At 65.4% G+C, this 56,882-nt stretch carries 56 protein-coding genes and 1 pseudogene (2 of these 57 only partly in view); 37 read left to right on the plus strand and 20 right to left on the minus strand.

Going from position 1 to position 56,882, the window contains the following annotated elements; genetic code table 11:
* Positions 1 to 300: the final stretch of a GntR family transcriptional regulator gene (locus ACIBI6_RS26930; protein WP_396958258.1), read on the plus strand. Its footprint begins 405 nt before the window's first position; the window shows 300 of its 705 coding nt (coding positions 406-705); the start codon falls outside the window, past its left edge; it ends in the stop codon at positions 298 to 300.
* A gap of 230 nt (positions 301 to 530) precedes the next feature.
* Here the strand turns inward: ACIBI6_RS26930 and ACIBI6_RS26935 are convergent, their stop codons facing one another.
* Entirely contained in the window at positions 531 to 1,370 is an 840-nt protein-coding gene (locus tag ACIBI6_RS26935; protein WP_364353530.1) for a TetR/AcrR family transcriptional regulator, read from the minus strand.
* A 75-nt stretch (positions 1,371 to 1,445) separates the two neighbouring features.
* On the opposite strand from ACIBI6_RS26935, the gene ACIBI6_RS26940 reads away from it, so the two are divergent.
* The gene (locus ACIBI6_RS26940; RefSeq protein ID WP_364353527.1) at positions 1,446 to 2,678 is read left to right on the plus strand and encodes an MFS transporter; all 1,233 of its coding nucleotides are present in this window, start codon (positions 1,446 to 1,448) and stop codon (positions 2,676 to 2,678) included.
* Positions 2,679 to 2,785: 107 nt separating this feature from the next.
* On the opposite strand, the gene ramB is transcribed toward ACIBI6_RS26940, so the two are convergent.
* Positions 2,786 to 4,192, minus strand: coding sequence for an acetate metabolism transcriptional regulator RamB (ramB, locus tag ACIBI6_RS26945; protein ID WP_364353524.1), 1,407 nt, complete (start codon positions 4,190 to 4,192; stop codon positions 2,786 to 2,788).
* Positions 4,193 to 4,285: 93 nt separating this feature from the next.
* On the opposite strand from ramB, the gene ACIBI6_RS26950 reads away from it, so the two are divergent.
* The 5 genes from ACIBI6_RS26950 (at position 4,286) to ACIBI6_RS26970 (ending at position 9,459) form a co-directional block, all read left to right on the plus strand.
* A complete protein-coding gene (locus ACIBI6_RS26950) occupies positions 4,286 to 5,797 on the plus strand; it encodes an ATP-dependent DNA ligase (protein WP_396958259.1) in 1,512 nt (503 codons plus the stop codon).
* A 380-nt stretch (positions 5,798 to 6,177) separates the two neighbouring features.
* A complete protein-coding gene (locus ACIBI6_RS26955) occupies positions 6,178 to 7,434 on the plus strand; it encodes a lipase family protein (protein ID WP_396958260.1) in 1,257 nt (418 codons plus the stop codon).
* Between the two features lie 90 nt (positions 7,435 to 7,524).
* On the plus strand, positions 7,525 to 8,796 hold the full coding sequence (locus tag ACIBI6_RS26960) for an inorganic phosphate transporter (protein ID WP_364353515.1): 1,272 nt from the start codon (positions 7,525 to 7,527) through the stop codon (positions 8,794 to 8,796).
* Positions 8,797 to 8,807: 11 nt separating this feature from the next.
* Positions 8,808 to 9,089 carry a hypothetical protein gene (locus tag ACIBI6_RS26965; RefSeq protein ID WP_364353512.1) on the plus strand — a complete coding sequence of 94 codons (282 nt, stop codon included), beginning with the start codon at positions 8,808 to 8,810 and terminating at the stop codon, positions 9,087 to 9,089.
* 13 nt (positions 9,090 to 9,102) lie between these two features.
* Positions 9,103 to 9,459, plus strand: coding sequence for a DUF3349 domain-containing protein (locus ACIBI6_RS26970; protein WP_364353509.1), 357 nt, complete (start codon positions 9,103 to 9,105; stop codon positions 9,457 to 9,459).
* A 177-nt stretch (positions 9,460 to 9,636) separates the two neighbouring features.
* On the opposite strand, the gene ACIBI6_RS26975 is transcribed toward ACIBI6_RS26970, so the two are convergent.
* The 7 genes from ACIBI6_RS26975 to ACIBI6_RS27005 form a co-directional block, all read right to left on the minus strand.
* Positions 9,637 to 11,052, minus strand: coding sequence for a glycosyltransferase 87 family protein (locus ACIBI6_RS26975; RefSeq protein WP_364353506.1), 1,416 nt, complete (start codon positions 11,050 to 11,052; stop codon positions 9,637 to 9,639).
* Positions 11,053 to 11,181: 129 nt separating this feature from the next.
* Positions 11,182 to 12,009, minus strand: coding sequence for a class II fructose-bisphosphate aldolase (locus ACIBI6_RS26980; protein WP_396958261.1), 828 nt, complete (start codon positions 12,007 to 12,009; stop codon positions 11,182 to 11,184).
* Complete coding sequence (locus ACIBI6_RS26985; protein ID WP_364353500.1) at positions 12,006 to 12,956, minus strand: hexose kinase; 951 nt, start codon at positions 12,954 to 12,956, stop codon at positions 12,006 to 12,008. Before ACIBI6_RS26985 ends, ACIBI6_RS26980 begins: the two co-directional genes overlap by 4 nt.
* Positions 12,953 to 14,101, minus strand: a complete 1,149-nt coding sequence (locus ACIBI6_RS26990; RefSeq protein ID WP_396958262.1) for an N-acetylglucosamine-6-phosphate deacetylase — start codon at positions 14,099 to 14,101, stop codon at positions 12,953 to 12,955. Before ACIBI6_RS26990 ends, ACIBI6_RS26985 begins: the two co-directional genes overlap by 4 nt.
* Entirely contained in the window at positions 14,098 to 14,232 is a 135-nt protein-coding gene (locus ACIBI6_RS26995) for a hypothetical protein (RefSeq protein WP_364353493.1), read from the minus strand. The genes ACIBI6_RS26990 and ACIBI6_RS26995 overlap by 4 nt, the downstream gene beginning before the upstream one ends.
* Positions 14,229 to 15,176 (minus strand): ROK family protein, encoded by a 948-nt coding sequence (locus ACIBI6_RS27000; protein ID WP_364353490.1) that lies wholly within the window; start codon positions 15,174 to 15,176, stop codon positions 14,229 to 14,231. The genes ACIBI6_RS26995 and ACIBI6_RS27000 overlap by 4 nt, the downstream gene beginning before the upstream one ends.
* A 30-nt stretch (positions 15,177 to 15,206) precedes the next feature.
* Positions 15,207 to 16,121: a sugar isomerase gene (locus tag ACIBI6_RS27005; protein ID WP_364353487.1), complete on the minus strand. Its 915-nt coding sequence runs from the start codon at positions 16,119 to 16,121 to the stop codon at positions 15,207 to 15,209.
* 193 nt (positions 16,122 to 16,314) lie between these two features.
* Here ACIBI6_RS27005 and ACIBI6_RS27010 point away from each other — a divergent pair, with 193 nt between their 5' ends.
* The 6 genes and pseudogenes from ACIBI6_RS27010 to ACIBI6_RS27035 all read left to right on the plus strand — a co-directional run bounded on the left by ACIBI6_RS27010 (position 16,315) and on the right by ACIBI6_RS27035 (position 21,082).
* Positions 16,315 to 17,565: an extracellular solute-binding protein gene (locus ACIBI6_RS27010; protein WP_396958263.1), complete on the plus strand. Its 1,251-nt coding sequence runs from the start codon at positions 16,315 to 16,317 to the stop codon at positions 17,563 to 17,565.
* An 82-nt stretch (positions 17,566 to 17,647) separates the two neighbouring features.
* Positions 17,648 to 18,553 (plus strand): sugar ABC transporter permease, encoded by a 906-nt coding sequence (locus ACIBI6_RS27015; protein WP_364353481.1) that lies wholly within the window; start codon positions 17,648 to 17,650, stop codon positions 18,551 to 18,553.
* On the plus strand, positions 18,550 to 19,455 hold the full coding sequence (locus ACIBI6_RS27020; RefSeq protein ID WP_364353478.1) for a carbohydrate ABC transporter permease: 906 nt from the start codon (positions 18,550 to 18,552) through the stop codon (positions 19,453 to 19,455). Before ACIBI6_RS27015 ends, ACIBI6_RS27020 begins: the two co-directional genes overlap by 4 nt.
* A 56-nt stretch (positions 19,456 to 19,511) precedes the next feature.
* Complete coding sequence (locus tag ACIBI6_RS27025) at positions 19,512 to 20,165, plus strand: TetR/AcrR family transcriptional regulator (RefSeq protein WP_364353475.1); 654 nt, start codon at positions 19,512 to 19,514, stop codon at positions 20,163 to 20,165.
* A gap of 165 nt (positions 20,166 to 20,330) precedes the next feature.
* A pseudogene (locus ACIBI6_RS27030) lies at positions 20,331 to 20,501 on the plus strand (alpha/beta fold hydrolase); the annotation flags it as partial.
* Positions 20,502 to 20,548: 47 nt separating this feature from the next.
* A complete protein-coding gene (locus ACIBI6_RS27035; RefSeq protein ID WP_396958341.1) occupies positions 20,549 to 21,082 on the plus strand; it encodes an alpha/beta fold hydrolase in 534 nt (177 codons plus the stop codon).
* Positions 21,083 to 21,114: 32 nt separating this feature from the next.
* Here the strand turns inward: ACIBI6_RS27035 and ACIBI6_RS27040 are convergent, their stop codons facing one another.
* Both ACIBI6_RS27040 and ACIBI6_RS27045 read right to left on the minus strand, forming a co-directional pair.
* Entirely contained in the window at positions 21,115 to 21,906 is a 792-nt protein-coding gene (locus ACIBI6_RS27040; protein WP_364353469.1) for a DeoR/GlpR family DNA-binding transcription regulator, read from the minus strand.
* A 120-nt stretch (positions 21,907 to 22,026) separates the two neighbouring features.
* Positions 22,027 to 22,611, minus strand: a complete 585-nt coding sequence (locus ACIBI6_RS27045) for a TetR/AcrR family transcriptional regulator (protein ID WP_364353466.1) — start codon at positions 22,609 to 22,611, stop codon at positions 22,027 to 22,029.
* Positions 22,612 to 22,689: 78 nt separating this feature from the next.
* On the opposite strand from ACIBI6_RS27045, the gene ACIBI6_RS27050 reads away from it, so the two are divergent.
* Positions 22,690 to 23,838: an FAD-dependent monooxygenase gene (locus ACIBI6_RS27050; RefSeq protein ID WP_396958264.1), complete on the plus strand. Its 1,149-nt coding sequence runs from the start codon at positions 22,690 to 22,692 to the stop codon at positions 23,836 to 23,838.
* Positions 23,839 to 23,928: 90 nt separating this feature from the next.
* Here ACIBI6_RS27050 and ACIBI6_RS27055 read toward each other — a convergent pair whose 3' ends face one another.
* From ACIBI6_RS27055 to pnuC, 3 genes are all read right to left on the minus strand, one after another.
* Positions 23,929 to 24,894, minus strand: coding sequence for a sigma-70 family RNA polymerase sigma factor (locus ACIBI6_RS27055; protein WP_364353460.1), 966 nt, complete (start codon positions 24,892 to 24,894; stop codon positions 23,929 to 23,931).
* 35 nt (positions 24,895 to 24,929) lie between these two features.
* Positions 24,930 to 26,384, minus strand: a complete 1,455-nt coding sequence (locus ACIBI6_RS27060; protein WP_396958265.1) for a DHA2 family efflux MFS transporter permease subunit — start codon at positions 26,382 to 26,384, stop codon at positions 24,930 to 24,932.
* Positions 26,385 to 26,459: 75 nt separating this feature from the next.
* On the minus strand, positions 26,460 to 27,143 hold the full coding sequence (pnuC, locus tag ACIBI6_RS27065) for a nicotinamide riboside transporter PnuC (protein WP_364353454.1): 684 nt from the start codon (positions 27,141 to 27,143) through the stop codon (positions 26,460 to 26,462).
* A 142-nt stretch (positions 27,144 to 27,285) separates the two neighbouring features.
* Between pnuC and ACIBI6_RS27070 the strand changes: the two genes are divergently transcribed.
* From ACIBI6_RS27070 to ACIBI6_RS27085, 4 genes are all read left to right on the plus strand, one after another.
* Positions 27,286 to 28,095, plus strand: coding sequence for an ABC transporter ATP-binding protein (locus tag ACIBI6_RS27070; protein ID WP_364353451.1), 810 nt, complete (start codon positions 27,286 to 27,288; stop codon positions 28,093 to 28,095).
* 222 nt (positions 28,096 to 28,317) lie between these two features.
* Positions 28,318 to 29,064 carry an ABC transporter permease subunit gene (locus tag ACIBI6_RS27075; RefSeq protein ID WP_364353448.1) on the plus strand — a complete coding sequence of 249 codons (747 nt, stop codon included), beginning with the start codon at positions 28,318 to 28,320 and terminating at the stop codon, positions 29,062 to 29,064.
* A gap of 334 nt (positions 29,065 to 29,398) precedes the next feature.
* On the plus strand, positions 29,399 to 30,136 hold the full coding sequence (locus ACIBI6_RS27080) for an ABC transporter permease (protein ID WP_245672143.1): 738 nt from the start codon (positions 29,399 to 29,401) through the stop codon (positions 30,134 to 30,136).
* 77 nt (positions 30,137 to 30,213) lie between these two features.
* Positions 30,214 to 31,305, plus strand: coding sequence for an ABC transporter substrate-binding protein (locus ACIBI6_RS27085; protein WP_364353445.1), 1,092 nt, complete (start codon positions 30,214 to 30,216; stop codon positions 31,303 to 31,305).
* 2 nt (positions 31,306 to 31,307) lie between these two features.
* On the opposite strand, the gene ACIBI6_RS27090 is transcribed toward ACIBI6_RS27085, so the two are convergent.
* Positions 31,308 to 32,345, minus strand: a complete 1,038-nt coding sequence (locus ACIBI6_RS27090) for an XdhC family protein (RefSeq protein WP_364353443.1) — start codon at positions 32,343 to 32,345, stop codon at positions 31,308 to 31,310.
* 14 nt (positions 32,346 to 32,359) lie between these two features.
* The gene (locus tag ACIBI6_RS27095) at positions 32,360 to 32,947 is read right to left on the minus strand and encodes a nucleotidyltransferase family protein (RefSeq protein WP_364353440.1); all 588 of its coding nucleotides are present in this window, start codon (positions 32,945 to 32,947) and stop codon (positions 32,360 to 32,362) included.
* 141 nt (positions 32,948 to 33,088) lie between these two features.
* Here ACIBI6_RS27095 and uraD point away from each other — a divergent pair, with 141 nt between their 5' ends.
* The 11 genes from uraD to puuE all read left to right on the plus strand — a co-directional run bounded on the left by uraD (position 33,089) and on the right by puuE (position 45,107).
* Positions 33,089 to 33,595: a 2-oxo-4-hydroxy-4-carboxy-5-ureidoimidazoline decarboxylase gene (uraD, locus tag ACIBI6_RS27100; RefSeq protein WP_396958266.1), complete on the plus strand. Its 507-nt coding sequence runs from the start codon at positions 33,089 to 33,091 to the stop codon at positions 33,593 to 33,595.
* Positions 33,592 to 33,909 (plus strand): hydroxyisourate hydrolase, encoded by a 318-nt coding sequence (uraH, locus tag ACIBI6_RS27105; protein ID WP_396958267.1) that lies wholly within the window; start codon positions 33,592 to 33,594, stop codon positions 33,907 to 33,909. Before uraD ends, uraH begins: the two co-directional genes overlap by 4 nt.
* Positions 33,910 to 33,916: 7 nt before the next feature.
* Positions 33,917 to 34,822, plus strand: coding sequence for a factor-independent urate hydroxylase (pucL, locus tag ACIBI6_RS27110; protein WP_364353431.1), 906 nt, complete (start codon positions 33,917 to 33,919; stop codon positions 34,820 to 34,822).
* 5 nt (positions 34,823 to 34,827) lie between these two features.
* Complete coding sequence (locus ACIBI6_RS27115) at positions 34,828 to 36,189, plus strand: 8-oxoguanine deaminase (RefSeq protein WP_396958268.1); 1,362 nt, start codon at positions 34,828 to 34,830, stop codon at positions 36,187 to 36,189.
* Between the two features lie 147 nt (positions 36,190 to 36,336).
* A complete protein-coding gene (locus tag ACIBI6_RS27120; RefSeq protein ID WP_364353425.1) occupies positions 36,337 to 36,966 on the plus strand; it encodes a TetR/AcrR family transcriptional regulator in 630 nt (209 codons plus the stop codon).
* The gene (locus ACIBI6_RS27125; RefSeq protein ID WP_364353422.1) at positions 36,963 to 37,649 is read left to right on the plus strand and encodes a VC0807 family protein; all 687 of its coding nucleotides are present in this window, start codon (positions 36,963 to 36,965) and stop codon (positions 37,647 to 37,649) included. Before ACIBI6_RS27120 ends, ACIBI6_RS27125 begins: the two co-directional genes overlap by 4 nt.
* Before the next feature lie 522 nt (positions 37,650 to 38,171).
* Positions 38,172 to 39,029 (plus strand): FAD binding domain-containing protein, encoded by an 858-nt coding sequence (locus ACIBI6_RS27130; RefSeq protein ID WP_396958269.1) that lies wholly within the window; start codon positions 38,172 to 38,174, stop codon positions 39,027 to 39,029.
* Complete coding sequence (locus ACIBI6_RS27135) at positions 39,026 to 41,833, plus strand: molybdopterin-dependent oxidoreductase (protein ID WP_396958270.1); 2,808 nt, start codon at positions 39,026 to 39,028, stop codon at positions 41,831 to 41,833. Before ACIBI6_RS27130 ends, ACIBI6_RS27135 begins: the two co-directional genes overlap by 4 nt.
* 132 nt (positions 41,834 to 41,965) lie before the next feature.
* A complete protein-coding gene (locus tag ACIBI6_RS27140) occupies positions 41,966 to 43,153 on the plus strand; it encodes a DUF6986 family protein (RefSeq protein ID WP_364353413.1) in 1,188 nt (395 codons plus the stop codon).
* A gap of 17 nt (positions 43,154 to 43,170) precedes the next feature.
* Positions 43,171 to 44,193 (plus strand): allantoicase, encoded by a 1,023-nt coding sequence (alc, locus tag ACIBI6_RS27145; protein WP_396958271.1) that lies wholly within the window; start codon positions 43,171 to 43,173, stop codon positions 44,191 to 44,193.
* 5 nt (positions 44,194 to 44,198) lie between these two features.
* Entirely contained in the window at positions 44,199 to 45,107 is a 909-nt protein-coding gene (puuE, locus tag ACIBI6_RS27150) for an allantoinase PuuE (protein WP_396958272.1), read from the plus strand.
* An 82-nt stretch (positions 45,108 to 45,189) separates the two neighbouring features.
* On the opposite strand, the gene ACIBI6_RS27155 is transcribed toward puuE, so the two are convergent.
* A complete protein-coding gene (locus ACIBI6_RS27155; RefSeq protein ID WP_364353403.1) occupies positions 45,190 to 46,311 on the minus strand; it encodes a lipase family protein in 1,122 nt (373 codons plus the stop codon).
* Positions 46,312 to 46,743: 432 nt separating this feature from the next.
* Between ACIBI6_RS27155 and aceA the strand changes: the two genes are divergently transcribed.
* From aceA to ACIBI6_RS27190, 7 genes are all read left to right on the plus strand, one after another.
* Positions 46,744 to 48,033, plus strand: a complete 1,290-nt coding sequence (gene aceA / locus ACIBI6_RS27160; RefSeq protein WP_364353400.1) for an isocitrate lyase — start codon at positions 46,744 to 46,746, stop codon at positions 48,031 to 48,033.
* A 371-nt stretch (positions 48,034 to 48,404) separates the two neighbouring features.
* Positions 48,405 to 49,274: a 3-hydroxybutyryl-CoA dehydrogenase gene (locus ACIBI6_RS27165; protein WP_364353397.1), complete on the plus strand. Its 870-nt coding sequence runs from the start codon at positions 48,405 to 48,407 to the stop codon at positions 49,272 to 49,274.
* A gap of 123 nt (positions 49,275 to 49,397) precedes the next feature.
* Positions 49,398 to 51,704 (plus strand): 5-methyltetrahydropteroyltriglutamate--homocysteine S-methyltransferase, encoded by a 2,307-nt coding sequence (gene metE / locus ACIBI6_RS27170; RefSeq protein WP_364356388.1) that lies wholly within the window; start codon positions 49,398 to 49,400, stop codon positions 51,702 to 51,704.
* Positions 51,705 to 51,812: 108 nt separating this feature from the next.
* Positions 51,813 to 52,232 carry a VOC family protein gene (locus ACIBI6_RS27175; RefSeq protein ID WP_364356385.1) on the plus strand — a complete coding sequence of 140 codons (420 nt, stop codon included), beginning with the start codon at positions 51,813 to 51,815 and terminating at the stop codon, positions 52,230 to 52,232.
* Positions 52,232 to 52,798, plus strand: a complete 567-nt coding sequence (locus ACIBI6_RS27180; RefSeq protein ID WP_396958273.1) for a TetR/AcrR family transcriptional regulator — start codon at positions 52,232 to 52,234, stop codon at positions 52,796 to 52,798. The genes ACIBI6_RS27175 and ACIBI6_RS27180 overlap by 1 nt, the downstream gene beginning before the upstream one ends.
* A gap of 159 nt (positions 52,799 to 52,957) precedes the next feature.
* Complete coding sequence (locus ACIBI6_RS27185; RefSeq protein WP_396958274.1) at positions 52,958 to 53,623, plus strand: LLM class flavin-dependent oxidoreductase; 666 nt, start codon at positions 52,958 to 52,960, stop codon at positions 53,621 to 53,623.
* A 14-nt stretch (positions 53,624 to 53,637) separates the two neighbouring features.
* On the plus strand, positions 53,638 to 53,853 hold the full coding sequence (locus ACIBI6_RS27190; RefSeq protein ID WP_396958275.1) for a hypothetical protein: 216 nt from the start codon (positions 53,638 to 53,640) through the stop codon (positions 53,851 to 53,853).
* A gap of 10 nt (positions 53,854 to 53,863) precedes the next feature.
* Here ACIBI6_RS27190 and ACIBI6_RS27195 read toward each other — a convergent pair whose 3' ends face one another.
* Positions 53,864 to 54,595, minus strand: coding sequence for a ZIP family metal transporter (locus ACIBI6_RS27195; RefSeq protein WP_364356376.1), 732 nt, complete (start codon positions 54,593 to 54,595; stop codon positions 53,864 to 53,866).
* Positions 54,596 to 54,835: 240 nt separating this feature from the next.
* On the minus strand, positions 54,836 to 55,396 hold the full coding sequence (locus ACIBI6_RS27200) for a TetR/AcrR family transcriptional regulator (protein ID WP_396958276.1): 561 nt from the start codon (positions 55,394 to 55,396) through the stop codon (positions 54,836 to 54,838).
* Between the two features lie 124 nt (positions 55,397 to 55,520).
* On the opposite strand from ACIBI6_RS27200, the gene ACIBI6_RS27205 reads away from it, so the two are divergent.
* Positions 55,521 to 56,822, plus strand: coding sequence for a hypothetical protein (locus tag ACIBI6_RS27205; protein ID WP_364356370.1), 1,302 nt, complete (start codon positions 55,521 to 55,523; stop codon positions 56,820 to 56,822).
* On the opposite strand, the gene ACIBI6_RS27210 is transcribed toward ACIBI6_RS27205, so the two are convergent.
* Positions 56,823 to 56,882: the 3' end of an AI-2E family transporter gene (locus ACIBI6_RS27210; protein ID WP_364356367.1), read on the minus strand. It continues 1,143 nt past the right edge of the window; only the last 60 of its 1,203 coding nucleotides appear in the window; its start codon lies beyond the right edge, outside the window — the gene reads right to left on this strand; it ends in the stop codon at positions 56,823 to 56,825.

Genomic DNA, 56,882 nt, shown 5'->3' on the forward strand with positions numbered 1-56,882 from the left:
GCGGACGAACAGTTCCACACGAGTCTGCTCGCGGCGGCGGGCAATGCGGCGCTGGCGGACGCACTGACCGGCGTGTACGTCCGGGTTCGCCCGGTACGCACCCTGGACCTGCCGACGCCGGAGCGGATCGCCACCATGACCGCCGAGCACATCGCGATCGCCGAACACCTGCTCGCGGGTGATCCGAGTGCCGCGCTGCGCACCCTCACCGCACACATCGGAAGCTCGCGAACGCACGTACTCGCGCGTGCCCAGCAGGCGATCGAGTTCACGAAACTCTCACGTGCGGTGCGGGATTGACTCTTCGGTCAGCAAGTATTTCACGATCGGCGCGAGCGGAATCGTGTAGTGCGACCGCGACTTGAGGCCGCCGATGGTCACGGCGGGGTCGCCGAAGTCGGGGTGAGGTGTTCGCCACGATCGCGATCGAAACCCGCAGCGCGGTCCAGGCGACCATCCCGTACACCAGTGCTAGGAGAGTGGCTTTGCAGCCGAGTTGTCGCAGGTATGGCCAGATCGGCGAAATGCAATCAGTCGGCTAGAAGCTTCAGGACGACAGGGCGGGACAGGGTGCCCGAGACCTGGCGGGCGAGTTGGTTGGCGCTGGTGCCATCGGCGTGGGCGTCGCGCAGGGCGGCGGCGAGTTCGTTGCGGGCCGCATCGGCGGCGGCCTGGGCCGCGCGTAGCCGTTGGGCCGCGCGGTCTACGGGATCGACGCCCGTGGCAGCGCCGTCAACCCCGCTGTTCGATTCGGTGGTCAACTCATTGACCGGCTCGCGGTGCGGGACCGACTTATCCGTTCGCATCGCCGCCCTGGCGAACTCCATCATGAATTCGCGGGTCGCACCCTGATTCTCGGCATCCGCGCCGAGCAGCAGGCGGGTGGTCTGCGGGACCGCGAGGCTCCAGTTGGACAGTCCGCACAGTGCGAGCAGCAGTCGGCCCGCGTGGCTGGCGTCGACATCGAACTGCTCTTTGGCTCGATCGAATTTCCGCAGGTAGTGCTGGGCGCGCCAGCCGTCGATATCGTGCGCGTCGGTGCCGCGGTGCAGCCCCTCCCAGAGCAAAAGCCTTAGCAGTTGCGGATTTGCGCGGTGATAGTCGAACAGCTTGCCCACATACTCACCGGGTTCGGTCTCGGCCAGGGGTTGGACCACATCCATGAATTCGCGCATGGTGTCGATCAGGATGACGTCGAAAAGTTTGTCCTTGCTGCCGAACAGACCGTAGATGCGCTCCTTGTTCACCCCGGCCGCCTCGGCGATCCGGTCCACCCGCGCGCCGGCCAGGCCGTATTCGGCGAATTCGTCGCGCGCGGCACGCAGCAGGGCCTGCTTGGTCGCGTCACTGCGTTTCATCGTGACCGTCATGACCGCGACTTTACCATTTCATTAAACCAACTATTTGGTTGACAACTGCCAGGCAATGGGCCTAACTTCGTCCACATGGCAACGCCGACTCTTCAGCTTCCGGCCGGTATCCCGGCTCGGGCACGTACTCGCAGCGCGTCACCACGCGCGCACACCGGGCGTACCCTCCCTGTTTTCGTCCTGTCCGCTCTGCTGGCCACCGGCCAGATGTACATCCCGATCCCCCTGTTTACGGCCATGAAGGCCGACTGGAATGTGGGTGCGGGCGTAATGACCTGGATCATCAGCGCCTTTGCCTTCGGTTATGCGGGTGGCTTCGTGCTGTTCGGCCCGCTGTCGGATCGCTACGGCCACCGCCGGGTACTGGTCACCGGCATGATCACCGCTGCGGTGGTCACACTGTTGACCGGTTTATCGTTCAGTGCGCCGATCGCGGTTGGACTGCGCGTCGCGCAGGGACTTGTTGTCGGTTCGATACCGCCCGCGATCATGGCCTATATCGCCACCCGCATCGCGCCGGCGCATCGTGCGGTGGTCACCATGTCGGTGGCCACCTCTTTCCTGGCCGCGACGGTGCTGGCGCAGATCGCCTCGCAGGCCGTCGTCGCCGCGTTCCCGTGGCGCACCATGTTCATCGGTTCGTCGGTCGTGTTCGTAGCGCTCGCATTCGTGCTGCGTGCGGTCATGCTCGATGACGCTCCCACCGGCCGCGACAAGCCACTCGTGCACAGCTACGCCGCGATTCCGGCGGTGCTGCGCATCAAGGCGCTGCTGCCGATGCTGGCCGCGGGCGCGCTGGCCATGGCGGTAATGGTCGGTGTGTACACCGGCATCGAAATCACTGGATTGGTCAGGAGTTCCGGTGAGCTGCTCGCACTGCGTGCGGGTGCGCTGCCGGTGATGTTCGCACTGCCGCTGTTGGCCATCCCGCTCTCGCGCCTGACCAAGCCGGGCCAGATGGTGCTGGGCGTGTTGGTCGCAGCGACCGCCATGGTGATCGCCACTTTCGAAGGCACCCACCTCGCGGTCCTGACCATCCTGCTCGCCGTGCTGGTCGGCGGGCTCGGCGTCATCGCGCCCGCGGTCTTGCAGACGGCGGGGGAGCTGGGCGGTGAGGCTCGCGCCGCCGCATCCTCGGTCGCCATGTTCAGCTTCTACGTCGGTGCCACCGCCGGACCGCTGGTGGCCGCGGCCGCCGCGCCACACGGCTTTTCGGTGCTGGCGTGGACCCTGGCCATCCTGCTGGTCGCGGCGCTCGGCCTAACTCTGTTCGGGGTACGGATCCAGCGTTCGTCGCTGCCTGCTTAGTCGAATGCGCTCGGCCGACATCGGATTCGCCGATGTCGGCCGAGCGCGTTCGGACGCAACTGAATTTCAGACTGCGAGGGTTCCCATGCCGCGTAGGCGGCACCGTCTCACTTGAGGACGTACGGGGAAACCGAGCTTCGATGCTCGCTGATATCAAGGACTTTGCCCAGCGGGGGAAAGGCGCGCTGCGGGCAGTTGGCGCGTTCGCAGACTCGGCAGCCCGCACCGATCGGCGTGGCCTTCGCCTCGTCGAGATCGATGCCGTCGGCGTAGACGACGCGACCGGCGTGGCGCAGCTCGCAACCCAGACCGATCGCAAAGGTCTTGCTGGCCTGGCCATATCGGGTCGCGCGGCGTTCGACGGTGCGGGCGACCCACAGGTATTTGCGACCGTCGGGCATCTGGGCGATCTGCGTCATGATCTTGCCTGGATAGGCGAAGGTCTCGTAGACATTCCACAGCGGACAGGTGCCACCGCTCGAAGAGAAGTGGAAACCGGTGGCGGATTGGCGTTTCGACATATTGCCCGCGCGGTCCACGCGCACGAAGGAGAACGGTACGCCGCGCAGCTTGGGCCGCTGCAGAGTTGAGAGGCGATGGCAGATCGTCTCATAACTCTGGGTGAAGAAGGCCGACAGCCGCTCGATGTCGTAGCGGAAATCCTCGGCGACCTCGTGAAAGTGCGTGTAGGGCAATACGGTTGCCGCGGCGAAGTAATTCGCCAGGCCGAGCATGGCCAGCTTGCGGGTGTCCTCGGCGGCGAAATTGCCTTCCTCCACCAGTTTTTCGAGCAGATCACCGCATTCGAAGTAGGCGAGCTCGGCGGCGAGTTTGAAGGTGCGCTGTCCGCCGGACAGATGTGGCGCGATCTCGAGCCGCTGGGTCTGCGGGTCGTAACGGTGTAATACGCCCTCGCCGAGATCGATACGCTCGACAATGTTCACATCGTGTGCGCGCAACAGGCGGGCGATCTCGCTGTTCACATCCCCGCCGTGGAAGCGGATACGGGCGGTGAGTTCCTCTGCGGCGGTATCCAATTCGTGGATGTAGTTCTGCCGCTGGTAGAAGAAGTCGCGTACTTCCTCGTGCGGTTTGCTGATGGCCGCGCTGCCGGAGCCGTCGGCGAAGCGGTCCTCGGTGGCGGCGGCCAGCTGCGCGGAGGTATTGCGGTACCGGTTGTGCATATTGACCAGGGCCCGCGCCATGCTCGGATGCGCGGAGACCATATCCGCGATCTCCTGGGTATCGGCCTCGATGCCGAGCTCCTGGTCCATTACGACCTCTTGGAGTTCGGCAATGAGACGGGTGTCGTCCTGGGAAGAGAAAAACGTCGCGTCGACGCCGAACACTTCGCTGATCCGCAGCAGTACCGGTACGGTGAGCGGGCGCACATCGTGTTCGATCTGGTTGAGGTAACTCGCCGAGATCTCCAGCTTCTGGGCGAGTGAGACCTGGCTCAGTCCTCGCTCGGTCCGCAGCTGACGAAGCCGCGCCCCGACGTAAGTCTTGGCCATATGTCCAGTTTATGGGCGAATTCGCAAACCTGCCAATGGGTAATTAGCAGCAGAGCTGAGCGATATGTCACAGGGGCCGGTTACCGTCGAGTGATGCTGTTCTCGGATGTCGTGCAGGCCTCGGAGACCGTCCGGGCGACTCGGTCTCGGAAGACGAAGATCGCGACCCTGGCCGCGCTATTGTCCGCGGCCGCCCCGGATGAGCTGGAGCCGGTGGTCGCGTGGGTTTCCGGCGAACTACGGCAGGGGCGCATCGGCACCGGCTGGCGCACCTTGACCGCACTCGAATGCGAGCCGAGTGAGCTTGCGACGCTGACGGTTTCGTCGGTGGATAACATGCTCAGCGAATTGGCCACCACCTCCGGCCCCGGCTCCACGAACCGGCGCAGGGAATTGCTGCGCGGATTGTGGACCGCCGCGACCGCCGACCAGCAGGCCTTCCTGATGCGCCTGCTCGGCGGCGAGTTGCGTCAGGGTGCGCTCACCGCGATCGTCGCCGAGGCTGTCGCGGTGGCCGCGGCGGTGCCGATCGAGCTGGTCCGGCGGGCGTACATGCTGTCCGGCCAGCTGCCGGTCACGGCTGTCGCCGCGCTGACCGGCGGGGCCGAGGCGCTGAGCGAATTCCGGCTCGAGGTCGGCCGCCCGATCCAGCCCATGCTCGCCTCGCCCGGTGCGACGCTGGACGAGGCAATGACCGAATTCGGCGAAGAGGTAAGTGTCGAACACAAACTGGACGGCGCGCGCATCCAGGTGCACCGCGAGGGGTCGCGGGTGTGGGTATTCACCAGGACGCTGCGCGATATCACCGCCGGTGTGCCGGAACTGGTCGATCTGGTCGCCAAGCTCGACTGCACGAGTGTGGTGCTGGACGGAGAAACGTTGGCGCTCAACGATTCCGGACGGCCGCGTCCGTTCCAGGAGACGATGAGCCGCTTCGCCGAGATCAGCTCGACCAGGGACTTGCTGCTGCACCCGTACTTCTTCGACTGTCTGCATCTCAACGGCGAGGATCTGCTCGACGCCCCACTGCACAAGCGCCGCAAGGCGCTGACCAGTGTGGCGGCCGCGCACAGCATCCCGGCCCTTATCCGACCCGACGCCGAGGCGGCCGCGGAGTACTTCGACGGCGCGCTGGCCGCCGGACACGAGGGCGTGATGGTCAAGTCGTTGATCGCACCGTATGCCGCGGGCCGCCGCGGCCGGTCCTGGCAGAAGATCAAGCCGACGCACACCCTCGACCTACTGGTGCTCGGCGCGGAATGGGGTTACGGCCGGCGCACCGGATATCTGTCGAATCTGCACCTCGGCGCGCGCGATCCGGAAACCGGGGATCCGGTAATGGTAGGCAAGACCTTCAAGGGCCTCACCGATGCGCTACTGCAGTGGCAGACCGCGGAATTCCCGCGGCACGAGCGCGCCCGCGACGAGCACACCGTCTACCTCTGGCCGGAACTCGTGGTGGAGATCGCCCTCGACGGTGTCCAGGTGAGTTCGCGCTATCCGGGCGGCGTCGCATTGCGCTTCGCCCGGGTCGTGCGCTATCGACCGGATAAATCCGCCGCCGATGTCGACACCATAGAAACGGTTCGCGCGCTGCTGCCATGAACGAGTCGGCCCCGTAGCCGCCCGCCCGCCGAGTTGCCGATCCGAACTCGGGCGGATTGTGTGGCTGCCGAGCACCATCGCGTCGAGCGCAGTCGAAACGTGGTGTCGGACGGCGCGACGAGCGGCGTTTCGACTGCGCTCGGCGCGCAGCCGGAGCTGATAGCGAAGCAACCTCTCTGGGCGGGGCACCGATGGTTGTTCGGTCGAGTGTCCGCCGCCAACAGAATTGTTATGCCGACCGTGCCGTCCGGTTCCCGGTGTTCGAGCTGGTCATAGGCCAGACTGGCTCCGGTTCAGTCCGGTACACGCGCGGAAACGGGGACTCGGCGTTGCTCGGTACAGCACGAAAACGAGAGACGGGGTCGCCCATCGGTCGGCCGATGCGGAAGGTGGCGTTGCTCGGTGCGGTGACCTGTATCGGGGTGGTAGCGGCGGTCGGTATGGCGGCGCCGGGAACGGCTGCGGCGGACCCGAATCCGACGGCCGATTTCCTGCATCCCGCGCGTGATCCCGCCTCGGTCATGCCTACCCCGCTGGATGACCCGTTCTACACACCGCCGCGGGGTTTCGAAAACCTACGTCCGGGCGCGGTGGTCGCGGCCCGTGTCGTCGATATCGGGTTGGAGCCGACGCCGGTCACCGCCACTGAACTGCTGATCCGATCGACCGATGCGAAGGGCCGTCCGGTGCCGGTGGTGGCCACCTTGCTCGTGCCATCGACACCGTGGCAGGGTTCGGGACCCCGCCCGCTCGTCGCCGACAATGTGCCGATCGATTCACTCGGCAACCTCTGTGCGCCGTCGCAGCAGCTCAAGATGGGGCTAGCGGCCGGTCTCCGCTCGGTGCAGGTGCCGCTGTCGAAGAACTACGCGGTGATCGTGCCCGATCACCAGGGCCCGCGACAGGCATATGCGGCTGGTCGCATGGCCGGACATGCCGTGCTGGACGCGATACGCGCCGCCGTACAGACGCCCGAGTTGGGGCTCTCGCCCGATGCGCCCACTATCGTGTCCGGGTACTCCGGCGGTGCCATCGCCTCGGGCTGGGCGGCGCAACTCGCACCGGCATACGCGGGCGAGCTGAATCTCGTCGGTGCGGTGGTCGGTGGCGTGCCCGCCGACTTCGGCATGCTGATTGACACGATGAACGGCGCCAATGCCGCCACCGGTGTTTTCCTGGCCGCAACCCTCGGGCTGGCCAGGGAGTATCCGGAGATGATGGCGCTGTTCAACGACAACGGTTGGCGGCTATCGCATTTCGCGAAGGATCTCTGCTTTCTGGACGCCGCGTTGCTCGGTGCGCTCGCGCCGATACCCGCGGAAACACTCACCGACGTGCCGCACCCGACGAAGCTGCCGATGATCAGGGAGATCCTGGCCGAGAACCGCCTCGGCACCGCCGCACCGCGAGTGCCGGTCTTCCTGTATCACGGCATCAACGAGTTCTGGCTGCCATTCGCCGGGGCCGAGCACCTCTACGACGACTGGTGCCGGTTGGGGGTTCCGGTGCGCTTCGAGGCCTACCCCGGCGAGCATCTGATCGTCGGCAATGTCGGGACTCGGGCCGCCGATTCCTGGATCGATCAACGCTTCGCGGGTGCGCCCGCTCCGGTCGGCTGCTCGAAGATCAACAGGTAGAGCGAAGATTCACGGTAACCGATCGGAAATGCGTCCCGACAAGCGGCAACCGCATGGCAATCCGGATCGCGAGTGCCGCACACTGGAGGGGTGACCGCGGACCTCTTGGTACTCCTTATCGTCATCGTCACGGCACTCGCATTCGATTTCACCAACGGCTTCCACGACACCGCCAATGCCATGGCGACCTCGATCGCCACCGGCGCACTGCGGCCACGGATCGCCGTCGCGGTATCCGCGGTCCTGAATCTGCTCGGCGCATTCCTGTCGGTCGCGGTCGCCGCGACGGTGGCCAAGGGCATCGTCCGGCTCGACGCCGTGCAGGGCGAGGCGCTGCTCATCATCGTGTTCGCTGGTCTGGTCGGCGGCATTCTGTGGAATCTGCTGACCTGGCTGTTCGGCCTGCCGTCGAGTTCCTCGCACGCATTGTTCGGCGGCCTGATCGGCGCCACCATCGCCGCACTCGGTTGGGGCGGGGTGATCTGGGCGCACGGCGCGGACGGCGTGCTGACCAAGATCGTGTTGCCCGCCCTGCTCGCGCCGATCGTGGCCGCACTGGTCTCCGCCATCGGCACCTGGGGCGTCTACCGGATTACCGGTCGGGCCGATCCCGACAAAGTGAACGAGGGCTTCCGCTGGGGCCAGATCGGGTCGGCGTCGCTGGTCTCGTTGGCGCACGGCACCAATGACGCGCAGAAGACCATGGGCGTGATCTTCCTGGCACTGGTCGCGCACGGCACCTTGACCAAGAACGACGAAATGCCGCTGTGGGTAATGGCGGCCTGTGCCGTCGCCATCGCCGCGGGCACCTACCTCGGCGGCTGGCGGATCATCCGCACCCTCGGCAAGGGCCTGGTCGAGATCGACTCACCGCAGGGGCTGACCGCCGAATCCTCTTCCGCCGCCATCATCCTCACCTCGGCCCATTTCGGGCTTCCGCTCTCGACCACACAGACCGCGACCGGATCCATTCTCGGCACCGGGCTCGGCAAGGGGGTGGAGGTGCGCTGGGGTGTGATGGGCCGGATGACGGTCGCCTGGCTGTTGACGCTGCCGCTGGCAGGTGTGGCCGGTGCGCTCTGCTGGGCCATCGCGCATTTCATCGGCGGATTGCCCGGTGTGCTGGTGGTATTCGCGCTGCTGATCGCGCTGTCGTTGGTGATGTATCTGCGGTCGCGGCGGGATCCGGTGGACACCACCAATGTCAATGAGTGGCCGGGCGACACGCCGGACTCCGACGCCGAGGTTGCGAAGAACACCGCGCCGGTCGCAGAGGACGGGCTCGCGCCGCCCGACGGATCGCCCGCGCCGGGACCTAATGCGCCCGCGCCGGGACCCAATAGTCGTTCGGCCCAGGTCTGAGGAGTCACATCGTGCACACACTCGTCACGAATCTGAACGCGCTATGGAAGGTGACCGTCGCGGGTCTGCTGCTCGGCGCCGGACTGCCGATCGTCTTCGCCGTCGGGGTGCGGCTCTGGTCGGTCGCCGATACTGTGCCCGCGGAAGGTGGCGCCGCCCAGCGCAATTACCCGGCACTGGTTGGGGCCTACGCCTGCTTCGCGTTGATCCTGGCCGCGATTGTCACCGGAATTCTGTACACCGCGAAGGCCTTCCTGGCCGCTCAATTCGGTATTCATCTGTTCGGAGCATGAGGAGGGCGAAATCGTGACTGATCCAGCGAAATCCGCTCAGGTCCGGCCGAATCTGCTCGGCCGGGTGATCGGCTGGTTGCGCGCCGGTTATCCACAGGGGATTCCGCGGTCGGACTATGTGGCCCTGTTCGCGGTGCTGCACCGCCATCTGACCGATTACGAGGTGGTGGCGATCGCCGAGGAGTTGGTTGACTCCAATCCGGACAGCGAGATCAGCCACGCCGATATCGAGGCGGCGATCGCGCGGATGGCGAAGGAGCAGCCGGACGCGCACGATATCGCCAGGGTCGCTTCACATCTGGCGGCGGGCGGCTGGCCGTTGGCGACCCCACTGACCGATCCCGAATCTGCCGATCCAACGGCCGGCTAGCGCACGGCCGATCGAGTTCCGTCGGGTGCGAGCGGCAGCGGCTGGCCTAGCCGTCCGGCGGCAGCGCGGTCTGATCGGTTCCCAGACGATTCACAGCTGGATTGCCGGCATTCTCGAGGTGATCGGAGCAGGATGATCGGTGTCGGCGAACGAGAAGCGGCTTCCAGCAATGGGGCCTTACCCCACGGCTTCCAATTCGCTCGACCCCGGCGGTTCACTGCTCGGACCGTCTTCCCGCCGACCGGCGGCGCCCACCCCTCGCTCGCGCCGCCGGTCCGCGAACTCCTCGTCGGGCAGCTGCGCAGCGGTCGGCCGGAGCGGAATCAGCCAGACGATCGCGGCGATCAGCGCGATGGTGGCGAGCAGGGTATACGAATCACCGAGCAGGAATTGCCATAGTGTCCAACGGAATTCGCGGCCCTCGGTCTGCGGTACCTGCCAGATCAGCCCCTGCGGCAGCAGCGGCAGCTCCGGATCCCATGCGCCGAACCGGTCGGACCGCAGCGGCCAGGCGAATACGAACAGATAGATGAGCGTGGGTACGGCGATCCGGACGGCGAGCGGACGGTGGCGCAGCACATGGATTACCCACAACAGGGCGGGGGCGATCCACACCCAGTAGTGGGTCCAGGAAATCGGCGAGACCAGCAGCATTACCGTGGCCGCGAGCAGTGCGCCCAACAATTCGTCACCGCGCAAGTGGGCGATCCGCGCCGCCGCCATTCCGGCCAGCGCGAGCAGTCCGGCGCAGACGAACGAGGATGTGGTGTCGTTCCAGGTCGACCATTCCAGGCGGCCGAACATGCCGTTGATCGACTGATTCTGCACATAGGCGAAGCCGATGCGGTTCTGCGAGGTCGTGGTCGTGGTCCAGAACTGCAGCGCTTGGGTCGGCCGGTACCAGAAGCCGATCGCCACCGTGGCGCCGAAGGTCGCGGCGGCCGTCGCGGCGGCCCGGAACTGGCGGGTGATGAGCAGATAGACGATGAAGACCGCCGGGGTCAGCTTCAGTCCGGTCGCGATGCCGATGAGGATGCCCCGATATCGGCTCTGCTCGGGCATGGCGAGATCCGCCAGGACCAAGGCCATGAGGATCGCGCTGAGCTGACCGAACCGGAACGTCTGCTGGACAGGTTCCAACCAGATCGCGGCGCCGGTTACGGCGATGCTCAATGCCAGCAAACCGGTTCCACGGCGGATTCGCTGAAGTCTGGCGGCGCTCCAGACGCTCACGAACAGTGACACCATGGTGAGCACCGTGACGCCGGTCCCGATGTAGTTGATCGGGAATCGCGACAGTTCGGCACAGATCCACGCGGCGAAGACGGGATACAGGAAGGGCAGGCCGAGCGGTCCGCGGCCGTCGTACAGCAGTGCGGGATGAGTCGCCGCGGCCGCACCGCCCCACATATAGACCTGGAGATCGACTTGGTGCCAGTACATCTGCCAGTTGGGCCGCAGAAATAGCAGCCAGGCGCCGATGGACAGGGAGGCGAATACTATTGCGGCACTGAGCGTTGATTTGTGCGAGACCTTGGGCTGCGTCCCCACACCGGCAGCGCGCTGTTCTCCTGTTTGCAGGATGACAGCCATGGAGTTGTTATTCCTTCATCAGGTGATACAGCTCGAGCGGACAGCAAATCCTTAGCTAAACTAAAGGCAATCCATCGTATCATCGCTGTTCACCGTCGGCTGCCCATAATTTTCCGGGGTCGGTGCGAGCTACCGGGCCAGCACCCGCAGCAGATGTTCCACCTCGGACCGGATCGCATCGCGGGCGGGCCGCAGGTACCTGCGCGGATCGGCAATGGTGGGATTGTCCGCGAGCGCCGTCCGGATCGCTTCGGTGGCAAGGACATTCAGCCTGGTGGCGATATTGATTTTGGTCATTCCGTGCGCGACGGCGGCACTCAGACCCGCATCGGGGACGCCGGAGGATCCGTGCAGTACAAGGGGGACGGGAACTTTCGCGGCTAGTCGGGCAATCAGGTCGTTATCGAGTTCGGCCGTGCGGCTTTGCATGGCGTGCGAGGAGCCGACGGCCACGGCGAGGGCGTCCACGCCGGTCGTCGCGACGAATTCGACGGCCTCATCCGGATCGGTCCGAACACCAGGGGCGTGGGCACCATCCTTACCGCCCACCTCGCCGAGTTCGGCCTCGACGAAGACATCGCGGTCGTGGCACCAGCGGACGATATCGGCGGTGGCGGCGACATTTTCGGCGTAATCGAGGGTGGAACCGTCGAACATAACCGAGCCGATGCCGAGGTCGACCGCGGCGCGGACGAGTTCGAACGAGGTGGCATGGTCCAGGTGTACGGCGATATCCGCGCTGCTGTCAGCGGCAATTCGCAAGCAGGCCGACGCGATCGGGGCAAGAGTGCCGTGGTAGTGCACCGTATTCTGCGAAAGTTGGAGCAGCACCGGCCGTTTCGCCGTCTCGGCGGCTGCGGCGATGGCCTCGGCATGTTCGATGGTGATCACATTGAAGGCGCCGAGTCCGCCCGGGCGGGCGGCCGCGATCAGGTCCGCTACGGGTCTCGATGTCATGGGGAGGTCTCCTGCGGGGTGGCTAGTCGTTCGACAATCACCGTCGGTGCGATCTGGGTGCGTACGCGGCGGTCGATTTCACCGGCGACGGGGATGACGACCGCGGCGGCCGAGGTGGCTACGGCGTCGACCAGCACAGCGGGCCAGTCCGGGGTGTCCTTCGCATCCGACAGCGCCGCGATCACCGCGGCGGTCGCGGAATCGCCCGCGCCGGTGGGATTTCCGGCGAGCGCTTCGGGCAGCACCGCTGACCACGCGCCATCGGCGGTGACCACGACCATGCCCTCGGCGCCGCGGGTGGCGATGACAGCGCGCACTCCGCGTTCGATGAGCGGCAATGCGGCCGTGACGACTTCGTCCGGGGTCACCGGTACGCGTCCGGTGAGCCGTTCCAGCTCTTCGGTATTCGGCATCAGCACGATGCCGGGGACCTGCGCGGCCAGGCGCAATGCCTCACCGTCGACATCGCAGATGGTCGGGACACCGGCGGCGATGGCGGTGCGCGCGATTTCGGCGGGCAGGCTGTGGGCGATACCGCCCGGCAGTGATCCGGAGATGACCAGGCCGTTGATATCGGGCAGCATGCCTGCCACGCGAACCGAGAGTTGGTCGGCAGCATGTGGATTCGAGACCCGCGCGCCCGGTTCCCACAGTGCGGTCGCGGTTCCGTCACCGGATTCGCTGATCACCACAGTGCGCCGAACCCAGGGCAGTGCGTGCACGAAGTCGACCGGCATCTCCAGCTCGGCTGCGGCCGCGAAGGCATGGTCGGAGAAACCCGTCGCCCTGGCGTATTTTCCGATCTGATTGAGCACCCGTGTCACATTGATGCCCTTGCCGCCGATGCGCTGTTCGACCGAACGGACCCGATGGGCCTGGCCGCGCTCGAAATGCTCTACCCGGTAGGTCATGTCGTAGGCGGGATTCATTGTCACGGTGAGGATCACGTCAACAACTGTCCACGTCTGAGCACCCGGCGCAACTGTAGATTGTCATCGACTATCAGCAGGTCGGCGAAATGGTCGGTCCTGAAGTCGCCCACATCGGTCAGTCCCGCTGCCGCGGCCGGTACCGAAGTGGCGGCAATCACGGCCTCGCGCAACGGCACACCGCATTCTCGGACCGCCCAGGCGAGGCAGCGCAGGAGGTGTGCGGTGCCGCCCGCGATGGATCCATTGGATATCCGGGCCACGCCATCGGCGACGCGGACAACTTGCGGACCCAGCTGATATTCGCCGTCGGGCATCCCCGCGGCCTGCATCGCATCGGTGATCAGCGCGACCTGTCCGGGTGCGGTCGCGAAAACCAATGCGCCGAAACCGGAGTCGACGTGTACTCCATCGCCGATCAGCTCGACGACGACCTGGCGCTGCGCCGCGGCGACGAGTGCGGCGGCCACCGGGCCTGGCGTTCGGTGATGCAGTGGCGGCATTCCATTCGCCAAGTGCGTGACCAGATTGCCGAACCCATTGGGTCGCAGGGCCTGTCGGAACCGGGTGAAATCGGTATCGCTGTGGCCGAGCGACACCACCACGTCGCTGTCGGAAAGACGTTGGGCTACCTCGTCGAATCCGGGCAGCTCTGGGGCGATCGTCATGACCCGCAGATGGCCGTCGGCGGCGGCGAGCAGGCGTTCGGTCAGCTCCAGATCGGGGGCGCGCAGATATCGGGGATCCTGTGCACCGCACCGTGCGGCGGCCAGAAATGGTCCCTCGGCATGGATTCCGGCGATGGTGCCGTCCGCGGCAAGCGTACGCAGTGTGGCGACTTGCGCGATCATATCGGCCGGGGCGCCGGTGACAACGCTGGCGAGCACGGTGGTGGAGCCGTGCTCGTGATGAAATTCGGCGGCCGCGCGGGCTTCGTCGCCGTCGACGGTGTCGAAGCGGTGGCCGAAGCCGCCGTGGTTGTGAATATCGACGAGGCCGGGCAGTACAGTGCCGGAAAACGGCGGCACGGTCGAATCCGGATGTGCGGCAATCCAGTCCGCGAGTGACTGCACCCGATCGATCCGGCCTGCGCGTACGGACACGACGCCGTCGTCGAATTCGGATGTCGCCGATACGATCCGGCCGCGAATGTCGAGACTCATGCGGGCACCCTCGTATGGGCTCGGGCCAGCGCCATATCGGCGACGCGCGTTTCGCAGCGTGCGAGCGAAACCATCGGCTGGATGCGCCGCAGCCGACGCGCTGGACGCGCACCCGTCTCGACGCGAGTCACGTGAGCGCTCCCTGTCTGGCGAACAGGGCCGCACCCATGAGCCCCGCGCGGGCACCGAACTCGCCGAGCACCACTCTCGGTGCGGGCACCACGCGCAGGCGTTCGGCGATGGTGTGGTGCAGGGGCTCGGTGAGTGCGGCTCCGGCCCCGGCCAAGCCGCCGCCGAGAATGATCAGTTCGGGGCAGGCCGCGTGGATGAGGCCGAGCAGTCCGTCGGCGAGTGCGCTGATCGCTTCGTCGACGACGGCTTTGGCGTCGGAATCGGTATCCAGTATTGCGAAAACATCGGCTGCGCTGGCTGTTTCGTGTCCCGTGCGTTTCGCATAGGCCCGGGCGATGGACGCACCCGATGCCACGGTCTCCACGCAGCCGATATTGCCGCATGGACAGCGCAATCCGTCCGCATGCCGAACCGGGATATGGCCGTATTCGCCGGTCTGTCCATAGGCGCTGCGCATCAAACGGCCACCGACGGAAAGGGTGCCGCTGATACCGGTGCCCAGAATGACCACGCAGACGTCATCGTGACCGCGCCCGGCGCCGAACCGCCATTCGGCCCAGCCCGCCACCGCGACATCGTGCTCGATCAGCACCGGCATACCCCAGCGACCGGTGAACCGATCACCGATGTGCACATCACGCCAACCGACATTGCTACTGAATACCGCGATCGAACGGACCGGATCGACAATGCCCGGCAGCAGTACCGCCGCGCGTGCGACGCGATCGCGCTGGTCATCGGTCAACTCGGCGAGCAACTGGTCGCCGAGTGCCCCGATGGTTTCGAAGGCCGCCTCGCCCTGGGGCGTGGCCACCACACCCGCGGCGAGCACCATGCCCGCGGCGTCGGTGACCTCGCCCTTCATCGTGGTGCCGCCGACATCGAGGCCGAGCACCAGCAGATCATCGGTCAAGGCCGTGACCGGGGGCTGTTCCGTTCCCATATCCGCACAGTAGTTGCTGGTAGTGACCGGTCATCGATCCAGAACGACGGAACGGTTCAGGTTGCGCGGATGGTCCGGGTCGAGTCCTTGGTCGGCGGCGCGCAGCACGCAGAGTTGGTGCACACGGACCAGATCGGCCATCGGATCGATATCGCGGTGTTCGAAGTGCGCGCCGGTGACCGCCACATCTTCCGCGAAATTGGGGACGAGCGGCCCGAACGCCCACACGGCGCGGCCGGGGGTGGAGATGCTGATCGGGCCGTGCCGGTATTCGGTCTGCAGATACGACTCGGTCCACGACTGGCAGGATTCGCGCAGCTTGAGCCCCGCCTCCTCAGCGATAGCGGCCGCGAAACCCATCCCGACGAAGCTGATCTGCTCGGCACGACGCACGTCGGCCAGTGCTGTCGCCGGGGCTTCGGCGAGTACGGCCCTGGCCTGTTCGATGGCCGGACGCAGATCCGCGCCCAGATGCCAGCGCAGGATCGCCAGCGCGGTGGTGGCGAAGCGGGTCTGCACCACCGATTGCTCGTCGACCTCGTCGATCAGAATCGGATCGCCCAGGTCGAGCACCGGGGTGCCCGGACTGCTGCAGATGACCGTGCGCGGAATCCGGGTCGGTATCGCCCGCATCGCATCGACCACCTCGGTGGTAGTGCCGGAGCGGCAGATGACGAGGTAGCGGTCGTAATCGCGACCGGCGCGGACCTCGCTCGCGGGCCAGGCATCGGTTATGCCCTGGCCCGAACTCTCGCGCAGTGCCGCGATGGCACGGGACATGAACAGCGAGGTGCCGCAACCGATAACGGCGACGCGCTCGCCCGGTTGGGGCAGTACGGCGCGGTGTTCGGCGGCGGTGGTCTCGGCGCGGACCCAGTCGTCGGGCTGGGTGGCGACTTCGGCGGCCAGATGAGTCACGGGGGTGGGGCGAGCGGAGATCGGCACCACAACAGAATCGCCCCGAATGATCGTTCATGTCAAATTTACGAGCGAATCAGTCACATATGATCATTCTTAGGTCTAGCCTATCCGTAGCGACTGCATGCAGGTCGCTCGAAAGGGCCAGCACAGTCGATTCGTTCGCTCCATCATCGGCGGTGCGGTAGCGCCCGGAGTGAAAATTTGAAAGGTTCAGCTCGTGAAAAGACCCCTCCACGGTGTCCTCGCGGGGATCGCGCTGGTCACCGGCCTCGCGCTCGCCGTCACGTCCTGCGGTTTCGGCTCCAAGGATTCGGCCGATTCCGACAAGACGATCAACTTCCTTGCTCCCACTTACAGCGACGGTGCCAATGGCACGAAGGCGCTATGGGACCACATCATCGACGACTTCCAGAAGCAGAACCCGGACTACAAGGTCAATCTGCAGATGGAGTCCTGGGAGTCGATCAACGATGTGGTGAAGACCAAACTGCAGTCCAAGTCCACCACCCCGGATCTGCTGAATATCGACGCCTACGCCAGCTTCGCCGGGGACGGCATGCTCTATCCGGTCTCCGAGGTCGTTTCCCCGAATGTGCTGTCCGACGTGCAGCCAGGCTTCGCCAAGAACGCCTCACTGAACGGCACGCAGTATGCGATGCCGCTGTTCGCCTCCACCCGCACCCTGTTCTATAACACCGACCTCTTCGCGAAGGCCGGGGTGAGCACGCCGCCCAAGACCTGGGCCGAGTTGACCGATGCCGCCAAGAAGATCCAGGCGCTCGGCGGCGGTGTCTCCGGCTACGGCTTGCCGCTGGGCAGTGAGGAATCGCAGGCCGAGACGTCGCTGTGGACCTTCGGTGCGGGCGGCAATTGGTCCGATGGCGACAAGATCACCGTGGATACCCCGCAGAATCTGGAGGGGGTCAAGGCCATGCGGGAGATCTTCGATGCCGGTGTCACCCAGCCGAATCCGGGTGCGACAAACCGCAAGGACGTCATCAATTCCTTCATCCAGGGCAAGATCGGGATGATCGAGGGCCTGCCGCCCACCATCGCCCAGATCGCCGATAAGAATCCGGGTCTGGAGTACGCCACCGCGCCTACGCCGACCAAGGACGGTGCGCCGGTCACGCTCGGCGTGGCCGATCACCTGATGGCCTTCAAGAAGGACGGCAAGAAGGCCGAGACGATCAAGAAGTTCCTCGACTTCTTCTACTCGGCGAATGTGTACTCGAACTTCGTCAAGAACGAGCACTTCATCCCGATCACCACCAGTGCCACCGCGGTGCTCGCCGACGATCCGGTGACCAAGGCCTTCGCGGCGACCCTGCCGGTGGCCAAGTTCTACCCGAGCAATAACCCGAACTGGGCTGCCGCGCAGGGTGCCATGCATCAGCAGATGGGCACCATCGCGCAGGGTGCGGACCCGGCTCAGGTGTTGCAGCGGATTCAGGAAGCAGCGAAATAACGTGGGGCGCCCAGCGGCCCGAGCGACGAGCCCGGAGGAGGTAGCACAGCGTGACCACAGAGGGCCCCGGGAGGGTCGCAAATTGAACGGAGCTACCCGGGTACTCGCGGGGAAGAATTCGACACTGCGGGCCGTCCCCTGGATCGGGCCGTCCCTGGTGCTGATCGCGGCCATCGTCGCGTTCCCGGTCGGCTATATGGTCTGGACCAGCACCCGGGACCTGAGCGCCTACGGGCAGGACCGCGGTCCCGCCGGACTGGCCAATTACCGAAACCTCTTCGATATCAGCGAATTGGGATCGGTATTGGCGCATACCGTGGTCTGGGTGGTCAGCGTCGTGCTGATCACCCTGGTGCTCTCGGCGGGGCTCGCGCAGTTCCTGAACAAGGATTTCCCGGGACGCACCCTGGTGCGCATGGCGATTCTGGTGCCGTGGGCGGCCTCGGTCGTGATGACGACGACCATCTTCTATTACATGCTCGATCCCGATGTCGGCATCGCCAACCGGTTCCTGGTCGATATCGGGCTACTGGACCGCGGCTACGGCTTCACCAAGCAGCCGACGCCAGCCTTTCTGGTGGCGATCGGTGTCGCGGTCTTCGTCTCGATCCCGTTCACCACCTACACGATTCTGGCTGGGCTGCAATCGATTCCGGCCGAGATCGATGAGGCGGGACGGGTGGACGGCGCCAGTGCGTGGCAGCGCTATCGGTACCTCACACTGCCGCAACTGCGTCCGGCGATTGCGGTGGCCACGATCATCAACATCATCAATGTGTTCAACTCGCTGCCCATTCTGCAGGTAATCACCGGCAGCATCGCGGGCTTCGGTGCGGATACGACAACGACATTGACGTTCAAGCTGATTCGACAGAATCAACAGCTCGATACCGCTGCCGCCATGAGCGTGTTGAACTTCGCGCTGATCGTGGTCATCATCGCGATCTATGTGAAGGTCATCAAGCCGACCCAGCAGGTGGACGCATGACGACACAGGCCGACATTCACATCGAAGGTGTGGAAATCCCGCCGGACACCACGGTTGCCGAGGCCCCGACCGGCCGATCTCGGCGGCGGCGATGGGAACTCACCGCGGTCGGGGTGGTGCTTGCCGTCATCTTCCTGACCCCGTTCGTGGTGATGGTGCTCGGCTCGCTGAAGAGCCGCGCCGAAATCCTGCGCATCCCGCCGACATATCTGCCCGAGACCTGGCATCCGGACAACTACGCCACCATGTGGGATACCCCGGAGACGCCGCTGCCGTACAACTTGGCGAGCACGATCATCATCTCGGTCTGCGCCACTTTGCTGGTGCTCTTCGTGGCCATCCCGGCCGCGTATTACACGGCGCGGCACAAGTTCCCGGGACGCGCGATATTCCTCGCGCTGGTGCTGGTCACCCAGATGTTGCAGCCGACGGTATTGGTCACCGGCCTGATCCGAGAGTTCTTCACCCTCGGCATCAATGACACCTGGCTGGCCATGATCCTGGTGAACGCCGCATTCAACCTCTCGTTCGCGGTGTGGATTCTGCACAGCTTCTTCGCCGCCATCCCGGTGGAGATCGAGGAGGCCGCGCAGCTCGACGGTCTGGGTCGCTGGCAGATCCTGATCCGGGTGAGTCTGCCGCTGGTCTGGCCGGGCATTGTCACCGCGACGATTTTCGTTGTGGTGGCCTGCTGGAACGAATTCGCGGCGAGCCTGGTGGTGCTGACCACCCCCGAGAATCAGCCGCTTTCGGTGGCGCTGACAAAGTTCGTCGGGCAGTACGACACGGCGTGGCAGTACGTCTTCGCGATCTCGACTGTTGGCATCGTTCCGGTGGTCATCCTGTTCGCGTTCATCGAGAAGCGACTGGTCGCGGGGCTTACCGCGGGCAGCGTCAAGTAAGTCGTTGCGATGTCCGTGGCCCGGGGTAGGCGCTTCCGACCGGTAGCATCGAATCCGTGGCACGGCAGGATGATCAACCCAAGGAGGGCCGCAGTTACGGCGGGCTGTCCAAGCAACAGCGGGTAGCCCAGCGGCAGGCACGACTCATCGATGCCGCGCTGGAATTATTCGGCACCCAGGGCTATGCGGCCACCTCGATCGAACGGCTGTGCGCCGTCGCGAATGTTTCCACGCGCAGTTTCTACGAGGATATGGGTAGTCGCGAGGCATTGTTGATCGCACTGGTCAATCGCATTACCTCGCATGCGGTCGAACGTGCGCTGGAAAGTATGGCAAAGACCGCAGGACAACCGCTTTCCACACGGGTAGTCGATGCTTTCCGCGCCTATCTCGAGGTGACTTGTGCCGATCATCGTTCGGCGCGAGTGTGTTATGTCGAAGTCGTCGGCGTCAGTTCGGCAGTGGAGGATTGGCGCAGGCAGCAGCGCCGCCTGCTCTCATCACTGCTGATCAGCGAGGCGGAGCGAGCCGTCGAGCGCGGCGAGACCAAGGCGCGGCGATTCGATCTGTTCGCACTCGCGGTGATCGGTGCGGTGAATTCACTGGCCCAGGAGTTGGTGCGGACCACACATCCCGACACCGAGGTGGCGCTGGATGAAATATGCGAGGAGATCGCGTATTTCGTGAATTCTGGACTTGCGTTGAACTGATCAGCGAACCAAAATGGTTTGGGCCCAACCGTTATAGTGAGAGCAATGGTGTTCGAGGGATTCGTCGAATTCGATATCGAGACCGCCGAGGGTCGCGTGCATGGGCGGCGTGGTGGTGACGGGCCGCCCGTCTTGTTACTGCACGGGATACCCGAGACACACCTCATGTGGCATAAGGTCGCGTCGCGGTTGGCCGAGCGGTTCACCATCGTGGCAACGGATCTGCGGGGATTCGGCGACAGCGCCTCGCCGCCGAGTCGGCCGGACCACAGTCCGCACAGCATGCGGGCCATCGCCGCCGAACAGGTCGAGGTGATGGCGAGCCTCGGCCATGATCGGTTCAGCGTGGTCGGTCATGATCGTGGCGCGAGTGCGCGTATCGCATGGCGCTGGATCATCCGGAAATCGTTACGCGTCTGGCGGTTCTGGATATCGTGCCGACCGCTGACAGCTTCCGTGCGGCGGATATGGACTTCAGCCTCGGATTCTGGGTGTGGTCCTTCCTCGCCGCACCGGCACCGATTCCGGAACGGCTCATTGTCGGTGATCCGGCGATTCTGGTGAATCATATGCTCGATAGCTGGGCCGAGGATCCCGGTGTTTTCTCGGATGAAATCCGTACGGAATACATCGCGAAATTCCGCGACCCGGATACCGTGCATGCGATTTGCGAGGAATATCGGGCCGCCGCGACCCTCGATTATGCGCATGACGAGGCTGACCGCGGGCAGCGGCGGATCGAATGTCCGCTGCTCGTATTGTGGAGTGCCACAGGCGCTGTCGGCAGTTGGCATAGGCCGCTGGAGGTATGGCGCCGCTGGGCGGACGATGTCCGTGGTGGTCCGCTCGACGTCGGACATTTCCTGCCGGAGGAAGCCCCGGAGCAGACCGCTCGCCACCTCCTGGCGTTCCTCTGACGCCTATCCGGGACTTCGAAGTCCCCGCCGCGCTAAACCACGTCCACTCGAACCCCGGCAGCTCGAATCGTCGCCACCGCGGCCGGATCCGCATCCGAATCCGTCACCAGCACATCGACCTGCTCGATCCCGCAGATCCGGGCCAGCGCTGAGCGCTCCAGTTTGTCCGCGGTGGCGACGACCGTCACCTGACCGGACCGCCGGACCATCTCGGTGGTCACCCCGGCTTCATCGATATGCCGACACTGCGCGCCGCCCTCGGCGGAAATCGCATTGACCCCGAGAATCAGTGCGTCCAAACGCAATTCGGCCAGTGCTCGCTCGGCCAACGGTCCATGCAACTCATAGGACTCCCGGCGCGCCACCCCGCCGAGCACGATTGTGCGCATATGTGGCCGCAACACCATCTCGCCCGCGATATTGAGCGCGTTGGTGACGATGGTCAGTGGGTCACCGGCGGCATTGGCTAAATCGGTTCGTCCGGCCAATGCGCGTGCCACGGCGGTCGTCGTTGTGCCACCGTTCATTCCGACTACCGCACTCGGTTCGATAAGTCCCGCAGCGTGTTCGGCGATCCGCTGCTTCGGCTCATCCGCGCCCTGCCGGTAGCGCGCGGGCAGGTCGTAGGCGACCGAAGTCGCGACCACACCGCCGTGTGTCCTGGTCGCCAACTGCTGTTCGGCGAGTGCGGTGAAGTCGCGGCGTACCGTCGCCGTGGAAACCCCGAGGCGTTCGGCGGCCTCCTCTACCGAAAGCCGCCCGGTGTCGGCGAGCAGTTCCAGCAGTCGGTTCCATCGCTGCGGCCGGTCCGTCGGTCCGGTCATGTCAAGCCTTCCCGTCCACGCGAGCGACCTGCTGGATTTCCACGCACGCGAACAATCTGAGCACAGGCACGTGCCGACCGTAGAGATTCGGCCGCCGTATTACCAAGTCGGACACCTTCATCACCGCGCCCGCAATCCATCGAGCACGAGATCGACCACCCGACGGACCGCGTCCGCATACGACTCACCGGGCCGGGTGTAGATCTGCAAGGTCATCAGCCCGGCCACCTCGCCGGGCTCGATATCGGCGCGCATAGCACCGGCCTGCTGCGCCTGCCTGGTCATCCGCGAGACCGATTCGACAATCCGCCCTCGCACCTCGTGCAACCGCGGATCGGCCTGTATCTCGGCGTGCAGATTCGGCTCGATCGCCGATGCGAGCGCCCCGACCCGTCGCTGCGCACATTCGTGCAGAAACCGCGCAAGCGCGGGCCACGCCGCATCCTCCTGCTCCAATGCGGTCGCCGCCATCTGCGCCAGTTCCGCGAGGTAGGACTGGGCAGTCTCGGCGATCAACGCATCCCGATCCGGGAAGTGCCGATACAGCGTGCCGACACCCACACCCGCCCGATCCGCGATCTCCTTCATCGGCACATCGACACCTTGCTCACGGAAGGTCACCAGCGTCGCGGCAATGATCTGATCCCGGTTGTTCCTGGCATCAGCCCTCTTCGGACCGGTCGTCGCCCTCACCTCCGAGTTCAAGTGGACGAAATCCTTCCGCTTACTGTACGCTCCCCATTAACCGGACGAAATTCGTCCACTTAATCGAAAGGTGTTGTCATGAACAAGACGGTTCTGATCTCCGGCGCGGGCATCGGCGGTGCGACCCTGGCGTACTGGCTGGCCGACCGCGGCTTCCAGGTCACGGTGGTCGAGCGGGCGACAGGCCAACGCTCGAGTGGCAATCCGGTCGACGTAAAAGGACCTGCCATCGATGTGGCCGAGCGCATGGGCATCATGCCGCACCTGCGCGCTGCGAATTCCGCTGTGTCCCAGATGAATTTCGTCAACGCGAGCGGCCGCCGCATCGCCGGGATGGATCTGAAGGCCTTCCAGGGATCGGCGGGCGACCGCGAGGTCGAGATCCCTCGAGCCGATCTCGCCGCGATCCTGCTCGACGCCAGCCGCGACAGCGCCGAATTCCTGTGGGGCGATACCATTACCGGCCTGACCCAGCACACCGACGGCGTCGATGTCACCTTCGAACATGCCGATCCGCGCCGCTTCGACTTCGTGATCGGCGCGGACGGCCTGCATTCGGTGGTGCGCCGCCTGACCTTCGGCGATGAATCCGAATTCGTCCGGCACATGGGCATCTACATCGCGACCATCCGAGTCGATGAGCCATTCGGCAGCGACCGCGAAGTCCTCATCTACAACACGCCGGGACGGGCACTGTCGGTGCACCCGACGAAGGGTCGCGCCCTCGCGGCATTCATGTTCCGGCACAAGGGGGTTCCCGGTTTCGACCATCGCGACATCGAACTGCACAAGCGCCTGGTCATCGAGGCCTTCACCGACCAGGGCTGGCGGGTTCCCGAATTGCTGGACCGCGTCCGCGACACCGACGACCTGTTCTTCGACGCCGTCAGCAAGGGTGAACTCCCGCGCTGGTCGCACGGACGCATCGCGCTGCTCGGTGACGCCGCATCCTGCGTCTCACTGTTCGGCGACGGCTCCACCCTCGCGATCGCCGGGGCGTACACGTTGGCGGAGGAACTGGCGGGCGCACCGGAGGACCACCAGGCCGCGTTCCAGCGCTACGAGACCCGGCACCGGGTGCTGGTCGACCCCAAACTCAATGGCGTGGCCACCGCGGCATCGATGCTCATACCGGCGACGAAGGCCGGAATCGCACTGCGCAATACCGCAACTCGCGTCCTTCCCGCTGTCACGGCACTGCGTGATCGGGCCAGGTGCGCCGCTTGAAAGGCGCCGTTCACCACTGGCGATACCGCCGCAAATTTCGGCATCCGCTCGCGGAGAACAGGCTCGGCGTTGTCCCTTCGCCTCCTCTGTTCAGAGGGTGGTAGGGAGCCCGAAGCCCGGGAAGAGGGTGGCGTCGAGGAAGACCGTGATTCGGTCGATGGCTTCGTCGCGGAGGGTGAGTAGGTGGATGGAATGTGCCTGGTAGGTGTCGTTTTGGTCGCGCCGGTAGTAGGCGATGGCGGGTTGGGTGTTGGCGGAGGTCGGGATTGCGCGCCAGAGGTCGGGGGTGGAACCACATCTGTCGGTGAAGAAGGCGACGACGTGGGCGCGGCCCGCGAACCAGAGGAGGGCGGGCGGCATTTCGAGGACTACATCGTCGCGCAGTAACTTGGCGAAAGAAGCCATGTCGGCGTTGCCGAAGGTGGTTACGTAGCGGTCGATCATCGCGCGTTCGTCCGGGCTCAACGATTCCGAGATGCGGTCGAGCATGGGGGCGTCTTTCTCCAATTGGGCGCGGGCGCGTTGCAGTGCGCTATTGACTGCGGCGGTGGAGGTTTCGAGTAGGTCGGCGACCTCGGCTGCGGACCAGGCGAGTACGTCGCGCAGGATCAAGACCGCGCGCTGTCGGGCGGGTAGGTACTGCAGGGCCGCGATGAATGCGAGGCGGATGCCGCTGCGGGCCGCGATCACGGTTGCCGGATCGTCGGACGCGGTGCCGAGTAGTGCGTCGGGAATCGGCTCCAGCCAAGGGATTTCGGGATGACGCTGCGGTTTGGTGACCAAGGTTTCGCTGGGCCCGACAAGTCCGGTGGGCAGCGCCCGCCTGCCGCGCTGTTCGAGCGCGGTCAGGCAGGCGTTGGTGGCGATCCGATACAGCCAAGTGCGCAGCGACGCGCGCTGTTCGTCATAACGGTCGGCCGAGCGCCAGGCCCGCAGCATCGTCTCCTGAACCAGATCCTCGGCGTCGTGAATCGAGCCGAGCATCCGATAGCAGTGCGCGAGCAGTTCGGGCCGGTAGGGCGCGGTGCGCGCCGCGAAATCCGCACTGACCGTCATGGGTGCACAACCTACCGAGGAATCTGTGGCGCTGGTCATGCCTTCACCCCCGTATCGGCCGCCAAGTCGGAGGCAACCCCGTCGCTCGGTGTGCCCGTAGGGTCGGCCGACATGGTGTTCGGTGCGGGCGTACCGGCCGGAATCAGCAGGCCGATCGCGGCGCCCAGGAGCGCAAGCAGGGCAGCGGTCCCGATGGCGGCGGCGAAACCGTCACTGAAGGCCCGAGCGCTGGCGAAGCCGCCTACGGCCGCGAAAACCGCTGCCGGAACCGCGATTCCAAAGGCGCCGCCAAGTTGGCGCAGAGTGTTGTAGGTGCCCGATGCCGCCCCGACGGCGGGCATCGGAACGGCGCGCAGTACCGCACTTTGTGCGGCGGGAATCGCCATCGACACGCCTATGCCGGAGACGACGAAGGGCGCGATCATCGCCGCGTACGGCAGGTCCGGCCCAGCGGTGAGAGCAATCCACCCGTAACCGACGGCCTGCATGAGCAAACCGGTGACAACCAACGGACGCTCACCGAACCGGTTGACCTGCTTGCCTGCGATTGGTGCCACCAGGAACAGGGTGACCGTCCACGGCGCCAACCGCAGTCCGGCGCCGAGCGGACCTTGCTGCTGCACGATCTGCAGGAACTGGGCGAAGAAGAACGCGCCACTGAAAATCGAGGCGGCCAGCAGGAAGCCGACCGCATTGCCCGCGGAGAAGGCCCGCGAGGCAAAGAAGCGCATGGGAATCAGCGGCGCGCTGACGCGCAGTTCCCAGCGCGCGAATCCGACTGAAGCCACCGCGCCCACCAGGAAGGCGAGCACGACTTCGATACTGGTCCAACCGGATTCATTGCCGCGAATCAGGCCCCAGACGATCCCGAAAGCGGCGACGCTCACCAATGCGATTCCGAGAAAGTCCAGTCTGCGCGCCTCGCCCATACTTTCGGCGAGCCGCGTGCGCACCAATGGAATCAGCACCGCACCGATCGGCAGGTTCAACCAGAAGATCCACTGCCAGGCCAGGCCCTGCACCACCGCACCGCCGACCAGCGGCCCTCCGAGGGTGGCCAATCCGGTTGCCGCCGCGAATAATCCGAGCGCCTTGGTCCGCTGCTCCGGCTGGAAAGCCGCCGAGAGCAAGGCAACCGCCACGGGCATGATGGCGGCGGCCCCGATGCCCTGTGCCGTCCGCGCGGCGATCAACAGACCCAGATTCGGTGCCAGCGCACATCCGGCCGACGCCGCACTGAAAAGTGCCAGCCCGCCGACGAGCACCCGCCGACGGCCGTAGCGGTCACCGAGCGCCGCGCCCGCCATCAACAGCACGGCGAAACTGAGGTTGTATGCGTTGATCGTCCATTCCAGCTCGCCGATCGATGCGTGCAGGTCGAGCTGGATCGCATGCATCGCGGTCGTGACGACCAGTGCGTCGAGCACGATCATCAGGCCCGCGAATGATGTCAGCGCCAGCACCCAGCGCTGCCCCGTGGTCATCTTCATTGCATTCCTCCGATGGGTTGTGCGGATACATACCGGCGCCGTGGCGCCGATTCATCGGAGGTTGGGAAAAAAGCTTCAGGAACGCGAAGGCACGAGATCAGCGACGACAGGGGCTTCGCGCAAGGTGCGCACCCAGACGGCGAAGCCCCACGCGACGAAGCCCGCATAGATCAGATACAGCGTCGCCGACGGGTAATAGCCCGCCTTCAACAGCAATGGCACGCCGACGAGATCGACGGCGATCCAGATCAGCCAGAATTCGGCGAGCCCGCGTGCCATCCCGTAGGTCGCCAGCACCGATCCGGTGAAGATCCACGCCTCCGCCCACGGCCCGTAGGAACCGATCAACGCGAACAATCGAGCGAATGCGGCCGTGCCGACCAACATCGCGGCCACCAGCACCAGCCGTTCGCGCCCACTGGCCCAGCGCGGTACGACACCGCGGTGTTCGAGTCCGGTTTCGGCACGAGCATGCCGATGCCAGCTCCACCAGCCGTACACGCTGACCGCGATGAACATCAGCTGACGCCCGGCTTGTCCGGCCATATTCAAATGCTGTGGAGTGTTGAAGATTCCGCCGACGAAAACGGTGAACAGCAGGGCATTGCCCGCGATCCCGATCGGCCAGGCCCACACCCGCCGCCGCATACCGCCGACCGCGGAGGCCAGACCGAAGCCATTGCCGATGATCTCGCGCCAGAGGATCTCCGAGCCCGCGATATGCAGCTTGGCGTCGAGCAGCGCGAAAAGTGGGTTCACCTCCGCTGTAACCCGAGCGGGTCGCTATCTCATCCCAACCTGCGGGTTCGACGCAGGCGGATCGGAAATCACGTAACGATTGCGCAATCTGGGGTGGCGATTCGCAATATCCGTGCAACGACCTGCTCCTAGTGTTTTGGTCATGACGGCGAGCGGTACCGAGGAGCCCACTGGCGGGACGGGCATCCACATCAGCGGTTTGACGAAGACATTCCGGGTCGGGCGGAAGACGGTGCAGGCGCTGGACGAGGTGGAGCTGCATACCGAACAGGGCGCGTTCTTATCCCTGCTCGGCCCATCGGGCTGCGGCAAGTCGACGGTGCTGCGCATCCTGGCCGGACTGGAGACACCGACCGCGGGTAAGGCGCTCATCGACGGTGAAACGCCCGCCCAACTGCGCAGCCGCCACGAACTCGGCATCGCCTTCCAGGATTCGGCGCTGCTGCCGTGGCGTTCGGTGGAATCCAATATCAAGCTGCCCCTGCAGGTCGCGGGCATTTCACCGGATCCGGGACTGATCGCGGATCTGGTCCGGCTGGTCGGCCTCGAGGGCTTCGAGAAGGCCAAACCGGCGCAGCTGTCCGGCGGTATGCGCCAACGTGTTTCGATTGCGCGCGCCCTGGTCGTCAAGCCGACCGTCCTACTGCTCGACGAGCCCTTCGGCGCACTCGACGATATGACCCGGCAGCGGCTGAATCTGGAATTGCTGCGGATCTGGACCGAGAAGCCCGCGACCACCCTCATGGTTACGCACGGCATCGCGGAGGCGGTGTTCCTCTCCGATGTGGTCGCGGTGATGAGTCCGCGGCCGGGCCGGGTGCTGGAACTGGTGAAGATCGATCTGCCGCGCCCGCGCACGCCCGAGATGATGCGCACGCCGGAATTCCACAAGTTGCACGACTACCTCTCCGAGCTGTTGTTCGGGAAGTCCGGCAAGGGCGGTGTCGCATGAGTGAGCGCAGCGAGCGAATGCTGAATACAGCCGAGCGAATCGTAGTGCGGTCGTGCACAACCGGAACGGTCCGTGAGGTGTGGGCATGAATGGCATTCGAGAGCCGCGGTCGCGTGACCTGACCAGATGCCTGGCCCACGCACGCCAGGGCTGGCAGCGGGTCAGGCATGATCGGCCGCGGCAGCCGGTGGTATGCCGCCGACGCCGCCGAGGGGGTGCGGCATGAAACGGATCGGTGGACTGATCGGCGTCTTGGGATTGGTCGCGATCTGGTGGCTGCTGGCGGCGCTGGAGGTCGCGGGCGGCACCATCCCCAGCCCGTGGACCGTTCTGCACAACATGTACACCGATGGCTGGGATCTGTACGGCCCCAACTTCCGGATCACTGCGCTGGGCGCGCTGAAGGGGTTCATCTGGGGTAATGCGTTGGCCATCGGTCTGGCATTCCTGATCGTGCTGATCCCGTGGATCGAACCGCTGGCCACCCAGCTCGCTATCCTCAGTTACTGCATCCCGCTGCTCGCGCTCGGGCCGATCATCCTGGTGGTCTTCGGCGGTCGCACCCCGACGGTATTCCTCGCGGCGATGTACTGCTTCTTCACCACCATGGTCGGCACGGTCACCGGACTGCGCTCGGCCGATGTCACGAGCCTCGACTTGATCCGCGCCTACGGCGGTGGTCGCTGGCAGCAGCTCTATCGGGTGCAGGCGATCGCGGCGCTGCCGAATATGTTCGCGGCGTTGAAGATTGCCGCCCCGTCGGCCGTGCTCGGTGCGATCATCGGCGAGTACCTCGGCGGGGTGGACAGCGGCATCGGTGTCGCACTGACCGCCGCGCAATCCGCCTATAACGTGCCGCGCACCTGGGGCATGGCACTGGCTGCCGCCGCACTCGCAGGGCTCGGCTACGCGATTGTCGCGATTGTCGCTCGATTGGTCACCCCGTGGACCGGCCAGGAGGCGAGATGAGCCGCGCACTAGCGCCGCGTCCAGATAGCTTGCTCGCCGACTGTAGTGATATGGCGGTCGAATACGGCGTGGGCGACCACCATTTGACTCCGCTCGGCGGAACTCCGCAGCGAGTTGGCGTACGTCGGGCAAAGCAGTGCGCGTTGGGCAAGACCGCGCGCGGCCCGTTTGGAGGAGTGCGATGACCGACGAACTCGTGCCGATGGACAACGTGACTGCCGCCGCGCCGCCACCCGTCGAGGCGAGCACGCGGCCCCAGCGCAGCGCCGCCGCCCTCGCCGTCCTCACCCGCATCGGCCGCTTCCTGTTCCCCCTGGTCACCGCGCTGCTGCTGATGCTGGTGATCTGGTACGTCTTCCTGAAGGCCTTCCCTCAAGTCGGCCCCCGAGTAGGCAAAACACCCAGCGATATCTGGAAGTACCTGTTCAACTCTTCCGGCGCACACACCGCACGCCAGGCGATCTTCGACGACCTGCAGATCACCCTGCGTGACGCCGCGATCGGTTTCGGCGTCGGCATGCTGGCGGCTCTCGTCGTCGCGGCGCTGTTCGTCTCGTTCTCGGTGGTCGAGCAGACATTCATGCCCGTGGCCATGCTCTTGCGTTCGGTGCCCCTGGTGGCGCTGACCCCGATCATCGTGCTGGTGTTCGGTCGCGGACTGGCCGGTGTGACGGTGCTCGCGGCGATCGTGGTGTTTTTCCCGGCACTGGTCATGATCATGGCCGGTTTGCGCAATGCACCGCGGCAAGCGATGGACCTGGTGGCCGCATACGGCGGCTCCCGCTGGACCGGGCTGCGCATGGTCGCCGTGCCCGCCGCCCTGCCCTCGGTCTTCGCGGCGGCGCGAATCTCGGTGCCCGGCGCGTTGATCGGCGCATTGCTCGGTGAATGGTTGGGTAGTGGAACCGGGTTGGGGGCCAGTCTGATTCGCGCTATCCCGACCTTCCAATACAGCAAGCTGTGGGCCTCGATCGTTATCGTGACCATTGTTTCGGTGCTGCTGTACGCGATCGTCGGCGTCATCGAGAATCTGGTACTGGCGCGCTTCGGGCCCGAAGCGGGCCGCCGCTGACCGGTCAGTTTTCGTAAAATCAGTGCTCGGAACGCCAAAGTAAAGAAATCGAAACGGAATCCCCCTAGATTCGGCCCATGAACCCCGTACAACGCTCTTCGTTCGGGCCGCACCTGAACCGGCGATCCCTGCTTCGTTACTCCGCGCTGGCCGGCGCAGCATTGGGCGGCGCGAGCCTGCTGGCCGCATGCGGCGATGATTCGAAAGACTCGTCGGGCGGGTCGGTGGCGGACGGATCCAAGTACGGTTCCGTCGCGATCCAGCTGTCCTGGCTCAAGAACATCGAATTCGCGGGCGAATACTTCGCCGATTCGAAGGGCTACTACAAGGAGGCCGGATTCGGTTCGGTGAATCTGATTGCCGGTGGTGCGGCGAGCACCTCGGTCGAGGCAGGCCTGGACACCGGCAAGGTCTGGCTCGGCACCTCGGCCCCGCAGACCACCGCCCCCGCGATCCTGGAGGGCCTACCCGCCAAGATCGTCGCGACCACCTATCAGAAGAACCCGTTCTGCATCGTCAGCTCCGCCGCCAAGCCGATCAAGACCCCGCAGGATATGAAGGGCCGCAAGATCGGCGTCCAGGACACCAATCAGCTGATCTTCAACGCCCTGTTGAACGCCAACGGTATGAAGCCCAGCGATGTGACCATCGTGCCCGCGCAATACGATCCGACCCCGCTGGCCAACGGCGAGGTCGACGGCTGGGTCAGCTATGTGACCAATGAGCCGATCACGTTGACCGCCAAGGGATTTCAGAATGTCAATTTCCTCTTCGCGGACTACAACCTGCCGCTGGTGGCCGAGACCCTGACGGTCAAGCAGTCCACCATCGATAAGGAACGCGACAAGCTGAAGGCCTTCCTGATCGCCGAGATCAAGGGCTGGAAGGATGCGGTGGCGAATCCGGCCGAATCGGGGCGCCTGGCGGTCGAGGTGTACGGAAAGGATCAGAAACTCGATCTGAACGAACAGACTCAGGAGGCGACCGCGCAGAACGGCCTCGTCGTTTCCGCGGATTCGACCGCCAATGGTTTGCTGACCATGACTGATCAGTTGATCGAGCAGAATATCGCCGCACTGCGCAATGCCAAGATCGATATCAAGGCCGACCAGCTGTTCGACCTCTCGGTGCTGCGCGAGGTGTACGCGGAGAATCCTGGCCTGAAGTAGCGCTAAAGTGCCACCGGGGCGCTGGCCGGGAATTCCCTGAATTGCGGTTCGGCGCTCCGGTTTTCGGTGATCTGACGCCCGGCTCCGGAGCGGGCGACAAGCAGTTCGGCGGCGATCGAAACGGCGACTTCGGCGGCGGTGCGTGCCCCGATATCGAGACCGGCGGGGGAGTGCAGGCGGGCCAGAGTCGCGTCATCGAAACCGCCCGCCCTCAGATCCTCGATGCGTCTCAGGTGTGCGGACCAGGAGCCGTTGGCGGCGAGGTAACCCAGTTCGGGTAGCCGAAGTGCCACCGTGAGCAGTGGGATTTCGAACGTCGGATCGTGCCCGAGGACGACAATCGCCGTGCTGCCATCGATTTCGCCCGCCGCCGAGAGCGTATTCAGGTACCGGTGCGGCCAGTCGACGACCACCTCGGCGCCCGGGAAGGCTTCGGGTGTTGCGAAGGTGTCGCGGGAATCGCAGATCGTGACGCGGTAGCCGAGCAGTTTGGCCTGTACGGACAGTGCTGCGGCAAAGGCGTTGGCGCCGAAGATGATCAGCCGTGGCGGCGGCGGGAACGAGGCCACGAACACATCGGATTCGGGCAGCGCTACCAGTTCGGTCGCATGCCGCTGCGGGGTGATCAGATGCTGTCCGATCAGATCCGGATCCGGATTCCACACCACGGTGAACAGGCTAACCCTGCGGTGCGCGGCGATTTCGGCGGCTATGGAGGGGAATTCCGGAAAGTCCCGGCGTGAGAACGGCTCGACGAAAACATCGACCATGCCGCCGGAGTCCAATCCGGGCTCGCCCGGCGGGACACCGAGGCGGTGCAGTCCGCGTCGACCGCTGCGCGCGGCATCGGCGGCGGCCTCGATCACTGTCGACTCGACGCTGCCGCCGAGGAGCGAACCGTAGACCGCGCCATTGGCATCTACCAGGATCGATGTCCCGACCGGCAGCGGTCCGGAACCAACAGTTCGCACGACGGTGGCCAGTCCACCTGTTCGGCCCGAATGCCACACCCGCAATAGGTCGTCGACGATGTCCCGCATCTGTTCAGCTCCGCTCACGCGTGCGGCGTGGCCGGGAAGTCACGATCATCGCCTGTCGCCAAATCGTCGCACGTGACGCACACCATATCGTTATTACCGGCCAAATAGGTGCGCCCGCCGGAATCTCTAACGGCTGCCTGATACACCGAGGTCCAATGCTTGTGGGACATCACGACGGGATGCCCGGGTGTGGTGTGGAACACAGCCCGCGCCAAGCCGGTCGGTGCCGCGAAGGCCGCGGCGACGACTCGGGCGACCACATCGGCTCCGACGTCGGGGGTATCCACCGGCATGATCGCGACGTACTCGGCGGGCGTATGCGCGACGGCTCGCAAACCCGCCCGCAGTGAGGCCCCGAGGCCGGTCGCCCAGTCCGCTGCCCACACATGATCGACACCCTTGGGTAGATCGACCGCATCCGGTGACGGTCCGGTCGCGCCGAGCACCACGATCACCGGATCGCAGCCGCCGTCGCGCAGGGCCGCTAGCGCCGACCGCAGCCAGGCGCCGCCCTCGGCCAATGCCTTGGGCATCCCGTAGCGCGTCCCGGCGCCCGCGGCCAGGACGATGCCCGCGCAGACCGGTTCGGGTGATACAGCCATGAGCAGACGGTAGCCCGGCCGCGTAGCTGATGGGTTACGGAAAAGTGCTGTGACGTCGACGGCCGGACGCCGACGACACGCCGGAAGTGATCTATCCCTATTCGACTGGCGACCGGGTCGGTCGTATTCGATGCTGGTCCGATGACACACGACGGGTGGGGCCTCGCGGAATTCAACGCATTGCCCGAAGCGAAGGCGAATGCGGCCTTGCTCGTGTGTTGCGCTTCGCCGGAATGGGCGCGGGCTCTGGTCGCCGGACGGCCGTACGCGAATACTGATGCCGTATTCGATGCTGCCGACGCGGTGCTGGCGGAATTGTCGGAGGCGGAGGTCGATCGCGCACTCGACGGACATCCGCGTATCGGTGCCCGGCCCCATACTGCGGCATCCGCGCGGGAGCAGGCCGGGGTCGCCGGGGCCGAGGATGCCGTGCGGGTGCGGCTGGCCGAGGGCAATCTGGCCTATGAGGAGAAGTTCGGCCATATCTACCTGGTGTGCGCGACCGGTAAGTCCGGGGACGAGCTGCTGGAATTGCTCAGTGCCCGGCTCGGAAATGATCCGGAGACCGAAAGGCTGGTTATGCGAAGGGAATTGGCGAAGATCAATCGGATTCGGTTGGCGCGGCTGCTGGTCGGGGATGCCGAATGAGCACGCTTAGTACACATGTGCTCGATGCCGCCGCCGGCGCGCCGGCTGCCGGTATCGCAGTGGTGCTCTATCGGGACACCGAGGTGCTCGGTTCCGGAACAACCGATGACGACGGCCGGATCGCTTCCCTCGGTACTTCACTGCCACCCGAGACGTATCGGCTGGTGTTCGATACCGGCGCATACTTCGCCGAGCGGGAGATCGAATCGTTCTATCCGGAGATCTGCGTCACATTCGTCGTCATCGAAGAGCGGCACTACCACGTCCCATTGTTGTTGTCGCCCTTCGCCTTTTCCACCTACCGAGGGAGCTGAGCCGGCTATGGAGCTGACCGGACCGATCGTGCTGTCCGACAACCGGTATGGAAAGGCGGAGAACCGCATCGTCCGGATTTATCGGGACCAGCCGCGTCACGAGATCCGCGATGTGAACGTATCCACGGTGCTGCGTGGCGATTTCGCCAATGCGTATGTCGCCGGTGACCAGTCGAAGGTATTGCCCACCGATAGCCAGAAGCAGACCGCCTACGCGTACGCGAAAAAGCCTGGGCTGCAACCGATCGAAGACTATGCGCTAACGCTCGCCGCACATTTTGTCGACGAGATCGCACCGGTCGACAGCGCGCGCATCGAGGTCGAAGAGTATGCCTGGCAGCGCGTTACCGTCGACGGAAGCGAGCACGATCACACCTGGGTGCGGCAGGGGCCAGAGGTGCGGACCGCGACGGTCACGGTCGCGGGTAAGGGCGAGCGGCAGCAGGCCTGGGTGATCGGCGGGGTCAAGGATCTGGTGATCCTCAAGTCGACCGGCTCGGAATTCGCCGACTTCCTCACCGACGATTTTACCGTGCTCGCGCCGACGAGCGACCGGATGCTCGCGACATCCCTCGTCGCGCAGTGGCGATTCGCCGCCACGACCGACGTGGACTGGGATGCGGTGTACGCGGGCGTCCGGCAGCGGATGGTCGAGGTCTTCGCGACGCTGCATTCGAAGGCTATGCAGCAGACGCTCTTCGAAATGGGCAAGGCCGCACTCGAGGCCTTTCCGGTGCTCGCCGAAATCCGGCTGGCCGCGCCGAATAAGCATCATTTCGACTACGACCTCGCTCGATTCGGCATCGCGAACCACGGCGAGGTCTTTCACGCCGATGACCGGCCCTACGGGCTCATCCATGCCACTGTGCAGCGGGAAGATGCCCCGGAAGCCGGGCCCGCATGGCTACCGTAGGCACTATGACGACAACGACGGTCATCGACGGGTGCGCCGTGGCGACCGTCGATCCGAACGGCACCGAATACCGTCGCGGGTATGTGACAGTGCAGGGCAACCGGATCACCGCGGTCGGTGCGGGTGACGCGCCCGATCTCGGCGCGGACACGCACCGCATCGATGGCCGCGGCTGCCTGCTCACGCCGGGACTGGTGAACACCCATCACCATCTCTACCAGTGGGTCACTCGGGGTCTGGCCGCGGATAACACGCTGTTCGAATGGCTCACCACGCTCTATCCGATCTGGGCGGGTATCGATGAAGATGCGGTTCGCGTCGCCGCGACCGGTGCGCTCGCCGCGCTGGCCCGGACGGGCTGCACCACCTCCACCGACCATCACTACGTATTCCCGCGCGAAGGGGGCGACCTGCTCGGCGCGGAGATCGCCGCGGCCGCCGAGGTCGGCTTGCGATTCCATCCGACGCGCGGCTCGATGGATCTCGGGCAGAGTTCGGGTGGTTTGCCGCCCGACGAGGTGGTGGAGACCCTCGACGCCATTCTCGCCGCGAGCGCGGATGCCGTTGCCCGCTGGCATGATCCGTCATTCGACTCGATGCTGCGGATCGCACTCGCACCGTGTTCGCCGTTCTCGGTGACCACGGAGTTGCTGCGCGAATCCGCGGTACTGGCACGCGATCTCGGCGTACGCCTGCATACCCATCTGGCCGAGACGATCGATGAAGCGCAGTTCTGTGCGGATAAGTTCGGCTGCACACCCGCGCAGTACATGGAGCGACTCGGTTGGCTCGGCTCGGATGTCTGGTACGCACATGGCATCCACCTGGACGACGCTGCCATCGACACCATGGCGAAAACCGGTACCGGAGTGGCGCATTGCCCCACCTCGAATGCGCGGATCGGCGCGGGTACGGCGCGCACGGCGGATCTGGTCGCGGCGGGCGTGCCGGTCGGCCTCGGCGTGGACGGTGCGGCGAGCAATGAATCCAGTTCGATGATCGAGGAGCCGCGCAATGCGCTGCTCTATGCGAGGGCCAAGGGCGGACCGCGTGCGATCAGCACTCGAAAAGCGTTGGAGCTGGCCACTATCGGTGGTGCGCGGGTGCTGGGGCGAGAAGCCGAAATCGGGTCGATCGAACCGGGCAAGCTTGCCGATCTCGCCCTGTGGCGCCTCGATACACCCGCACACGCGGGCATCGATGACCCGGTGACCGCATTGATTCTCGGCTCGGCACCGCCACTGGCGGCATTGATCGTCAACGGGCGCATGGTCGTTCGAGATGGTGAGGTGCGCACGGTGGACGAGGCGAAGGTCGGCGGCGAGGTCGCGCGGGCGCAGGCGGCGCTCGTCGCGAAGGCGGGATAGCGCCGTCACGGCTGTCGCCTTCGTATCGAGCGAGCTTGATGCGCGCGGCGATCGGCGCTGCGCAGACACTACGACCAATACCCATCGGAGTTTGCTCGTCTGTTCCGAATATTGCTTAGCTGAGCAAGACGCACTAATGTTTTGCTTATGCAAGCAAGGAGTGGCTCAGGTAAGCGTGAGGCGCGGACCTTCACCGAGACCGCGCGCCGCGCGCAGATCGTGGAGGCCGCGATCGAGGTGATCGCCGAGGCCGGCTATCCGAATGCGTCGTTTGCGAAGATCGCCAACCAGGCGGGGCTGAGTAGTACCGGCATGATCTCCTACCACTTCGAGGGCAAAGATGATCTGATCCGCGAGGTGGCCACCGAGATCGTGCGCGTGAATACGGAATTCGTCGTCGCCAAGCTCGACGCCGAGTCCGGATATACCGCTCAATTACGCACCTGGTTCACGGCCAACCTGGCACTGCTCGGCGAGTACCCCCGACATCAGCGGGCGCTGGCAAGCATCATCGCCAACATCCGTCCCGACGACCCGCAGAAGTTCGGCCTGGTCGAGCATCTGGCCGAGATCACCCGTGCCGAGGAGCGGTGGATGCGAGAAGCGCAGCGGGCCGGCGCATTTCGCGACTTCGATCCCGCCATCATGGTGCTGGCCATCCGGGGCGCGCGGGAGGCGGCCATTACCCGAGCCGGCCTCGACCCCGACTTCGATACCGCGGCCTGCGCACGCGAACTGGCCGACCTATTCGATTACGCCACACGGAGGCAATCGTGATCACGTCCCGAGCCGAGATGAACCAGCAGCAGTCGATTGCGGCGGATCGCACGTCGCGACAGAAAAATGCCGCTGCGCGCCGCCTCGTCGCGCGACAATTGATCGTGGAACTGGTGCTGCCGATCGGCGGCTACTACGGCTTGCGTGCGGCGGGAGTGAATCCGTGGCTGGCGCTGATCGCGCCCGCCGCGCTCACCGTGCCATTCCTCACCTACCACGCGATCCGGCAGCGCCGCGTCGACACGGTGGCGCTGTTCACTCTCACCATGATCGTGGTGGGCGCGGTGATGTCGCTGGTGACCGGTGATCCCCGCACGCTGATGGTGCGTGACAGCTGGATCTTCGGCGTGCTAGGCCTGTGGATCTTGGCCACCCTGTTCACCCAGCAGCCCTTCATACGCACAACTTCCCGCGCGATCGTCACGGCGAAGATCGGCGAGGAGGGCTACCGGCAGTGGGATGCACGCTGGGATAACGACTCCCAATTCCGCCGCCAGCTGCGAGTGCTGACCGCGGTCTGGGGGTCAACCTTCTCTGGAGACGCACTGGTACGCGTTGTGCTCGCCTACACGCTCCCGATCGACTCGGTCCCGCTGGTGAGCAGCCTGCAATGGCTGGTAGTCCTTGCCGGGGTGTGGACCTTTCACACCGTCTACGTCACCAGGAAAGGACTGAAAGTCTGAGCTGGTGTATATGGTCGCACGCGGTATCCCGAGCTCGCAATGTGCCGAGAGTGCCTGTGCCACTGGAAATTTTGAGTCGTTGCTGATGTCACTGAAGTCGATACGTGTGTTTGCAGCCCGGTTTGGCTCTCGCTGCGCCGACCTCCACCAACCCGTATCCCGGCAGCGCCACGCGGATCCGGTTCGGCGCTCCGATGCCGCAACGCCTTGGTTTCTGCGACGGATCCAGTCGTGCGAGGGCTGTACCCGGATACACAACCCGATCGCCGGGCCCGGTCCGTCGTGTGCAGACCGGACCTGGCTGGTCTTCGGGGGCAAACGCGTATTCAGTGGGTCGGGCGAGTTGCCGTGGTTAAGACGAATGTCCTGATCAGACGGTATTGCTGGATACTGGAACTACAGACGTCGCGGACTGCGCGGTTCCGTGGGTAACGACCGCGCAACCTGGGACGGGTGTCGCGCAACATCGCGGCAACCCACGGCTTCTACTGTGGCGGTAGCGGTAGTGGAGCGAGGTGTGGTGTGGATCTGGACACGATTCGAGATGTGATTGTGGCGCGGGGGCGGGCCGACCTGGCTGTTGTGGGCGGGGGTTGTGCGGTGCTCGCCGGGGGGACGTTCTTGTTCTCGGAGCCGCAGCAGGAGCTGGATCGGCTGGTCGATATAGCCGCGCTCGGGTGGGCTGCTCTGACGGAGACGGGGGAGGGGTTGGAGATCGCGGCTACCTGCACGTTGGCGGAGTTCGCCGGGGCTGGGGTCGGGCGGGAGTTGGGGGTGGCGGTGTTGCGGGTGGAGTGGCCGGGGACGGCGTTGTTCGCGCGTGCGTGTCGGGCGTTGGTGGCCTCGCACAAGATATGGCGGACGGCGACGGTGGGCGGGAATGTGTGTTTGTCGTTGCCCGCCGGGGCGGTGTTGGGGGCGCTGGTGGCATTGGACGGCGTCGCGCTGGTGTGGTCGCCGGATGGCGATGATCGGCGGATTCCCTTGCGGGAGTTCGTGCTCGGGCCGGGACGCAATGTGCTCGGTCCCGGTGAGGTGTTGCGGTCGATCACCGTTCCGACTCGAAGTCTGCACGCGCGCACCGCATTCCGGAAGATCGCGCTGGCTCCGCTCGGTCGCTCCGGTGCGGTTGTGATGGGTCGGCGCGAGGCGGACGGCCGCTGCGCACTGACCATAACCGCGGCGACGACCCGCCCCATAGTGCTGGATTTCGATGCGACGCCTGGTGATGCGGAGGTGCGGGGTGCGGTAGCAGCCATCGACCCGACACTGTGGTTCGACGATCCGCACGGAGCACCGGACTGGCGTCGCCATGTCGCCGGTGTGCTCGCTCGCGAGGTCGCGGCCGAGCTACGCACCGAAGCCGGTGATGGGCAATGAGATTCGAGGTCGATGGTCGCTTGGTGCAGGCCGAACCTCGTCCGGGGCAATGCCTGCGTACGCTGTTGCGCGAACACGGCCATTTCGCGGTGAAAAAAGGTTGTGATGCGGGCGATTGCGGTGCGTGCACCGTGCAACTGGACGGTGTGCCGGTGCACTCGTGCATCATTCCCGCCTATCGTGCCGCGGACCGCTCCATCACCACCGCTTCCGGCCTCGGTACCGCCGAAGAGCCGCACCCCGTCCAGCAGCGGTTCGTGGACTCGGCGGCCTTCCAATGCGGTTTCTGCACCGCGGGCATGGTGGTCACCGCCGCGGGTCTCGGCTGCGGTGGCCGGAGCGCCCCGGATCCCGAGGCACTGCCAGAGCTCATGAAGGGAAATCTCTGTCGCTGCACCGGATATAGCACGATTGCCGATGCCCTGGGCGCTGCTTCCCCCTCGGATCCTGATGGCGTATCGGCGCATGGTGCGGACGCGACCATATACCTGAACCCTGCTGCTCGGCACGTCTCATCGGAGGAGGCCACTGGACGAGCGGGCACCGGTGTCGGCGCGCCCGCCGGACCTCGAATTGTCACGGGTGCAGAACCCTTCACCTTCGACGTCAGCCCCGAGGGCGAGGACGCACCTCCGACGGCCCCGCTACATATCGCCGTCCTGCCGAGCCCGCACCCCCACGCGCGAATCGTCTCCATCGACACCTCGGCCGCCGAAAACCTGCCGGGCGTGTATGCGGTGCTCACCTACGCGGACGCCCCCGATCTCGCCTTTTCCACCGCACGCCACGAACTGCGAGTCGACGATCCGGATGACACCTATGTGCTGGATCGCACGGTGCGATTCATCGGACAGCGGGTCGCCGCCGTGGTGGCGCAGAGCCTGGATATCGCCCGCGCAGGTTGCCGAGCACTACAGGTCGAATACGAAATCCTGCCGGCGGTATTCGATCCGGCCGATGCATTGCTTTCGGACGCGCCGAAACTGCATGCCGATAAACCGGATTCGGCTCGTATCGCCGATCCAGAACGCAATCTGATCGCCGAGATCAACGGTGCGGTCGGTGACGTCGAGGCGGGCCTCGCCGCGGCGGCACAGGTGGTCAGTGGTGTCTGGCACTCCCCGCGGGCCCAGCACGTACATCTGGAAACCCACGGCGGTATCGGCTGGTTGGACGCGGACGGCAGGCTGGTCATCCGCTGCAGCACACAGGTCCCGTTCCTGGTGCGCGACGAGGTGTGCCAGATATTCGGGCTACCGCGTGACCGGGTGCGCGTATTCGCCAAGCGCGTGGGCGGTGGATTCGGCGCCAAACAGGAGATGCTGGCCGAGGACCTGATAGCGCTGGCGGTACTGCGCACCGGTCGTCCCGTGCAATACGAATTCACCCGCTCCGATGAATTCACCAGCGCCACTTGCCGTCATCCGATGCGGGTGGCGGTCACCGCGGGCGCGAATGCCGACGGCGTGCTGACCGCACTGTCGATCGACGTGCTCGCCGATGCCGGTGCCTACGGCAATCACAGTGCGGGCGTGCTGTTCCACGGCGTCGGCGAATCCATCGAGGTCTACCGTTGCGCCAATAAGCGCGTCGAGGCGAAGACGGTCTACACCAACAACATTCCCTCCGGCGCATTCCGCGGCTACGGCCTCGGCCAGATCATCTTCGGCGTCGAATCGGCCATGGATGAACTGGCGCGCGCGCTCGATATCGACCCGTTCGAATTCCGCCGCCGCAATGTCATCGTCCCCGGCGACGCATTCGTCGGCGCGGAAGTGGGCGACAGCGATCTGGACTTCGGCAGCTACGGCCTCGATCAATGCCTCGACCTCGCCGAACGATCCTTGCTGCGCGGCAATGGTGTTCGCGCTCCCGGTCCGCAATGGCGCGTAGGTACCGGTATGGCGCTGGCCATGATCGCCACCATCCCACCGCGCGGCCACCGCTCCGAGGCAACCGTCGCCTTGCTCCCCGACGGACGCTACGAACTCCGGGTCGGCACAGTCGAATTCGGCAACGGCACCACAACAGTGCACGCCCAACTCGCGGCAACGGCACTGCACACCGACATGCGCCGCATTGTGATCCGGCAATCGGACACCGATGTCGTCGGCCACGACACCGGCGCCTTCGGATCCACCGGCATCACCGTCGCGGGCAAGGCCTCCTATGCCGCAGCCGTGGCATTGCGCGAGCACATCCTGGTCCGGGCCGCCAAGCTGACCGGTCGCGCCGAAGCGGAGTGCGTCCTGGTTGCCGATGGCGTCCGCTGCGGCGATCGACTGATCGGCGCCACCGAGCTCCTGGCCGACGGCGAGTTGTCCGGACACGGCGAACACGCGGGCAGCCCGCGATCGGTCAGCTTCAATGTGCAGGCATTCCGGGTCGCCGTGCAGCCCGAGACCGGGTTGGTGCGCATCCTGCAATCCGTCCAGGCCGCCGACGCGGGCACGGTGCTCAATCCGGTGCAATGCCGCGGCCAGGTGGTCGGCGGCGTGGCGCAAGCCATCGGCACCGCGCTCTACGAGGACATGCGCTGCGCGCAAGGCGAGGTAACCACGCGGACGCTGCGGCACTATCACATCCCGCAGTTCGCCGATCTGCCGCACACCGAGGTCTACTTCGCCGAAACCGCCGATGACCTGGGCCCGCTCGGCGCCAAGTCGATGAGCGAATCCCCGTACAACCCGGTCGCCCCCGCCTTGGCGAATGCCATCCGCGATGCTGTCGGGGTACGACAGACCGGTTTGCCGATGACGGCGGACCGGATCTGGCGCGCCCTTCAGGAAGGAGACCAGGGGTGAGCACTCAGCGACGTGAGCGTCAGGCCCGGAGGAGGCAGCGTGCGTAACCACCCGGGTCCGGGAAACACAGCGCCGGCGAGCGGCGCAAATTCGACACGGCTACCCGAGAACGTCCGCGCTCGCATCGACGCGATGCTCGACACGGTCGACGCCGAGTTGCGGACCCGGTATCCGGGCTCCGACGGCCGGGTCCAGCCGATCCACACCGCCTACGTCCCCGCCGACCGGGCCACGGCCACGACCCCCGTCGAATGGGGTGCGGCGGCGATAGAACTGCTCGATCGCCACCATGATCTGCTCGCCGGAATCGACGGCACAGCCGCGCTGCCCGCCGTGCGCAGCCAACTCGAGCAGCGGCCGATCCAGGATCTGCGCATCGACTTCGAAGACGGTTACGGATTCCGCGCCGACGCCGAGGAGGACCAGGCCGCCACCGATGCCGGCGCGACACTCGCCGCGTGGGCGCAGCAACCCGGTGGGCCGACCAGCTTCGGCATCCGGATGAAGGGCTTGGCGGGTATCGAACGCACTCGCGCCCTGCGCACCCTCGAGCTGGTCTTGGATGCCGCGGGCGGTGTGCCGCGGGGTTTCGTCTTCACCGTCCCGAAAATCCGTGCGGCGCACCAGGCTGCGGCGCTGGTCACCCTGTGTGACGGACTCGAGCGCGGCTGCGGGCTCGATGCGGGCACCCTGCGATTCGAACTGCAGATCGAGAGCCCGCAGGCGATTATCGCCGCCGACGGCAGCGTCCCGGTCGCCAAGATGCTTCGCATGTCCGAAGGCCGTTGCAGTGCTTTGCATTTCGGCACCTATGACTACACCGCAGCGTGCGGTATCGCCGCACCCGATCAGGCGCTCGACCATCCGACGGCGGACTACGCGAAGTCGATCATGCAGGTGGCCGCGGCCCAGACGGGTGTGTGGATCTGTGACGGCTCCACCCAGATCGTGCCGGACCGCGATCCGGAATCCGCACTGCGCAACCATCATCGGCTTGTCGGCCGGGCGCTGCGCCTGGGTTACTACCAGGGCTGGGACATGCATCCGGGCCACCTGATCACCCGCTGGCTGGCCACCTACGAATTCTTCCGTCGCGCCATCGACGTCGCGGTGCCACGTCTGGTCGCCTACCTCGACCGGCGCTGCGGCGGCGTCATGGACGAGCCCGCCACCGCGGAAGCCTTGGCGGCCACCGTTTTACGCGGCCTGAACTGCGGCGCACGCACCGCCGATGAGCTGCGCGCGCTCGCACCGGTACTGACTCCCGGGGTGCTGCGGGCACTCGTCGCGCGCGAGCCGATTCCGCAGGAGACGCTGTGAACTACGCAGGAGGTGTAATGAGTGGAGCATCGCGTAGCGATTCCGTGGACGGTGATCGGCGGGCGACGGGTGGGCCCGACGCCGCAGTTTTCACGCTGCTGCCCGACCTTGCCGTCCGGGCGCTCGGCGGCTCGGTCATCTGGGCCAACGACGAATTCTTCGCCGAGAAAGAGAATTTGATCAATCCGGGACCGTCGGAATACCGACCGTCGACCTTCGGACACAAGGGCCAGATCTACGACGGCTGGGAAACCCGCAGGCACCGCGGCCGCCCCGGCGACGATTGCGCCATCGTGCGGCTGGGCGTACCCGGCGTGATCCGCGGCATCGTGGTGGACACCGCCTGGTTCAAGGGCAACTATCCGCCCGCGGTTTCGCTCTCAGCACTCGAGATCGACGGCTATCCATCCGCGGAAACCATCGCCGAGCGCGACGACTGGGTGACCCTGATCGACCGGGCCCCGGTAACCGGTGACAGCCGCAATCCATTCTCGATCGAGAACGAAAACCGTTGGACCCATGTGAAACTCACCATGCACCCGGACGGCGGCGTCGCCCGGCTGCGCGTGCACGGTGCGGGCAGGCCCGACCCGAATCTGCTCGGCCTTGGCCCACTGGACCTGGCCGCCCTGGAAAACGGCGCCCTGGTCCTCGACTGTTCCAACCGCTTCTACAGTTCGCCGAACCAACTGCTCTACCCGGGTCTCGCGCGAAAAATGGGTGACGGCTGGGAAACCGCCCGCCGCCGCGACGACAACAACGACTGGGTGCGGATCCGGCTGGCCGGACCCGGCCTCATCCGCCTCGCGGAGATCGATACGTCGTACTTCCTCGGTAATAGCCCAGGTTCGGCCCGACTCACCGGCCGCACCACCGACGGCACCGAACTCGAATTGCTCCCGCGCACCGAACTGCTGCCCGATACCAGGCACCGCTTCGTGATTGCGCCGATGGCGGCCTCGGTGGAGGAGGTCCGACTGGATATATACCCGGACGGCGGGCTCGCACGGCTGCGCCTCTACGGCGAACTCGGGGGCTGAGTGGCATGGGTGAACGAGATTTCGTCGGCTACGGCGCGACGCCACCGGATCCGCAGTGGCCCGATGGTTCGAAGATCGCGGTCCAGTTCGTCCTCAATTACGAAGAGGGCGCGGAGCACAATGTGCTCGACGGCGATCCGCATTCGGAGACTTTTCTCTCGGAAATGACTCCCGCGCAAGCGTTTCCGAATCGCCACATGAGCATGGAATCGCTCTACGAATACGGCTCTCGCGCCGGACTGTGGCGCGTACTGCGCGTCTTCGAACGCCGCGACCTACCGCTGACCATCTTCGCCGTCGCCCACGCTATGCAGCGAAATCCGGAGGCGGTGGCGGCCTTTCAGGAACTCGGTCACGAAATCGCCAGTCACGGCCTGCGCTGGCAGTCCTACCAACTCACCGACCGCGACATCGAGCGCGAGCATATGGCCGAGGCCGTGCGCATCCTCACCGAACTAACCGGCGCGGCCCCGCTCGGTTGGTACACCGGCCGCGATTCACCGCACACCAGGGAACTGGTGGTCGAACACGGCGGTTTCGTCTACGACTCGGACTCCTACGCCGACGATCTCCCGTACTGGGTCACCGTGCGTGGCAGGAACCACCTGGTCGTCCCGTACACCCTCGACACCAACGACATGCGCTTCGCCTCACCCGCGGGCTTCCCGAGCGGCGAACAATTCTTCGCCCACCTCCGCGACGCCTTCGATGTGCTCTATCGCGAAGGCGCGGAGGGCAGTCCGAAGATGCTGTCGATCGGTCTGCACTGTCGTCTGGTCGGCCGTCCGGCTCGCATAGCCGCCCTCGAGCACTTCCTCGACCATGTCCAGTCTCATAACGATGTCTGGATCACCCGACGCATCGATATCGCCGAACACTGGCACCGTACCCACCAACCGATCAGCCGCGACTAGCGGCAGCGAGTGCGCCCGACAACCGCGCAAATTCCGCGGTGATGACACCGAAGGCGGTTACGGATAGGTCGTTCGGATCGCGTCAGGCAAACTGATTGCGGACGAACGACAGCGAATTCGCCAATGACGCGTTGACCGTCCCGTCGTGATCGTAGGGGTAGACGTAGAACGTGACCGGCTGCTGATTGGCCGCGAGCACTGCGGCGAACCGCAGTGTCTGCGGGGCGATCACATCCGTATCGAGCAGGCCCTGGCCCAGGAACAGTGGCTTGTCGTAACCGGATTCGGGCAGGCCCATATACCCGGATAACAGTCCGTGCAGGTTCGGAATCTGTGCGAGCGGCCGTGCGAACAGGTCGCCGACCAGCACGTCGTTCGCGCCCAGCGCGTCGGCCAGCGGGGTGACGCACATCTCGCGGGCCCGGCCGAGCCATTCGCGGCCGGAGTCGGTCAGGACGGACTCGATGTCAAGCTGCGGATAGGTCGTGCGCAACCCGTTCAGGATGTAGAGCAGGTACGCGGTGCTGTGGTGGTTCAACTCGACAGCTGGCACCTGCGGCCCGAGCAGCTGCAGTATGTCTTCGATATACGCGGGTACGCCGGTGCCCACCGCGCCGCGGTAATCGAGTTCCGGTCCGCCGAATTCGGTCGCGTACCGGGCGGTGAACACGGCCGCACCGCCGCCCTGTGACTGCCCGACGACCATCCACCTCTTCGCCAGCGACGAGTACTGTCTGGTCGCGGCCTTGACCGCGTCGACGACATTGTGTGCTTCCACGCGTCCATCGAGGTAGGGATGGTCGCCCGGCGTACCGAGTCCGGCATAGTCCGCGGCCACGATCGCGTATCCCTGTCGCAGCCAGGTCCCCAGATACGCCCAGTCCCGTTCGACCGCGCTGGGTCCGGCGATGCTGTAGGCGCAGTTGTCGCCGAGCCCGACGGTGCCGTGCGCCCACGCGATCACCGGCCAGCCACCCTCGGGTGCCTCCCCGGGCGGGAAATAGACCGCGGCGCTGGCCACCGTCGGCGCATCGTTCGTGGTGGTCGTCGCATACAAGATGCGGCTGGAATCCACCGACCCGGGCAGCGTCGCCACCGCGGCCAGCGGCGCGACGGATTCCACCGTGCTCGGATCGGCGCTCGCCGCGGGCGACTGCACGCCAAGGCCACATACGACGGCAACGGCGAGCCACAGTTTCCGCATAAAAAGCTCCTCTCGGACGCTGAGCGTCTCTCCCCGATGGACTCGGTCCGTCAATCGAACCATCGCGCCCATCTCGAGGTGGCGGGGACCACACAGACGCTTGTGAAGGTGCTCACAACCCGGAATGCCGAGCGCGTCGGATGGCGGGCCGGGGAGCGATCGCAAACAGTACGAGCGTTACGCTAAAACCGCACGTCAGAGCTACCGGCGGGTAGGTTGCATGCTTGCAATTCGCAGGCAAATTTCGCAAGGTTAGCAAAGGCCGGTCGAAACCTAGCTCCGATTCACACTTGCAACAGGTAGACGGCTATTTCCTGGTGTGCAATCGTGTGGAAGTACACCCCATTGGCCTAGCAAGCCTGCAAATTGCCGCCACAGCAGTTCGAGCGATGCTCGACCGTGGGGCACCGAAACGAAGAAGTGGAGTCAGAGATGTCGAACGCCGGCACCCCGAAGACCGCTGCGGAGATCCAGCAGGATTGGGACACCAACCCGCGCTGGAAGGGCATCACCCGCAACTACACCGCCGAGCAGGTGTCGAAGCTGCAGGGCACCGTCGTCGAAGAGGCCACCCTCGCCCGTCGTGGCTCGGAGATCCTCTGGGATCTGGTCAACAACGAGGACTACATCAACTCCCTCGGTGCCCTCACCGGTAACCAGGCGGTTCAGCAGGTCCGTGCCGGCCTGAAGGCCATCTACCTGTCCGGTTGGCAGGTCGCCGGCGACGCGAACCTGTCCGGCCACACCTACCCGGACCAGTCGCTGTACCCGGCCAACTCGGTTCCGTCCGTGGTCCGCCGCATCAACAACGCGTTGCTGCGCGCCGACGAGATCGCCAAGGTCGAGGGCGACACCTCCGTCTCCAACTGGCTGGCCCCGATCGTCGCCGACGCCGAGGCCGGCTTCGGTGGCGCGCTGAACGCCTACGAACTGCAGAAGGCCATGATCGCCGCCGGTGCCGCCGGTGTGCACTGGGAAGACCAGCTGGCCTCCGAGAAGAAGTGTGGCCACCTGGGCGGCAAGGTGCTGATCCCGACCCAGCAGCACATCCGCACCCTGACCTCCGCGCGTCTGGCCGCCGACGTCGCCGACGTGCCGTCGGTGATCATCGCCCGCACCGACGCCGAGGCCGCCACCCTGATCACCTCGGACGTGGACGAGCGCGACCGTGAGTTCCTGGACGGCACCCGCACCGCCGAGGGCTTCTTCGGTGTGAAGAACGGCATCGAGCCCTGCATCGCGCGCGCCAAGGCCTACGCCCCCTACGCCGACCTCATCTGGATGGAGACCGGCGTGCCGGACCTCGAGGTCGCCCGCAAGTTCGCCGAGTCCGTCCGCAGCGAGTTCCCGGACCAGCTGCTGGCCTACAACTGCTCGCCGTCCTTCAACTGGAAGGCCCACCTGGACGACGCGACCATCGCGAAGTTCCAGCGTGAGCTCGGCGCGATGGGCTTCAAGTTCCAGTTCATCACCCTGGCCGGCTTCCACTCGCTCAACTACGGCATGTTCGACCTGGCCCACGGCTACGCCCGCGAGGGCATGACCGCCTTCGTCGACCTGCAGGAGCGCGAGTTCAAGGCCGCCGCCGAGCGTGGCTTCACCGCCATCAAGCACCAGCGTGAGGTCGGTGCCGGCTACTTCGACACCATCGCCACCACCGTGGACCCGAACACCTCGACGGCGGCCCTGAAGGGTTCCACCGAAGAGGGCCAGTTCCACTGATACATGGCGGCGCTCCGCGCCGCGTGTTCGCGGCCCCCAAGGCTCGCTTCCGAGCACTCGAGACTCGCGCCTTCGGCGCATGCGCTTCGAGTACTCGGAAGCGAGCCGGCCGCGAACGGGCTCGTCGGGCTCGCCCCGTACGGGGGTACGGAAGCCCTCGACGTCGCCACACCGTGTTTGCACAGGGAATTGAGGTTCCCAACGTGAATACCGCTAATCCTCTACTCCAGTAGGGGTGTACCGCCCTCCCGGCTGAACAGCCCCAGCCGGGAGGGCATCCCTATACCTTGGACCATCGAAGGCCGACTCTTATCGGAGCACCCTTCGTCATCAGCCACCCGACAGCCAGACAAAAACAGCAGGAGCGGGACGTGAGCAGCGAGAAGATTCAGCGCGTCGGCATCATCGGTGCCGGACAGATGGGTGCCGGAATCGCGGAAGTGTGTGCGCGGGCGCATATCGATGTGCTCGTCTACGAACAGACCCGGGAGCTAGCCGCCGCGGGCCGCGCTCGCATCCTGCGCTCGCTGGATCGCGGCGTGAGTAGCGGCAAGATCACCGAGCGCGAGCGCGAACAGGCCGCATGGCGGCTGCGGTTCACCTCCGACCTCGGCGATTTCGCCGACCGCCAGCTGGTGGTCGAGGCGGTGCTCGAGGACGAGAAGGTGAAGACCGCCATCTTCGCCGAACTCGACAAGGTCGTCACCGATCCGGACGCCGTGCTGGCCTCCAACACCTCCTCCATCCCGATCATGAAGATCGCCGTCGCCACCGCCAACCCGGAGCGCGTGGTCGGCATGCACTTCTTCAACCCGGTGCCGGTGCTGCCGCTGGTCGAGCTGGTCACCACGTTGAAGACCAGCGCGGCCGTGTCCGCGCGGGCCGAAGCCTTCGCCGGCGAGGTGCTCGGCAAGCAGGTCGTGCGCTCGGCCGACCGCTCCGGCTTCGTGGTGAACGCGCTGCTGGTTCCGTACCTGCTCTCGGCCATCCGGATGGTCGAATCCGGCTTCGCCACCAAGGAAGACGTCGACAAGGCGATGGTGCTCGGCTGCGCCCACCCGATGGGTCCGCTGGCGCTCACCGACCTGGTCGGCCTCGACACCGTGAAATCCATTGCCGACTCCATGTACCAGGAGTTCAAGGAGCCGCTGTACTCGGCGCCGCCGCTGCTGATGCGCATGGTCGAGGCCGGTCTACTCGGCAAGAAGACCGGCGCAGGTTTCTACCAGTACAAGGTCTGATAACGCGTCGCTTCTGGTCTGATACCGCGGTGGTGGCGCCACTCGGACGCGAGACACCAGGGGGCCGCGAACACGCCGCGCCGCAGGCGCGGCCAATCAACACAGCAAGGGAGTGCCCCGCTCATGGTGAACGTTCAGGACGGTTACGGATCCAGCATTCTCGGCTACCCGAGGATCGGGCCGCACCGGGAACTCAAGCGGGCCCTCGAGGGCTATTGGCGTGGTGGGGTTTCGCGCGACGAACTGCTCGCGGTCGGGCGCGATATCCAGGAGCGGCAGTACAACGGGTTGGCCGCCACCGGGCTGACCCAGGTGCCGGGCAACACCTTCTCCTTCTACGACCACATTCTCGACAATGCGCTGCTGTTCGGTGCGGTGCCCGCGCGGTTCAAGCCCTACCAGGACGAGTTGCATCCGCTGGACTTCTACTTCCTGATGGCGCGCGGTCGGCCGGATCTGCCGCCGCTGGAGCTGGTGCGGTTCTTCGGTACGAATTACCACTACCGCCAGCCCGAGCTCGACGAGAACACCGAATTCTCGCTGCACCCAGAGGCTTTGCTCGACGAATGGGATCGCGCCAAGGCCGGTGATATCGAGTTGCGTCCGGTGGTGGTCGGCCCGGTGTCGCTGCTGCTGCTGTCCAAGGCGGGCCATATCCCCGGTGAGGCAGGCGGTTTCGACACGCTGAGCCTGTTGGACAAGCTGCTTCCGGTGTACGAGGAGCTGTTCGAGATCCTCGCCAAGCGCGGGTCCACCTGTGTGCAGTTGGACGAGCCGTGCTTCACCAGTGAGCGCACGCCTGCGGAACTCGCCGCGTTCGAGCGTGCCTACCAACGACTTTCGACCTCTGCCCTGCGTCCGCGCATGCTCGTCACCGGGCAATACGGTGATTTCGGTGAGGCGCTGCGCATCCTGGCCGAGACCAATGTCGAGGCCATCGGACTGGATCTGGCCAGTTATCGGATCCAGCCGGAAGAGCTCGCCGAGATTCCCGGCATTCGGCGTAAGCGCCTGTACGCGGGCGTGATCAGCGGTCACAATGTCTGGCGCGCGGATCGTTATGTGACGCTGGAATACCTCAACGAGCTGGCCAAGGTGTGCCCCGATCTGGTGGTGTCCACCGGCACGACACTGCTGCATGTGCCCTATGACGTGCTCGCCGAATACGAAATCGAGGGCAATGTCGCCGACCGCCTCGCCTTCGCGCGACAGAAGGTGGGCGAGGTGGTTTCGCTCGCCAAGGCGCTCACCGAGGGACCGTCGGACAAGTGGCGCAAGCGGCCGACCGAGGTGCATTTCAAGCAGAAACACGCGGTGCGGCAACGGGTTTACGCGATCACGCCCGGCATGCGCTCGCGCGAACCGTACGAGGTGCGCCGCGAAGCTCAGCAGCGCAAGCTGAATCTGCCGCCGGTGCCCGCGACCACACTGGGTTCCTTCCCGCAGACGAACAAGATTCGTCAGGCGCGCTACGACCTGGGCGAGGGCAAACTGTCCTACGACGAATACCGCAAGAAGATCGAGGCCGAGATCGAGGCCACGATCCGCCTGCAGGAGGACATCGGCCTGGATGTGCTCGTGCACGGTGAGCATGAGCGCAACGACATGATCCAGTACTTCGCCGAGCTGCTCGACGGCTTCGCGACCACCCACTTCGGCTGGGTGCAGGTGTACGGATCCCGTTGTGTGCGACCGCCGATCATCTACGGTGACGTGTCGCGGCCCGCGCCGATGTCGGTCGAGTGGATCAGCTATGCCCAGTCGTTGACCGATAAGCCGGTCAAGGGCATGGTGACCGGTCCGGTCACTATGATCGCGCGTTCGTTCGTGCGCCAGGATCAGCCGCTGTACGAGACCGCCGATCAGGTCGCGCTTGCCATTCGCGATGAGGTCGTGGATCTGGAACGGGCCGGGATTTCGATCATCCAGGTCGACGAGCCCGCCATTCGCGAGCTGCTACCCATGCGACCGCACGGGCGCGCCGAATATCTGCGGTGGGCGGTCGCGGCGTTCCGCCTGGCCACCTCCGGCGTCAAGCCGGAGACCCAGATTCATACGCATATCGGTTATTCCGGTCGCACCGAGGTGGTCGACGCGATCGAGGAACTCGACGCCGATGTCACCGCGATCGTCGCGACCCGCTCGATCGAATGGGTGCTCAAGGCGCTCAAGGAAGATTCCGTATCGGGTCACGGCCTGAGTCACGGCGTCGGTCCCGGTGTCTACGAGAGCCGTTCGGCGCGGATCCCGGATATCGATGAGCTCGACGAATTGCTTACGGCCGCGGCCGAAGCCATCAGTCCGGAACGCCTGTGGGCGAATCCGGACGGCGGTCTGAAGACCCGGCACTACTGGCAGCTCGAGCCCTCGCTGCGCAATATGGTCGCGGCCGCTCGCCGCGTTCGCCGGCGGGCCGCGCCGACGGAGTAATACCGAAGACGAAGGCCGCCGCCATGTCTCGGACGTGGCGGCGGTCTTTTGCGGCTCGGTGATGAATGCCATATCAAATCGGTACAGTGCGTACTGTATCGTTGAGATATGGCTGAGCAGACATGGCCCGAGTCGTTGCCGGTGGCCCAGGTTCGAATTGCCAGGCCCACCGATCGATTGGTAGAGGTCGTGCGGTTCTACGTCGAGGGGTTGGGACTGCGCGAGCTCTACCGATTCGAAAATCACGCGGGCTACGACGGTGTGATGCTCGGATTGCCGGGCACCGGATATCACCTGGAATTCACCACCCACGTGGACGGCAGTCCCGGCGATGCGCCGAGCGCGGAAAACCTGCTGGTGCTCTACTTTTCGACCGAAACCCAGATGTACGACGTCGCACAGCGCCTCGGTGAATTCGGCGTGCAGCCGGTCCCAGCCGAGAATCCGTACTGGGCGGCCAACGGCGGCTTGACCTTTCCGGATCCGGACGGTTGGCGAGTCGTCCTGATGCCGCGTCCAGTGTTCTGATGCCGGGACGCGCCCGCGAAGACCGCATAGATACCGCGGTGCTCGCCGCGACTCGAGAGCTGTTGGACGAGAACGGCTATGCCGAACTGTCCATCGGCCAGGTCGCGGCCAGAGCCGGACTGCACCGCCCGGCGATCTACCGCCGCTGGCCCTCGAAACGTCACCTCGTTGTCGATGTCGTCGCCGACCTATTGGGACTGCGACCAACTCCGAACACCGGCGACCTGCGCGCCGATCTGACCATCGCAATGCGCAATCTGGTTGCCGCACTACGCGATACCTCGCTGAACCACGTCCTTCCCGCCCTGGTGGCGGATCTCGCCAACGACCCGGAACTACGCGCGCATTTCCTTGCAACGGTATTCGAACCACGCAGACGAACTACCGCGATCGCCCTGGAGTCGGCCATCCACCGAGGTGATATCGATCCGGGTGCCGACCTCGATTTCGTCCTCGACGCGGTCGCCGCCCCGATCTACTACCGCGCCCTCTTCGGCCATCTACCGCTGAACGAAACCCTCGCCGACCAGTCGGTCGATGCCGTGCTGCGCGCTATCGCTCGCTGACCCAGCCGAGTCTGCGCCGGAATCGGCGGGCGACTGTCGGTGTTGATCTGATGGGCCGGGCAGCTCGTCTACCAACCGGGCACCGGTGTACAGGGCGCGCGGTGAATCGACAGGGTGCCCGGCGTGCCGCTGTCAAGACACGGATCGAGAGCCAACGCCATGCCTTTGAGAGAAACAGTCGGTGAGAGCAAGGGCCTTCGGCTCGGTATCGCACCGCATGGGTTATGGCCCGAGAACGCCGACGACCTCGACGATGTCGTCGAAACCGCTCGTACCGCAGAGCAATTGGCCTTCGATCATATTGTCGCAGGCAGCCATGTGCTGGCTGGTGAGCTGGGTGTCACGCATGAGCCGCTGATCATGCTGTCGGCCATCGCCGGCGCGACCTCGCGCATCGGCATCGCGACCAGCGTGCTGATCCTGCCGCTGTACAACCCGGTCGTGCTGGCCCATCAGACCGCGACACTCGACCGACTGTCGCGCGGGCGGTTTGCGCTCGGCGTCGGAATCGGTTGGGACCGTGCGGAATTCGATGCCGTGGGAGTGCCATTCAAGGAACGCGGCAAGCTCACAGGCGAGCATCTGGAAGTGCTGGCCGCGTTGTGGCGAGGTGAGGCCGAGCCGCGGCTCGGTATCGCGCCGCGCACGGCCGGTGGACCACCAGTTTGGTCGGCGGAAGCAGCGATGCCGCACTGCGCAGAGCCGTGCGCTTCGGCAGCGCATGGCACGGTCCGGTCGCCGATCCGGCCGAGCTGCGGCGAATCCACAACCGGCTCACCGAGCTCGCCGAAGCATCCGCCATCGAGCGGCAGCCGCTGCGACTGACTTCGGTCGCCTTCGTGGTCCCACCCGGATTCACCGCCATCGGCCGCGATCCAGGACGGTTGCTCGGTGGCGGGCAGCCGACGGCCGCAAGCATCGTCGACGAACTCGGTGCCCTCCACGAAGCCGGACTGCACGCCTGCTCGATCTGGCTGCCGGTGCCCGGTCCCGCATTCGCCGAGGCCATGGCCTGGGTGGCCCAGGAAGTGCTGTCGCAACTCGACGAGCGCTGACCACTGCTGGTCAGTGACTGAGTGTGGCCACGACGAGCATGAATATCGCGCCGGTGACGGTGCAGGCCAGGGTCAGTCGGGACGGGTGTTCGGCGTGGGCCTCGGGGAGGATGTCAGCGGTGGCGAGGTAGAGCAGGAAACCGGCGAAGTAGCCGAGGTAGAGGCCCACGGTTGCGGCCGGAACCCGGATGACGGTGCCGATCACCGCACCGACTACCGGGGCGATGGCGTCCAACGTGAGCAGGATCAGCGCGCGTCGGTGGGCGCTGCCGTACAGCGTGGTGATGGTGAAAGTGTTGAAGCCATCGGCGAAGTCGTGACAGATGACGGCGATGGCGACCGCGATACCGACGGTGGCTCCGGCTTGGAAGCCCAAACCGATACCGAGACCGTCGAGGGTGCTGTGGAAGATCAGCCCCGCCGCGGCGAGCAGGCCGACGGATTCGAAACCGTGCTTGTGTGAACCGAATTCGCCTTCATGGCCGGTGTGGATGGCGACCGCGCGCTCGATGATGTGGATGGTGACAAAACCAACGACGGTGGCGATGAGCGCCGCCGGGACACCGAGCACGATCTCCCCTGATTGCTCCAAAGCCTCCGGTAGCAGGTCGAAGAACACCACACCCAACATGACACCCGCCGCCAGTCCCAGCACCAGATGTTTGCGGTCGCCGATCCGCACCGCAACCAGCCCGCCGACCAAGGTCGAGCACATCGATACCAGCGCGAGCAGAATCGCCATCGGTCCAGCATCGGTCACTCGTCGCCGAGGCGATGCGATATTCGCGCAGTAAGTTCGCTACCTGTTCGCGAAGCCAGCGGCACGACGCATTGGCAGCGGCCGCCATTTCGGGCGCGCAGAGCGTGGATGTGGCCGAGCGGATCAACGCGTGAGCGGGCTACGGCGCACAGAGGGGTGAGCGAGCGACGTTTCGCGCCCAGCGGGACCACCCGGAAGCACGCATAGACAACGGTGCGGCGGTCAAGTACCGCTCTCAGCTGGGAGCAGTGCGCCGAAAGTGCGCAGACCTGCGGTGATATCGGCAGCGGTGGGGGCGTTTTCCGGGTCGACCAGGTGTTGGATCAGCAGCCCGCCGATCATGGTTTGCAGGACGGCGCCTACTTGCGGGTTCTGCCCACCGAAGAAGTCGGATAGTTCGGTGCGCGCCCGTTCCTGGGCGGCACCCAGTTCGGCGCGCAGTTCGGGGGAGTGCAGTGCCTGGGCCAGACTTTCGCCATTGGCGGTCCAAAGGGCGTGATCCTCGGTGAACGAGGTGATCAGCTGCTGTAAGAAGTCCTGCAGTCGCGCGACCGGATCCGCGGTGTCGCGGGCGGGGAGTGAATCGAGAATCCGCTGGACCGCATCCGCGCTCGATTCCATCATCGCCTGATTGAGCAGCTTGTCGCGGGTGCCGAAGTGGTAGTTGATGGCGGCCAGGTTGGTGCCGGAGGCGGCCACGATATCCCGCACGGTGGTGCGCGCGTATCCGCGTTCGGCCAGGCACTGCTTGGCCGCGGCGAGCAGATCTTCTCGGGTTCCCACCTCATCAGCGTGGCATACATCTGTTTATGACACACGTTTCAAACAATTGTTTGTGACAAGCGTTTGAAACAACTGTATGTTGAGGGCGTAGCCTGCTCCACCACACAGAAGTACGAGACGACCAATGACCGCACAGCGACCGCTTTCTCCGTTCGAACTCACCTACTTCGGCTCCGAAACCCGACTCGGCAGCGTGCCGACCGGCGGTATGCCGCTGTTCATCGGTTCCACCGTGCACGGCCTGCTGGATGTCGAGATCCTGCGCCGAGTGCTCGACGAACTGACGGCCGACCACCCACTGCTGCGCAGCAAGCCGGTGGCCGATGCCGACGGAACCTTGTATTTCCGCCGGGACGACGCCTACCGGCCCCGCCTCGAGATAGCCGAGGGCGGTGAAGCCGAGTACCTGAATCTGGTGAACGGACCACGGGATTGGCGCGACGGCCTGTTCCGCGCCCATCTACTCCGCGACGGTGAGCGCGATCAGATCGTCCTGGTCATCCATCACGGAATCGCCGATGGCAGGTCGGCTTTCGCGCTACTCGCGCAGATGTGGCAGCGCTACACCGCGCATGCGACGGGAACCGCGCTGCCACAGGCGGATGCCGATCAGGGGTTGCCCGAGGGCATCGATATCCAACTTGCCGAGGTGGTTTCGGATGCGGAGGTAGCCGGGGCGCTCGACGGGGTCCTCGCGGCGGCCTCGATGATGGGTCCGGAATCGGCTCCGCGCACCTTGCCGATCGACGGTGACGGGATCGGCGACGATCCGCTGGGCCGATTCGCGGTGCAGCGAATCGAACTGGATACCAAGGAAACCCAGATCCTGATCGACGCCGCTCGCGCGCGCGGGCTTTCGATCAACAGCCTGCTCAGCGGCGCCGCACTCGTCGCATTCCGTTCCCAGCTCGAACCTATGCGGGGAAAGCTCCCGGTATTCTGTGGCCACGCGGTGGACGTGCGATCCGAGCTGAATCCACCGCTGCCCGCGCACGCGATGCTGAATTGTGCGTCCGGTGTTGGCACCTTCGCGCTCGTCGCCGAGAACGCGAGCCCGATCGATATCGCACACGAGGTGGCCGCGGGCATGGCGACCGCATTGGAGCAGCGCGAAGCCCCAATATTTTTGCTCGCCTCACAGCGCGTCCAGGATGCGGCAATTGCCGCGATCTTCGCGGCCCCGCCGACCGTCGCCATCTCCAATATCGGTCGTCTGCCCGCACATTCGACGCCAGCCGGTATCCGCCACATTCGCGACGACGTCTACGCCATGGGCCCCGGCATGCCGCCGAAGCTCACCGCCTTCACCATCGGCGGGCGCCTGACCATCCAGGTCGAGTACGACACCGCCCAGCACAGCCGCGCCCAAATGGGCAAGGTCAGCTTGGCGCTGATCGACGCACTGCAGGGCATTCGCGCCGAATGATCACTCCAGTGACCGACCGCTTCCGCTGAGGCGAATAGTCAACTGGCGCATCCATTTCCG

Origin of the sequence: Nocardia sp. NPDC050412, from assembly GCF_044458825.1 — a bacterium.
Classification (GTDB): domain Bacteria; phylum Actinomycetota; class Actinomycetes; order Mycobacteriales; family Mycobacteriaceae; genus Nocardia.

Bases quoted from the DNA above. Each gene is read 5' to 3' on its own strand.
- ACIBI6_RS27180 (WP_396958273.1), top strand. From the start codon at position 52,232: ATGCCGGGACGCGCCCGCGAAGACCGCATAGATACCGCGGTGCTCGCC.
- ACIBI6_RS27090 (WP_364353443.1), bottom strand. From the start codon at position 32,345: ATGCGGGACATCGTCGACGACCTATTGCGGGTGTGGCATTCGGGCCGA.
- ACIBI6_RS26935 (WP_364353530.1), bottom strand. From the start codon at position 1,370: ATGACGGTCACGATGAAACGCAGTGACGCGACCAAGCAGGCCCTGCTG.
- ACIBI6_RS27060 (WP_396958265.1), bottom strand. From the start codon at position 26,384: ATGAAGATGACCACGGGGCAGCGCTGGGTGCTGGCGCTGACATCATTC.
- ACIBI6_RS26940 (WP_364353527.1), top strand. From the start codon at position 1,446: ATGGCAACGCCGACTCTTCAGCTTCCGGCCGGTATCCCGGCTCGGGCA.
- ACIBI6_RS27175 (WP_364356385.1), top strand. From the start codon at position 51,813: ATGGCTGAGCAGACATGGCCCGAGTCGTTGCCGGTGGCCCAGGTTCGA.
- metE (WP_364356388.1), top strand. From the start codon at position 49,398: ATGGTGAACGTTCAGGACGGTTACGGATCCAGCATTCTCGGCTACCCG.
- ACIBI6_RS27070 (WP_364353451.1), top strand. From the start codon at position 27,286: ATGACGGCGAGCGGTACCGAGGAGCCCACTGGCGGGACGGGCATCCAC.
- ACIBI6_RS27205 (WP_364356370.1), top strand. From the start codon at position 55,521: ATGACCGCACAGCGACCGCTTTCTCCGTTCGAACTCACCTACTTCGGC.
- ACIBI6_RS27135 (WP_396958270.1), top strand. From the start codon at position 39,026: ATGAGATTCGAGGTCGATGGTCGCTTGGTGCAGGCCGAACCTCGTCCG.
- alc (WP_396958271.1), top strand. From the start codon at position 43,171: ATGAGTGGAGCATCGCGTAGCGATTCCGTGGACGGTGATCGGCGGGCG.
- ACIBI6_RS27080 (WP_245672143.1), top strand. From the start codon at position 29,399: ATGCTGGTGATCTGGTACGTCTTCCTGAAGGCCTTCCCTCAAGTCGGC.
- ACIBI6_RS27020 (WP_364353478.1), top strand. From the start codon at position 18,550: ATGACGACACAGGCCGACATTCACATCGAAGGTGTGGAAATCCCGCCG.
- ACIBI6_RS27050 (WP_396958264.1), top strand. From the start codon at position 22,690: ATGAACAAGACGGTTCTGATCTCCGGCGCGGGCATCGGCGGTGCGACC.
- ACIBI6_RS26975 (WP_364353506.1), bottom strand. From the start codon at position 11,052: ATGGCTGTCATCCTGCAAACAGGAGAACAGCGCGCTGCCGGTGTGGGG.
- ACIBI6_RS27120 (WP_364353425.1), top strand. From the start codon at position 36,337: ATGCAAGCAAGGAGTGGCTCAGGTAAGCGTGAGGCGCGGACCTTCACC.
- ACIBI6_RS26955 (WP_396958260.1), top strand. From the start codon at position 6,178: ATGCGGAAGGTGGCGTTGCTCGGTGCGGTGACCTGTATCGGGGTGGTA.
- ACIBI6_RS26950 (WP_396958259.1), top strand. From the start codon at position 4,286: ATGCTGTTCTCGGATGTCGTGCAGGCCTCGGAGACCGTCCGGGCGACT.
- uraH (WP_396958267.1), top strand. From the start codon at position 33,592: ATGAGCACGCTTAGTACACATGTGCTCGATGCCGCCGCCGGCGCGCCG.
- ACIBI6_RS27075 (WP_364353448.1), top strand. From the start codon at position 28,318: ATGAAACGGATCGGTGGACTGATCGGCGTCTTGGGATTGGTCGCGATC.
- ACIBI6_RS27035 (WP_396958341.1), top strand. From the start codon at position 20,549: ATGGCGCTGGATCATCCGGAAATCGTTACGCGTCTGGCGGTTCTGGAT.
- ACIBI6_RS27040 (WP_364353469.1), bottom strand. From the start codon at position 21,906: ATGACCGGACCGACGGACCGGCCGCAGCGATGGAACCGACTGCTGGAA.
- puuE (WP_396958272.1), top strand. From the start codon at position 44,199: ATGGGTGAACGAGATTTCGTCGGCTACGGCGCGACGCCACCGGATCCG.
- ACIBI6_RS27085 (WP_364353445.1), top strand. From the start codon at position 30,214: ATGAACCCCGTACAACGCTCTTCGTTCGGGCCGCACCTGAACCGGCGA.
- ramB (WP_364353524.1), bottom strand. From the start codon at position 4,192: ATGGCCAAGACTTACGTCGGGGCGCGGCTTCGTCAGCTGCGGACCGAG.
- ACIBI6_RS26980 (WP_396958261.1), bottom strand. From the start codon at position 12,009: ATGACATCGAGACCCGTAGCGGACCTGATCGCGGCCGCCCGCCCGGGC.
- ACIBI6_RS27185 (WP_396958274.1), top strand. From the start codon at position 52,958: ATGCCTTTGAGAGAAACAGTCGGTGAGAGCAAGGGCCTTCGGCTCGGT.
- ACIBI6_RS27155 (WP_364353403.1), bottom strand. From the start codon at position 46,311: ATGCGGAAACTGTGGCTCGCCGTTGCCGTCGTATGTGGCCTTGGCGTG.
- ACIBI6_RS27115 (WP_396958268.1), top strand. From the start codon at position 34,828: ATGACGACAACGACGGTCATCGACGGGTGCGCCGTGGCGACCGTCGAT.
- ACIBI6_RS27140 (WP_364353413.1), top strand. From the start codon at position 41,966: ATGCTCGACACGGTCGACGCCGAGTTGCGGACCCGGTATCCGGGCTCC.
- aceA (WP_364353400.1), top strand. From the start codon at position 46,744: ATGTCGAACGCCGGCACCCCGAAGACCGCTGCGGAGATCCAGCAGGAT.
- ACIBI6_RS27095 (WP_364353440.1), bottom strand. From the start codon at position 32,947: ATGGCTGTATCACCCGAACCGGTCTGCGCGGGCATCGTCCTGGCCGCG.
- uraD (WP_396958266.1), top strand. From the start codon at position 33,089: ATGACACACGACGGGTGGGGCCTCGCGGAATTCAACGCATTGCCCGAA.
- ACIBI6_RS27000 (WP_364353490.1), bottom strand. From the start codon at position 15,176: ATGGGAACGGAACAGCCCCCGGTCACGGCCTTGACCGATGATCTGCTG.
- ACIBI6_RS27195 (WP_364356376.1), bottom strand. From the start codon at position 54,595: ATGGCGATTCTGCTCGCGCTGGTATCGATGTGCTCGACCTTGGTCGGC.
- ACIBI6_RS27055 (WP_364353460.1), bottom strand. From the start codon at position 24,894: ATGACGGTCAGTGCGGATTTCGCGGCGCGCACCGCGCCCTACCGGCCC.
- ACIBI6_RS26990 (WP_396958262.1), bottom strand. From the start codon at position 14,101: ATGAGTCTCGACATTCGCGGCCGGATCGTATCGGCGACATCCGAATTC.
- pucL (WP_364353431.1), top strand. From the start codon at position 33,917: ATGGAGCTGACCGGACCGATCGTGCTGTCCGACAACCGGTATGGAAAG.